The organism is Mucilaginibacter gynuensis (genome assembly GCF_039541195.1).
GTDB lineage: Bacteria > Bacteroidota > Bacteroidia > Sphingobacteriales > Sphingobacteriaceae > Mucilaginibacter > Mucilaginibacter gynuensis.
The window spans coordinates 1-57,671 of the sequence record NZ_BAABFT010000014.1 but is presented as its reverse complement, the minus strand read 5'-3'; the positions used below and the strand labels follow the sequence as shown (position 1 = coordinate 57,671).

Genomic DNA, 57,671 nt, shown 5'->3' with positions numbered 1-57,671 from the left:
AATTCGTGGTTCATTATTTTTTTGTAGGTGGCGGTAATTTGTTTGGTTACCTCGGCCACGTCCGTAGGTGTAATGTATATTTTTTCTTTACGGTATTCGCCCTCGTTTACAGGCTCTATAAAGTCGAATTCGGTACTGATCACCTCCCAGTCGCGGGTACGGTCGTTATCTATTAGTATCTTATAGAATACGCCTTGTCGCCAGTAATCGCCGCCGATTTGTTCCTCATCATCGGGTATGGCGGGCTGAAATTTATCTTTGGCGTATTTGTACTTGCCCGTTTTATAGTCAACCACACTCACCTGTTTACCATGAAACTCTACCTTATCCAAGCTTCCTTTTATCGGCACACCTGCTACTTCCACATTACGTACCGATAACTCCACAAGGGTTACCTTGTTCCAAGTGATTATATTTTGCTGGTAGTAAGTTGGCAATATCTTATCGCCATAATCTAAACGCAGCTTAAATTCTTCCTTAGTGAACGAGTCGCGGTTGCGGAACATAAACGCACGGAAATCCTTCATAAAATCCTCTACCGGCGCAAACTCATCATTGTTTTCCTTCAGCTTTTTAAAGGCGCGTCGCAAGGCATCGTGCACCGCCGATCCAAAGGTAAGCGATGGGCTTTTACCCGACGGCACCCTGATCAGGTTCTGAAAATAGAACTTCAGCGGGCAATCAAGGTAGTTGCTCAGGTGCGTTACCGATAGGGTATAACCTTGCAGCAACCGGTTCACATACTCTTTATCTACCAGCTGCACCACAGGTTTATCGGCCTCGTTAAACTGGGTGAGGTAAAAGGCCATCATGTCATCACTGCTCAGCTTAGGGTAATTCACCTGTACATCCGTTGCGGCCAGTATTTCGCCAACAAACTGTGAGGCTTCCTGCGGTTTTCCTTTTTTATCTTCGCTGCTGTACGATATGTTCAGATGCTGTTTAGCACGCGTAAGCGCTACGTAAAACAAACGGCGCGATTCTTCTTTTTGCGCTTCTTCGTCATTCGCTGCCTGCATCAATGTATCCGGGTAGCTATAACTGCTGTTGCGCCCTTTGGTATCCCATATTTTTTTGTTGCAACCAATTAAAAACACATGCTCAAATTCAAGTCCTTTTGAGCCATGCGCGGTAAGAAAGTTCACTCCCGTTTCCGAATAGATGTATTGGTTAAGATCGAGCCGGATACCGTTTTTCAGCATCAGATCGAAGGTTTTTATCAGATCGGCCAGCTTGATATCCGGATCTTTACGGCTTTCGGCCTTTATAAAATCGAACAGGTTGGTGAGCACTTCCATGTGCCAGCCTTTATCTGTTTGCTGCATTACATAGCGTAAAATGCCCAAACGGGTAACTACCTGCTGAAACAGGCTTTGCAGCGTAACACTTAACGAGCCTTTAAGCAATTCTTCAATATTGCCTATCAGTTCTTTCATGCTTACGTTCTGCATATTATCAAACAATCCCGGCTGTTTTGGCGACCGAATTTCGGTAAGGTAGCGGCGCAGGGATGTTTTAGCTTCGTTATTAGCCGTCGTGCCATAATTATCTTTTGCTACCGCGATGCTCGCCTTGGCAATTTCAATAGGCGCTATGTCGAAGAAATCATAGTGCATTATCTCAAAAAGCAACTCATCGCCGCTGTAAGGCGAATCGAGCTCCATATCGAGGTAACGTAAAATATTGATGATCTTTTCGCCGAACGGCAGGGAGAGTATATCAATCTTACGTTTGGTATTAACCGCTATCTTTTTCAGGTCGAGGTAATGCAGCAACTCTTCAACCTGGTTATGGTTGCGGTAAATTACGGCTACTTCGGCGGGCGGCGTACCATTAGTTACCAGTTGCACAATCTGGTTGGCAATGTCCACCACTTCCTGATCGGGATTAGGATATTCACTGATCACCGGTTCTATACTCGCATCGCTAAAGCGAGGGTGCGACGCGCTAAGATTTTTATTGAGGTTAAGCTGTGCGGTAAGTCGTTCGTTATTGTTTTCGATCAGTAACCTCGACATATCCAGTATATGCTGATTTGAACGGTAATTGCTTTTCAATATCACCGTGTGCAGGGTATCCACATAATCGGTAGCGAAATCCAATATATTACGCATGTTAGCACCTTGGAAACGGTAGATAGATTGATCATCATCGCCCACCACAAACACGTTCGGCGTATCCCAAAAGTTGAGCAGAAACTTTAACAATTCATTTTGCGATCCGCTGGTATCCTGAAACTCATCCACCAAAATATACTGGTAACGTTCCTGGTAACGGCGCAATAGGTCTTCATTATCACGAAAGGCCTTTAGCACCCAAATGATCATATCATCATAATCGTACCAACCCTCATTTTTCATTTTAGCCTGATAAACTTCATATTCGCCAACGGCAGCCAGCAGTTTATCCATGGCTTCCTGCACCTTATCGATATCCTTTTGCTTTACATCTCCAACCTGGATCCCCGCTTTGGCATTAGCCCGTTTGTAAATGTACTGATCGCGATTGGGCAGATCTTCCATGTACTCGTGCACCGCGTTTCGTATCATCGCGGCATCCCAACCCTCGCTTTTCATGGTAGAGAAAAGTTTTTTCAACCGTGCCTGCTCATAGTAAATATCACCGGTGAAGCGCTTTAGTAAATGCTCGTTATGAAAACCATCTATCAGTCCTTTAAATAATATGACAGAATCCAAATCAGATAACGGCGCCAGATCATGCTTGCCAAAATACTCCAGGTTCTCCTGAATAATATCATTACAAAACGCGTGGAAAGTGTATATATTAATGCGGTAAGCATCCGGACCAATAAAATCAAACAAACGCTTGCGCATGGCAACCGCGCCGGCATCGGTGTAGGTTAAGCAAAGTATCTCGTTGGGGCGGGCATCAGTTTCGGTAAGTATCTTTCCTATCCGGGCGGCAAGTATCTGTGTTTTACCGGTTCCCGGCCCGGCCACTACCAACACAGGGCCATCCATTTTATTAACAGCGGCCAGCTGTTCGGGGTTTAATGAAGCTAATGCCTGCTGAAATTTATCGTTATATTTATTAAGAGCTGGTTTTTGCATGGTAACGTAAAATTACGCTTTTTTTTAGAGGATAGGGGTATTGGTTGGTTGTTAATACTGGTGACATGGGGAGCGATTGGTCCGTTTTTCATTAGGAATGGTTCTGCTTTATTGAACGTTAGTGGATGTACTTTTTTCTTTTCTCTCAAAAGAAAAAAGTACCAAAAAAGAAAAGTCGCGGCTGCGCAAGGAACTATTAAAGTTTATGCTTGGGCAGGGTTTGTGCTATCCGTTCCTTACGATGCCGCATTTTTTTGGGTATTTACGTTTGTGCTTTTGCATTGTCGATTTCCCTATTCCCGCAGTCGCTATCTCCCACAGCCGCTTGGCTCCGGCCAAGTGGCAACTATTACGCGGCGTCCCGCCGCTGTACGATAGATGCGTCTATAATAAGTAAGCTGAAAGCTTACGCTACGCTATGTCACGAGTTACGCTGTGCTAAACTCGCGACAGCACCTTCAGCTTACTCCGTCAGCAAGCAAACAGCTTCGGACGAAAGCGGGCAGAACTTTGGTGCCCTGAAGCGCAAGGGCGGGCATTTGAACTTGTTGCATGCGGGATGGAAACGAGCGGCGGGGCAAAAGTTCCAGCCCAAAGTTCTGTTCGGTTTGCAGGGCATGGCTTTGTGCGGCAAAGAAGCCTTTTGCTGGACATGGGTTTATTCGCTGTTTGTTTGTTTATAGGTGCTCATGAGATCGCTTCGCTTAGTATGTTACTTTTGCCCTCAAAAGTAATGGGGCACTGCGCCCAAGAGCAGACTAACGTTGATTACAGCACAAGAATAGCTTAAGTAGAGATTGCTTTCGTACTTCGAAATGACGTGATTATACAAAACGCGACGAGATTGCTTCATTCTTCGCAATGACAAAGAGTAGAAGATTTAAGCCGTTTCAGGGTTAACCTTTGCCCTAATACGCTCTTCAATCTCCCTCACCAACTCATCAACAGGCCTTTTTTCCGGTTCAACGGGTTCGAGTACTTCCCAAGTCATGGGGATGAAGGTGTTGAGCGGGTATAGTCCATAGCGCACCATCTTCCACGAATTGGTAATGGCAACCGGAACCAGTAGAGCGTCCGGGCATTTCTTTAACAGGGTAGCTATACCTGCCGATTGAAAGGTTTTTACCTTGCCATCTTTTGAGCGGGTCCCTTCGGGGAAAATCATGGCCGACCATTTATTTTCTTTCATTCTGCTCGCCAGTTTAACCAGTTCGGTAATGGATTGACGCGGATCTTTACGATCGATATTGGCGCCACCGCCTACTCTAAGGTTATATGAAATAGACGGTATGCCTTTGGCAAGCTCTATTTTAGAAATGAATTTAGCATGGTACTTCCTGAAAAAGTAGATCATCGGCGGGATATCGCCCAGGCTTTGATGGTTAGCTATAATGATCATCGGGCGACCGACCGGCAATTCATATTTGTTGACGAACTTCACCGTATCGCCCAATATATAGAAGGTGCTGAACAGGCAAAAGTTAAGCATATCAACAGACCGTTTATGCGCCGCGTAGCCAAAAAACCGGTAGCAGATCCACTGTATGGGCTGAAATATGATCAACACTAAAAAAAATGCAAGTATGCAAATGGGCGACAGGATATAGCCTAAGAATTTTCTCATAAAGCTACAAAGGTAAAAATTTAGTTTTCAACTAAAAATGTGTTGTTTACACAAGTTGCCTGTAGTATAAGCACTATTACAATTTGCCCTCCAGCATCAATAACTTAGCTTTTAAAATTGCTCCTACCGACATGCTATCGGTGATTTCGCCGTTACAAACCATTTGGTATGCTTCTGCAAAGGGGACTTTTTTAATTACCAGTTGCTCGGTTTCTTCGGGTTCGGCCTCAAATTGTTGCAGGTCGCGGGCAAGGTAGGTAATGCTTAACTCGTCGCTTACCGAATTGGAGAGGTGCATGCGTTGCAGCTCTATCCATTCGCCGGCTTTTAATCCGGTTTCTTCCAACAACTCGCGTTTGGCCGATTCTACCGGGTCGACGCCGATGATACCGCCGCCTTCGGGTATTTCCCAGCTGTATTGATTGAGCGGAAAACGAAATTGCCCCACCAGGTAGGTATTCATATCAGCATCCAAAGGCAATACACCTATGGCCAGGTTTTTAAAATGGACCTTACCATAAATGCCCGGATTACCGGCAGGATTGATCACCTTATACTCGGTAACATTTATCCACGGGTTATCATATTGCTCTTGCTCGGCAGTAATTTGCCAGGGATTGTGGTCGGGGTTGTGCATTGAGTAAAGATAATCAGTGCAGCGGTTTTTAAGGTAATTATTGTGTTATTGATATATTATCAGTTTAAAAACGGTGTTTTGGTAATACCGACGTATGCATCAAAATATCGTTATTGCGAGGTACGAAGCAATCTCTACTTAGGCTGTGTTTGTGCTATAATTAACGTTGGTCTGCTCTTGGGCGCTTGCCCCATTACTTTTGAGGGCAAAAATAACATACTAAGCGAAGCGATCTCATAAGCACTTATAAAAAGCAACAAATTGCGAATAAACCCTTGTCCAGCAAGAGGCTTCTTTGCCGCACAATGCCTCTGCGCTGCAAAGCTGTCAGAACTTAGGGCTGGAACTTTTGCCCCGCCGCGCTATTCCTCCCCACATGCAACAAGTTCACTATGCCCGCCTTTGCGCTCTTGGCCAACACAGTTCTGCCCGCTTTCGCCCGAAGCTTCTTGCTGACGAGTGGCTCGTCCAACCTGAAGTCAAAGCTTTCAGCTTTATCCTTTCCGCTTTCAGCTCAATCAATTATTAATTTCCTTCAGCGAGAGCGGAATCAGTTTCTTGGTTTTTAAATACGTTACGCTCACTACGATCAGGGTCATGGTGCCACCGAATATTACTGCGGGCACTGTGCCCAGTAGCTTTGCAGCCGTGCCCGATTCAAAGGCACCTATCTCGTTGGATGAACCGATGAACATTTGGTTAACGGAAGATACCCGGCCGCGCATTTGGTCGGGCGTAAGTATTTGCATAATAGTACCGCGTATCATTACGCTGATACTGTCGAAAGCGCCCTCCGTGAACAGGAACACCAGCGACAAATAAAAATTACGAGATAAGCCAAAGCAAATGATCGACATGCCAAAACCTGTAACTGCAATAAGCAGGTTACGCCATGGTTTGCCCATTGGCGATATGCGTGCCATGGCCAGCATGGTGAGTACAGCCCCTAATGATGATGTAGCCCGCATAATGCCCAAACCTTCGGCACCTACCTTTAATATTTCGTTGGCAAATACGGGGAGCAATGCTACCGCGCCGCCAAAAAATACCGAGAACAGATCGAGACTCATGGCGCCTATCATCATTTTATTCCGAAACACAAAGGTGATCCCTTCCGAAAGGCTTTTCCAGATAGTTTCTTTGGGTATAAAGATTGGCGGGTATGATCGTAACAAGTAAATGCTAACCAATGCCACCAGCAAAAAAGCGATGATGATAATAAAAGTGATGGTGATACCATAAAAGCCATACACCAACCCGCCAACTGCCGGGCCTAATATCGAGGCAATTTGCCATGCCGAACTATTCCAGGTGCTGGAGTTTGGGTAAATCTCTTTAGGTACACTGTGCGCCAGTACCGTAAACGCAGCCGGAGCATAAAAAGCCCTTGCAACGCCGTTCACAAATATCATGAAGAATATGGTAGGCACCACCCATCCGGTATGGATGTAGCCGCTCAAGCTTTGCAGCGTAACTACAAACATGGATATGGACGAGAACAACACCAGCGAAAATATGATGAGCAGCATTTTCCGCTTTTCTGATTTATCGGCAATATATCCACCGTACAGGGCTATACCAATAGCTGGGATCGCTTCGCATAAACCAATAAGGCCTAATGCAAAAACACTTTTGGTTAAATGGTAAACGTAAAAACCAATAACCACTGCCTGCATTTGATAGGCAAAGGTGAAAAAGAACCTCATGCCGAGGTATGATCTGAAATCTTTATACCGCAGAGCGGCAAATGCATCGTTGGGGCGGGGTGGGGTAATACTGTCTTCTTCGGGCACCTGTTTTAATTAAGAGATGAGCCGCAAATTTAAGATTTGTAGCCTATTACAACGCACAAGGGACACAATAATTTGTGTCCCTTGTGTAAAAAACAGGTAGCGCAGGGCCTATTTAAGTCCGTGCTGATCTATCAGGTATATCAATGATGCCATAGCTGCCGAACCCAGTTCAAGCTCGCGTTTATGTACATTTTCAAACACATCATTAGGGGTGTGGTGAATATCAAAGTAACGTTGCGAATCGGGTGTAAAGCCTATCAGCATAATTGAGGGTATGCTCTCTTTAAGCGGACCAATATCTGTACCGCTGCCGCCTTTTACCAATCTGTCGGCTTCATAAGGCTCCAGTAGTGGTTTCCAGTTCTGGTTCACTTTCTTCAATAAGTCCGGTGATATATCTTCAAAGCTGAAGCCGCGCGGCACAAAACCACCTTCGTCGGTTTCAATAGCGGCAATATGTTCTTCCTTATTCTTAACAGCAAGTTCGGCATATTTTAAACCGCCTTTGTGCCCGTTCTCTTCGTTCATGAAAAACACCGCGCGTACCGAGTTTTTAGGGCGGTAACCAATAGCCTTGAAAATACGCAATACCTCGGCCGATTGTACAATGCCCGTTCCGTCATCATGCGCGCCTTCGGCCAAATCCCATGAGTCGAGGTGACCGCCTACGGTGATAAATGTGTTAGGATGCTCGGTACCGGTTAACTCGCCAACTACGTTGTATGATTTTACATCGGGCAGGGTTTGGCAGCTTTGTTTAAAGTAAAACTTAGCCTGCGGAAACTTGCGCAATTTTAACATCATGCTCAGTTTGTTAGCCGCCTTGGTTGATATAGCAGCTCCCGGAATTTTTTTTACGCCATCGGTATAGTCGGTTCCGCCGGTATGCGGGTAATCATCAATGCTTTCGGTTAACGAGCGCACAATTACACCCACCGCGCCATATTTTGCAGCAGCAGCCGGACCTAAAAAGCGTTGATCGCCCGCGGTGCCATAAGCTTCGCCGGTTTCAATAAAACGCGGATCGAACGGGCGGTTAAAGAAAACTATTTTCCCTTTAATCGCTTTTTCGCCCAGGGTTTCCAGTTCTTTCAGGCTGTGCAGCTCAATTACACTGGCAGTAATACCCTCTTTAGGCGTAGCTACCGACATGCCCAACGCCGCGATAGGCACAGGTATCCGTTTATTGCCATCAATAATATAGCCTTCTTCTTTAGCACCGCGCACCCAGTGTGGAACCATTACCTCCTGCAAAAAAACTTTGTCGAAACCATAATCTTTCATTAGCTTTTCGCCCCACTCCACGGCCTTTTGGGCATTTGCAGATCCGCTCAATCGCGGGCCTATCTTTTTACACAGGTAACGCAGTTTTTCGTAACCCTGGCCGTTTACCAGTGCTTCATCATATATTTTGCGAATGGTTAATGAATCCTGCGCCTGTGCAGATGCCGCGGCCAGCAGGATAGCTAATGAGAGTAAAGTCTTTTTCATCAATTGCGATCAGTTTTAACAAATATAGTTAAATAGTGTATTGTGCGCTGCGTTTTTTGAGGTTCGCAGTTTCATGTTGAGGGATAGTGCAGTATGTTGTATATGCTTCAGTTTTTGTGTTTATATTAGCACAGCATGAAACCTGTCATATACATCATTTTCAAATACACGCTTATATTATTTATTACACTGTTTGCGCAGTGGTGGGCTATTGAACTTTCGGAATATGTACCCCAATATATACCTGAAACGCGAATTAATATTTCCGGCATGGTGATTTTCGCTGCAACATTATCTATATTGATATTTGGCCAAAAAGAAATATTCAGGCGATACCCGCAATTTTCAATTATAAAACTTACTGCATTAGGTTTAAGTATTTGCGCTATTGCCGAGCTTGATTTTATGCTATTCAGCCGGTATGTAATGAAAGATTTTGATATTTATAACCTACTGGAAGTTTTCTTTAAGATGATGGTATTTGATGGTGGCCTTGCTTTTTTAGTCGCTTTTAAAATCGTACGCCCCAAGTCTGATCAGTTTTGGCTGTTGATCATTGCATTTTTAGGATTGGTATATCTCTTAACCATAATTTGACCCAACTAAACATATAAATAGGGGATAAATTCTTTAAAATCTGTCAACCCCAGTTACAACCCAAATCGGTGAAATCATCCCCCAATCAGTGAAATCCCCCCAAATAAACAGGCAATTAAAATCAATTACAATCCTAATCGGTGAAATCACACCCCAATCAGTGAAATCCCAAAAGAATAAAAAAAACAAGAAAACCAATACCCGTAGTACTTCGGTTAATGCAGCCCCGTGATCCGCTCATACACCGCAGGCCTTAAGCTCCCGGCCGGTATCCGCTACTCCCGGGTTTATGATGGGCTGGGTTCCTGCAAAAAGTCTTATCTCCTGCCTCTTTATTCCTGAATCTTCGCAGGGGCTCTATATGCTGGCACATTGATCAGCAGTATCCCCACCAATATCACTACCAAGCCAATCAGTTGCCCGCCTGATACTTTTTCACCTGCCATTATCCAGCCTAAAAAAACAGCCACTACCGGGTTAACATAAGTATGGGTACTCACCAATGCTGGCGGACGAATAGAGATCAGCCACACGAAAGACAGGTAGGCGATGAATGATCCCATAACGATCAGGAACACTAATCCGGCCCATGCTTCAAACGGCACTTTATCCACATCAAAACCAATGTACTCACCTTTAACAAGCGCGATAATTTCGCTGGCGAAACCTGCCGCGAGCAATTGTACACCCGAATTCATGATGGTGCTGCTGTTGCCCTTGCTGTTACTGGTGATCAGCGAACACAATACCCACAACACCGCGCTGAACAATACTACCCCGCTGGCAATAATAGTCATGGTAGATGTAACTGTAGCGGCCTGTGTGCTATGGTTAAGTTTCATGAACAGGAAAATACCGGTAAAACCAATAAGCAAGCCCGAAATAATATACTTATCGCGAAAGTATTCGCCCCAACGTTTCTTATCCAGTAACAGAAACCACAGCGGTTCGGTGGCCACCAGTATAGCTGCCTGGCCGGAGCTGATGTAAAGCTCGGCCCAGGCGATCATGCCCGTACCGCCAACCAGCATCAGTATGCCGCTTACGGCTTGTCGCCATAACAGGTTGGGCGGCGGTAGTTTTTCGCCCTTAATAAGGCACCATGCAAATAATACTACGCCCGCTACCAGGTAGCGCGCGCCCACCAGCACAAAAGGAGGTAAGCCCTTTAAGCCGTAAGCCACCGCCAAATAGGTAGAACCCCATATAATATATATGTTAAAAAAGGCGAATAATATAAGCCAGCGTGATGGTGCGGTTTGTTGTTTCACGGTGTTTTTTAATAAGGTTATCTCTAAATCGGTAACATTAGTCCATAAAAAAAGCGATGAGTACAGTACCCATCGCTTTTTTATTATTTGCAAAAAGTACTATAATCCAAAGGCTGTTTTCACCTTCTCTACGTAATCAAGCTTTTCCCAGGTAAACAGTTCAACCTCGGTAACCACTTCGCGGCCTTCAGGGCTAACAAAAGTTTTGGTTACTACCTGGCTTGGCTTACCAAAGTGGCCATAAGCAGCGGTTTCACTGTAAATAGGGTTGCGCAGTTTAAAGCGGGTTTCAATAGCGTAAGGGCGCATATCAAAAATTTCTTCTACCTTTTTGGCTATCTCTCCATCGGTTAAACCTACTTTACCGGTACCATAAGTATTTACATAAATACCCATTGGCTGCGCAACGCCTATAGCGTAAGATACCTGTACCAATACCTCGTCGCTAACACCGGCAGCTACCAGGTTTTTGGCGATGTGGCGGGTTGCGTAAGCGGCAGAACGGTCAACCTTTGAAGGATCTTTACCCGAAAAAGCACCACCACCGTGCGCGCCCTTACCACCGTAGGTATCCACAATAATTTTACGGCCGGTTAAGCCTGTATCACCATGCGGACCGCCGATAACGAACTTACCGGTTGGGTTAATGTGGTATTTAATAGCATCGTTAAAAAGGTGCGCATAGTTAGGGTATTTAGCTTTAACACGAGGGATCAGGATGCCGATAATATCTTCGCTGATCTTGGCCAGCATCGCTTTCTCTTCATCAAAATCATCGTGTTGGGTTGATATTACAATGGCATCTATACGTACCGGTTTGTTATTATCATCATACTCCAGCGTAACCTGCGATTTCGCATCCGGGCGAAGGTATTTGATCTCGCTGTCTTCACGACGGATAGCTGCCAGCTCAATCAGCAAAGCGTGGGCTAAGTCAAGTGCCAAAGGCATGTAGTTGTCGGTTTCAACAGTAGCGTAACCAAACATCATGCCCTGGTCGCCGGCGCCTTGCTCTTCTTTTTCTTTACGCTCAACACCCTGATTAATATCCGGCGATTGCTCGTGAATGGCCGATAATACGCCACACGAGTTACCATCAAACATATATTCGCCTTTGGTATAACCAATTTTATTGATCACGTCGCGGGCAATTTTTTGTACATCTAAGTAAGCTTTTGATTTAACCTCGCCGGCTAAAAATACCTGCCCGGTAGTAACCAGTGTTTCGCAGGCCACTTTTGATTCAGGGTCGAAAGCAAGAAATTGATCTATCAGGGCATCTGATATCTGATCGGCAACTTTGTCCGGGTGTCCTTCTGATACGGATTCGGAAGTGAATAAGTATGACATAAATATTTTAATAGATAAAAAAGTAAAACACAGGAAAGGGGAAGGAGTTAACCGGAAACGACAACGGAACGCGTTAAAAAGAAGCAGGATTTTAGCACTTTTTTACGTGGTTGCAATTCAGCACCGGGCTACCGGCACAATTAAATCAGTCCACTTTCGGGCAGCAAAAATAAAACAATTTTTACAAAGCTAAAAATACTTTACTTTTGATGCCTCAAATATATATAGTTGAAACGAAAGGCTTTATTTATAATAAACCCCATATCGGGCGGGAAAAAGAAGGATGGCGTACCCGAACTTATACAGAAACACCTGGATAGCGCCGTGTTTGATGCCACTTTTGTTTTCAGCAGCGGCGTATCAGATGCACGTAAGCTGGCAAAAGAAAACCTGGGTGGTTTTGATGTAGTGGTAGCCGTAGGAGGCGATGGTACTATAAACGAGGTAGCATCGGCCATTGTAGGCAGCGATGCTATTTTGGGTATTATCCCTTACGGATCGGGCAATGGCCTGGCGAGGTTTTTAGGCATACCTATGGATGCCGCCAAAGCTATTGAAACGCTTAATAAAGCACAGTTTGAAGTAATAGATTCGGCCAATATGAACGGCAAACCCTTTTTTAACATGGCAGGGATGGGTTTTGATGCCCACATCAGCGATGTATTTGCCCATGGCAGCAAAAAGAGGGGCTTTTACAGTTACTTTAAATCATCGGTACACGAAATACTCAATTATAAACCGCAAACCTACCATATAGAGGTTGACGGTGAAGCTTACGAGCGCGAAGCGTTTATGCTCAGCTTTGCCAATTCATCACAATACGGTAACAACGCGCACATATCGCCCAAAGCATCGGTGCAGGATGGTTTGCTGGATGTATGTGTGGTAAAACCCTTCCCGTTATACAGGTTTCCGGAGCTGGGTTTACGCATGTTCAGTAAAACTACCGATCAATCAAGCTACGTTGAAATAATAAAAGGCAAGCGCATCCACGTAAAGCGTAAAGACTCGGGCCCGGCCCACCTTGACGGTGAACCCCAAATTATGGGAACCGATGCCGAAATAAATATTATACCGCAATCGTTAAAAGTAATAGTAGGCGAAAGTTTTATGGTCAGTAGTTAGTGGTGAGTAGATAATGGATATTTGTCAATAGTTATGAATTATTTTCATCATAACACAGGCACTCACCACTTACCATTCACAACTCACTCATGCACTAATTTAATAAATCACTAAATATTATACGGCCGGCCATGTCAAAAAAGAATCAAAAGTTTACCGGGGTGGTGTACTCAACCGATCCGGGTTTTCAATATAATGAGGAGGGCGGCGCCAATGCCGATACCCTGCCGCCACAGCAACAAAACCTTAAAATATACCTTGACCGTAAAGGCGGCAGCAAGCTGGTTACCCGCGTAAGCGATTTCAGGGGAACTGACGACGACCTTGAAATCCTTGGCCGCAAGCTGAAAAGCAAGTGCGGCGTAGGCGGCTCGGTTAAGGATGGCGAGGTATTGATACAAGGCGATCACCGCGATAAAATACTCACTCTTTTACTTGCCGATGGCTACAAGGCCAAGAAAGCCGGCGGCTGATTTTAAGTGTTTTAAGTACACACTAAATAAAAATAAAAAATATACACCCGAATATTAAAAAAACAGTTTAATATTGCCCTTGCTAAAACCTTGTAATGCAAGCCAAAGGCAGAATTAAATTTTACATCAAACCTTGTTCTTTTTATAATATATCACTTTAGTTACACACAATTTGTAGTTTATTTTTTGCTATTTTTAAAAAAAATAAGTTTCATTGTAAAAAATTGTAGTTGTAACAAACAATATTTACGCTAATAAGCGTTATTGTATTCACCAATTACGGGGAAAAAGAACATATTAAATAATTGTTAATAATAATAAAGGAGACTTTTTTAATTTATTAAAGTCATAAATTTGTTATCCGCTTAAGGCAGCACATAATTAAATTAAAAAATAAACATAAACTAAAAACTAAATTTTACTGTAATGGCTAACGTACCAGCAAAACCAAGTACCCCTGTTAAAAAAGAAAGCTCAAGCTCATCGGGCATTTTCGCTACCCTTGCTATTCCACTTTGTCTTGTAGTCGGAATACTTATTTTCATGTTCATCTTAGGTCACCCAAGTCACTACAAAGGTGGCGATCCAGCAAATGAGCCAGTTGATATCTTCGGTACTGTACACAAAGGAGGAGCTATCGTACCGGTAATTATGTCATTCCTTTTAATGGTTATCGTTTTCTCAATTGAGAGGGCAATCGTTATTGGTAAAGCAGCTGGTACAGGTAGTGTTGATGCTTTCGTAAGAAAAGTACAAAGCTTCCTTAACGCTGGTAACATCGAAGCAGCAAGCGCTGAGTGCGACAAACAAAAAGGTTCGGTAGCTAACGTTATCAAATCAGGTTTGAAAAAATACCGCGAAATCGAAAACGATCCTAACTTTGATACTGAGCAAAAAGCATTAGCTATCCAAAAAGACATCGAAGAAGCAACAGCTTTAGAAATGCCAATGTTAGAGCAAAACTTAACTATCATCGCAACTCTTGTATCTATCGGTACATTGATGGGTCTGTTAGGTACGGTTGTGGGTATGATTGGTGCCTTCTCTGAGTTGGCAACTTCAGGTGCTCCAAACCAGGCTGCGTTATCAACTCACATCTCTGAGGCACTTATTAACACTGCATTAGGTATCAGTACTTCAGCTTTCTCAATCATCCTGTATAACTTCTTTACATCTAAGATTGATAAACTGACTTACGCAATTGATGAAACAGGTTTCAGCATTGTGCAAACATTTGCTTCATCACACAGATAAGAAATATTGAGCTTATTACTGCCCTCCGGGTGGAGGGCAGTATGATATAAATAATTATAAGCAACAATATATTTTAAAAAAATCGAATTATGTCGAGAGCAAAAGTTTCAAGGAAGAGTACAGCGATTGACATGACCGCCATGTGCGACGTGGCGTTCCTGTTGCTTACCTTCTTTATATTAACATCAAAATTCAAGGTTGAAGATCCGGTTCCGGTTGATACCCCGGGATCAAGTATTCAACAGCCTATACCTGATGATAACCTGGCAGTAATTACTGTTGGTTCAAACAAAGCGTTCTTTTCGGTAGATGGTAGCGATGTGCGTATTGCAGCGTTACAGGAAATGGGTAAATTGTACAATATTCAATTTACACCTGATGAAGAGAGAAAATTTGCTGCTACAGCTATTTTTGGTGTGCCAATTTCACAGCTAAAGCAGTTTTTGAACATGGATGCCGAGCAGAAAAAATCAGTTCAGCAATCGGGTATTCCTCGTGATTCAGTTAGTAATGAATTATTTAACTGGATCCGTGAATCACGTAAAGCTGCCGCGGCGTTACACCAAAAGCAACTGCGTATATCTATTAAAGGCGATAGCAAAGAAGAGTATCCGGTAATAAAAGATATTATCGCTATCCTTCAAAAGCAAGAGGTTAATAAATTTAGTTTAATCACGTCACTAAGAGGTGCGTCAAAATAATTAAAAAATGGCAGAATTAGACACCTCCGGCGGGGGTAAGAAGGGTGGGAAAGTAAGAAGTAAGAAAGCTTCAACACGCGTTGACTTAACAGCGATGGTGGATTTAGCCTTCTTGTTGATCACTTTCTTTATATTAACAACCACTCTTTCGAAGCCCAAAGCAATGGATATTGCGATGCCGGACAAGGATGAGAAAAAACCTGACGAGCAACTTGCAGTTGCCGCTTCACGTACCATGACCATTATTTTGGGCAAGGACGATAAACTGGAGTGGTTTGTAGGCGAGCCGGGTAAATCAGCGCCCACAGTTGATGGCTACGGTAAAAACGGTATCCGTAAAGCACTTATCGAAAAAGGTAAGGAAATTCAGGATAAATTCGGTAAATACATGGTAGTGATCATTAAGCCAAGCGCTAAATCTGTATATAAAAATACAGTTGATATCATTGACGAAATGAATATTACCGCGGTAAAATCATACGCTATAGTTGATATTACACCGGTAGAAATTGGTTTGCTTCAAAAGGACGGATTGTACTAAGAGCAGATTGTATAATAATTAATATTAAAGCCTAAAAAAATGTTAGGATCAAAGTTAGACTTATTAAAACAGGAATGGATTGATGTAGTTTTCGCTGAACGTAACAAAGCTTATGGCGCATACGAATTAAGAAAGCAAAATTCCAAAAGAACCGGAACAGCGCTGTTAATTGGTATATCGTTATTCGTATTTGTTATCGCTTTGCCAACTATCGTTAATGCTATCAAAGGCTTCATTCCTAAGCCGGCAGAGAAAGTAAAGATCACCGATGTGATCCTTACCCCGCCGCCACCGGTTGATCAAACCAAAAAACCACCTCCGCCAGCAGTGGAGCCACCTAAACCAAAAGTTGACCAGGTGCGTTTCCCTCCTCCGGTAGTTAAGCCTGATGATCAGGTTGTGGAAAAAGATCCGCCAACGGTAAAAGAGTTAGAAGTAGCCGATCCTGGTCAAAAAGATCAGAAAGGTGACCCAACTGCCGATGTTCGTATTGATGAGCCGGTAGGTAACTCGGATGTTAAGCAAGTAATTGAAGATACCGGTAACCAGATCTTTACCGCGGTTGAGCAACAACCAGAGTTTCCGGGTGGTATCCAAAAGTTCTACGATTACTTAGGTAAAACCATCAATTACCCTGCGGTTGACAGGGAAAACAACGTACAAGGTAAAGTAATTGTAACCTTCGTAGTTGAAAAAGATGGTAGCTTAACCGATGTTAAGGCGCTTCGTGGCCCGAGCGCAACGTTACAGGAAGAAGCTGTACGTCGTGTAAAGGCATCACCAAAGTGGAAACCAGGTATTCAGAATGCCCGTCCGGTACGTGTGCAGTTCACCATGCCTGTAAACTTTACTTTAAGCGAATAATCACGTAGATGTCATTAAATCGCAATAATGTGCAAAAATCGCCCAAAAGGCGATTTTTGCTTATTTTAGGGGTAGTTACCTTCGTATGTGTTAGTATACTGGGTGTTATGATCATGTTTTGGGACAGGCTCAACCTGCCGCTAACACAAACACAACGGTATGTATTCGGCGCGTTTTTTATAATATACGCCGTAGTGAGGTTTTCAAGGATTATACTTAAAAAGGATGATGATGAATAAAATTAGGCTTGCACTTACAGGTGTTGCACTAATATCGGCCTCATTAATTTACAGTTGCAGCCAAAAAGATAAGAAAGCTGAACTTAAAGAAGACTTTACATCGGGCACGGTGAAATTTATTGCTGATGAATCTTTTAAACCTATTATTGGTGAAGAAGAGTACATATTTGAAAGCTTGTTCGAGAACGCTCACCCCGAGATCATCTACCGTTCAGAAAATGAGGCTTTGAACTTGTTTTTAAACGATAGCATACGGGTAGCCATATTATCGCGCGAGCCTACAGCTGATGAAATAAAGGTATTGAAAAGCCGGAACCTGCCGCCCGATGTGAGCCGTTTCGCTATTGATGCAGTTGCATTAATTGTAAACAAAGCATCGGCTGATACGTTGATTACCGTGCAGGAGATAAAAAAAATGTTGAACGGAGACACTAAAACCGATAAAAATATCGTTTTTGATAACCCGAACTCCAGTTTAGTAAGGTACCTGAAAGATTTTTCGGGTAATAAAGAATTTAAGCAAAAGAATATTTACGCGCTTAAATCAAACAAAGAGGTGATTGAGTATGTAAGTAAGCACGAAGGGGCGATAGGCATAACCGGCTTTAGCTGGCTTAACGACCCTGATGCTGATTACGCGGCCGCTGTTAAGAACGTTAAAATTGTTGGTGTAAAAGATGAGGCGAGCAAAAGCTTCCCTAACGACTACTTTAAACCATCGCAGTCAACACTTGTCTTAAAACAGTACCCTTTAAGCAGGGGATTATATATTATAAACTGTAGCGGCAAGATGGGTTTAGGCACGGGGTTTGCATCATTCTTATTAAGCGACAGAGGTCAGCGTATAATATTGAAGTCGGGTTTATTGCCTGATTCTATTCCTGCAAGGGAAATAAACATTAAAAAGTAACAAAGTAAATTAAAATAAATCGATGAAAGAGATCAGTAAAATTGCCAAAGCAGCATTGCCGCTGATATTTATAGGTTCATCAGTTTTTTCGCAAAGTTTAGACGACGCCAAAAAAGCTATTGACGCCGAACAATATCAAAAGGCAACTTCAATGTTGAAAAACCTTACTGTTACGCAAGCAGATAAGGACGAAAATTATTTTTACTTAGGTTGGGTGTACCTTGTTCAGGACTATCCTGATTCAGCAAAAACTGCCTTTAATCAAGGTATTGCAAAAAATGCCAAATCAGCATTAAATTATGCAGGTTTAGGCGCAGTTGCACGTGCCGAAAAAAATACTGCTGCCGCAACTACCGCTTTTAACCAGGCTATTTCATTAGCAGGTAAAAACAGCAAGCCTTATCTGTACATCGGTAAAGCTTATTTATTAGATCCGGTTGATGCTAACGCGGCTATTGACGTATTAACTAAAGGTAAAGCAGTAAACGCTAAAGATGCCGAATTACTTTTGGCATTGGGTAACGCTTACCGTGTTAACCTTAAAAGCTCTGAAGCGCTTACCAACTATGATGGCGCTATCGCTTTAGATCCTAAATACGTTGCTCCAATTGTAGCAAAAGGTATACTATGGAAATTCGCTAACAACTTCGAAGAATCAGAGAAAGAGTTTAAAAATGCTTTGGCATTAAACCCTAACTATGGTCCGGCTTACCGTGAGTGGGCCGAAACTGATCTTCGCTGGGCGCTTAACGAGCCTAAAATGGCATCGGTAAAAGTTAAAGAAGGTGTAGAGCAGTACAAAAAATACCTGAGCTTAACCGACAGGTCTATCGATTCACGTATCCGTTATGCCGACTTCCTGTTAGCTGCCGGTGAGTATACTACTTTACAAACTGAGGTTTCTGAATTAGCTAAATCAGCTACTTCAAACCTTAAAGTATACCGTTATTTAGCTTATTCAGCTTACGAAAATAAAGATTATGCTAACGGTTTAACCGCTATCAAAAAATTCATGGCTGAGGCTGGTGAAAAACGTATTATCCCACGTGATTACCTTTATTTAGGTCGTTTACAGGTTGCTACCGGTGATGATTCAACCGGTATTAAAACCCTTAAAGACGCGATAAGCCGTGATACTACCCAGATTGATCTGTATGCTGAAATCGCTAAAGCATTATTTGCTAAAAAGAAATATGTTGAGGCCGGTGATGCTTATCATGAGTATGCTGCAAAATCACGCAATGCTAAATTAACTGATCACTACTACGAAGGTTTGAGCTACTACTTTGGTTATGTAATACCTTATGCAAGTACTGATAAAGCGGTGAGCAGCAAAGCAGATACTGCGCTGTTAACGAAAGCAGATTCTGCATTTAGCTACGTTATACAAAAAACAGCGGCATCTCCATTTGCCGATGCTTACCTGTACCGTGCACGTGCTAATGATTACAAAGAGCCTAACCGTGATAATATCTCTGGCTTAGCAAAACCGTATTATGAAAAATACATTGAGTTGATTGTTGCCAAAGGCGCACCTGATGAAAAAGTAAAGAAAAATCTTGCTGAAGGTTATGCTTACTTAGGTTCATTAAGTGAATTTAAAGATAAAGATGATGCGAAAGCAGCAGAAAATTACACCAAAGCCCGCGAGTATGATCCTGCAAACAAACAGGCTCAAAGGTACTTCGCTAAAAAAGGCGGAGCCGCTAAAGGCAAGTAATTTGTATTGAAAATAAATAAGAGGCCCTGTTTACAGGGCCTTTTTTATTACGTATCCATTTGTATATTTGCGTTATGCAAACTCAAAGTTTACCCGTTAATTTTTTACCTATCATATTCCAAATGATAGTAGCGCTTGGTTTTGTGTTCACAACAATGTTTGTAACGCACAAAATAGGGCCTAAGCGTAAAACCAAGGATAAACTAACGCCGTTTGAATCGGGTATCGAAGTTATAGGTAACGCCCGTAACCCAATTTCTATTAAATACTTCCTGGTGGCTATCCTGTTCGTTTTGTTTGATGTGGAGGTTATATTTATGTACCCTTGGGCGGTAAATTTCCGCGATCTGGGTAAAACCGGCATGATCGAAATGTTCATCTTTATGGCTACCCTGCTACTCGGTTTCTTCTATATAATAAAGAAGAAAGCCCTCGATTGGGATTGAGTTTAGATTGATTCTAAATACGTCCTTTACAGCCCTTTAGCTACTATTAACGCGTATTTTATTGTAGATTTGTTTGTCTGAAAGATATATTTTTTATCAGAACAACCAATTCTATAATATAATTCATGAGTGATATTCAGATAGTTGATGCCCCTCCGGGTGTAGAAGGTTCAGGATTTTTCGCTACTTCGCTTGATAAGGCAATTGGTTTGGCAAGGTCGCACTCATTATGGCCGTTGCCTTTCGCTACTTCATGTTGTGGTATTGAGTTTATGGCCACCATGGGCTCACATTATGATCTTTCGCGCTTCGGCGCCGAGCGTTTAAGCTTTTCACCCCGCCAGGCAGACCTGCTGATGGTAATGGGTACAATCTCAAAAAAAATGGCTCCGGTACTTCGCCAGGTTTACCTGCAAATGGCCGAACCCCGTTGGGTAATGGCTGTAGGCGCGTGCGCTTCAAGCGGTGGTATATTTGATACTTATTCGGTTTTGCAAGGCATTGATGAGGTGATACCGGTTGATGTTTATGTACCCGGCTGTCCACCTCGCCCCGAAGCTATTATTGATGGTTTTATAAATATTCAAAAACTGGTACAAACCGAAACCCTGCGCCGCAGGAACGAGCCTAAATACCAGGAGTTGTTAGCTAAATACGGTATTCAATAATGGGTAAAATAACTAACGAAGAGCTTCAGCAAAAAATAACCGGAAAATTTGGCGAACAGGTAACTATTATCGGCGAGCCTTTCAGTTTATTAACCGTTGAAACCACCCGCGGGCAAATCATCGATCTTTTAACTTTTTTAAAGAATGATGCTACCCTCCAATTTATATTCTTAACAGATATTACTGCCATTCATTATCCTGAACAGGAAAAACAGATAGGCGTAATTTATCACCTGCACAGTTTGGTTAACAATGTACGCATCCGTGTAAAAGTATTTTTAAACGATGCCGACGTGCATATACCAACCGCCACCGTTTTATGGAATGGTGCCAACTGGATGGAACGCGAAACATACGACTTTTTTGGTGTGATATTCGATGGCCACCCCGACCTGCGCAGGATATTAAATGTTGACGACATGACGGTGTTCCCGATGAGGAAAGAGTTTCCGCTGGAAGACCCTAACCGTGTAGATAAAAAAGATTACTTTTTCGGAAGATAAGCATGCAAAATCATCCTGTATTTACTGATAACGATCCGCAAAACGAACTTTCAACCCTAAACTTAGGGCCAACCCACCCGGCTACGCACGGCGTTTTTCAAAACGTACTGCAAATGGATGGCGAAAGAATTGTTAGCGGCGTATCAACCATTGGCTATATACACCGCGCGTTTGAAAAAATTGCCGAACACAGGCCGTTTTACCAGATAACACCGCTTACCGACAGGTTGAACTACTGCTCGTCGCCCATTAACAACATGGGCTGGCACATGACGGTAGAAAAGCTGGCCGGCATACAAACCCCTAAAAGGGTTGATTATATGCGTGTGATCATTATGGAACTTGCCCGTATAGCCGATCATATTATTTGTAATGGTGTATTGGGTGTTGATACCGGCGCGTTTACAGGTTTCCTGTACATGATGGAGTATCGCGAAGCTATTTACGAAATTTACGAAGAGATCTGCGGTTCGCGCCTTACTACCAACATTGGCCGTATAGGTGGTTTCGAACGCAATTTCAATAGCATCGCTTTTAACAAGATCCGTAAGTTTATTACTGATTTCCCGAAGGTGTTAACAGAATTCCAAAACCTGTTTAACCGTAACCGCATATTTGTTGACCGTACCCGTGGCGTAGCCGCTGTAACAGCCGAAACAGCTTTAAGCTACAGCTGGACCGGCCCGATATTACGTGCGACAGGTGTTGATTATGATGTAAGGGCGATGGAGCCATACTCATCTTATGAGGATTTTGATTTTGAAGTACCCGTTGGCGATAACGGCGATGTTTACAGCCGCTTTTTGGTACGTAACGAAGAGATGTGGCAAAGTATGCGCATTATTGACCAGGCGCTTAAAAAAATAGATAAAGAACCTGCTGATATTTTCCATGCCGATGTACCTGAGTTTTACCTGCCTCCAAAAGAGGAAGTGTACAACAACATGGAAGCGCTGATATATCACTTTAAAATTGTGATGGGCGAGGTAGATACCCCGGTTACCGAGGTTTATCATTCAGTAGAAGGCGCTAACGGCGAGTTAGGCTTTTACTTGGTAAATGATGGCGGCCGCTCACCTTACCGTTTGCATTTCCGCAGGCCAAGTTTTATCAATTACCAGATGTATGCCCCAATGAGCCAGGGCATGTTACTATCTGACGCGATTATTAACATGAGTAGTTTAAACGTTATAGCTGGGGAGTTAGATGCTTAAAGTAGAAGAAACCCAAACGTCGGTTGAGTTTTCGGCCGCGTTGATTGCTAAGTTTGATGATATAAAAAGCCGCTATCCCGAAGGAAAACAAAAATCGGGATTGCTGCCTATACTGCATTTGGTACAAGCCGAATACGGTTGGGTAAGCGCGCCGGCAATGGATAAAGTAGCCGAGTATTTAAGCATACTGCCTATTGAGGTTTACGAGGTGGCTACCTTTTACACCATGTACTTTATGCGCCCGCAAGGTAAATACGTACTGGAGGTTTGCCGTACCAGCGCTTGCTGCCTGGTTGGTGCCGAAAAAATAATGGACTACATTGAGCAAAAGCTGGGCGTTAAAGAAGGCGAAGTTACGCCTGACGGGCTGTTCAGCTGGCGCGGGGTAGAGTGCCTTGCCGCCTGCGGCTTTGCACCGGTACTACAAATTGGTCCGGAATATACTTTTTACGAGAATTTAACAACCGAATCAGTTGATAAACTGATAGTGGATTTAAAAGCGAAGGCAAATGCTAACTAAAAACTCGATGATCTTCCGCGATTGCCTTTACGCGTTACTGGTAGCTATTATACTTTGGCCAACCAGTGATTTAAAGATGGAACTGTGGATGAAGATCGTAGTAGTGGTTATTGCAGTTGCGCAGCGTATATGGCAACATGTTAATTATTATAAGTTAACAGGCAAAATATATTAATAATGGGACGCAAATTATTATTAGAACATATCAATGTACCGGGCATCAATACTTTTGATGTTTACCGCTCTAAGGGTGGTTATGCCGCTGTTGAAAAAGCCCTGAAAACGCTTTCGCCCGAGGATGTGGTGGAAGAGGTTAAAAAATCGGGTTTGCGCGGCCGTGGTGGTGCAGGTTTCCCTACCGGGATGAAGTGGAGCTTTTTGGCCAAGCCCGAAGGTGTTGCCCGTTACCTGGTTTGTAATGCCGATGAATCAGAACCCGGTACTTTTAAAGACCGTTACCTGATGACCTACATCCCTCACCTGTTAATTGAGGGGATGATTGTGGCCAGTTACGCCTTAGGAGCCAAAACATCATACATATACGTTCGCGGCGAAATGATGCCGCAGATCCGCATATTGGAAAAAGCTATCGCCGAAGCCAAAAACGCAGGCTTTTTAGGCAAAAATATATTAGGTACAGGTTACGATCTGGAACTGTACGTGCAGCCGGGTGGCGGTGCCTACATCTGCGGAGAAGAAACCGCCCTGTTAGAATCACTGGAAGGTAAGCGTGGTAACCCGCGTATAAAACCACCTTTCCCGGCTATCGCGGGTTTGTATGGCTGCCCAACGGTAGTGAACAATGTAGAATCAATTGCTGCCGTAGTACCTATCATTAATGATGGTGGCGACGAGTACGCTAAAATAGGAATAGGCCGCAGTACAGGTACCAAGCTGATCTCGGCATCGGGTAACCTTAAAAAACCGGGTGTTTACGAAATTGAACTGGGTGTACCGGTAGAAGAGTTTTTATACTCTGATGACTATTGCGGCGGTATAGCCAATGGCAAACGCCTGAAAGCGGTTGTGGCAGGTGGTTCATCGGTGCCAATTTTACCGGCTAACCTGATATTGAAAACGCTGAATAACGAAGCCCGTCTGATGAGCTATGAATCATTAAGCGATGGTGGTTTTGTTAGCGGCACCATGATGGGTTCGGGTGGTTTCATCGCTTATGATGAGGATGCCTGTATTGTTCGCAATACCTGGAACTTCGCCCGTTTTTATCACCACGAAAGCTGCGGACAATGTTCGCCATGCCGTGAGGGTACAGGCTGGATGGAAAAGGTACTGCACCGTTTAGAATACGGCCATGGTAAAATGAGCGACATGGACCTGCTGGTTGATGTATCTAAAAAAATTGAAGGAAATACGATTTGTCCGCTGGGTGACGCGGCAGCATGGCCTGTAGCCAGCGCTATTCGCCACTTCAGGGATGAGTTTGAATGGCACGTAAGTAACCCATCGGCAGCAGTTGCCGGTAACTATGGCTTGGCACATTACGCTGATCCGTTACCGAAACCTGAGCCTGTAAGTTAAGTCAAAATTCAAAAGTAAAAAGTCAAAAATAGAAGGAACGTTGATAGAAAAGCCTTATGACATTAAGCACCGGTGTTATCAGTTTTCAAAAGAGATAATCGGTTTTATATCAACAACCAACTATGACAGGATTTACTTTTCAATATTTGACCAGCTCTTAAGAAGCGCGACTTCAATAGGAGCAAACGTAGTGGAAGGGAAATCCGGAAGCTCAGTGAAAGACTTTAAGAACTATTATACGATAGCCTTAAAGTCGGCAAATGAAACGAAGTATTGGCTCTGTTTGGTCAGAGACACTATAAGTGTTGAGAAAGATAAAATAAAGGATCTGATTAAAGAAGCAGATGAAATTTCAAAGATCATCGCCTCGATAGTCATTAATCTTCAAAAGTAGTTTTGACTTTTGAATTTTTAATTTTGACTTTAAAAGATGAAAGTAACAATAGACGGTATTCCCGTTGAAGTAGAACCGGGAACAAGTATCCTTAATGCTGCAAGGCAAATAGGGGGCGATATTGTTCCGCCTGCTATGTGCTATTACTCAAAGCTGGAAGGCAGCGGCGGTAAATGCCGTACTTGTTTGGTACAGGTAACTAAAGGATCGGATAAAGACCCACGCCCTATGCCTAAGCTGGTGGCATCATGCCGTACCGGTGTAATGGATGGTATGGAAGTGAAAAACATCACTTCGCCGGAAGTTATTGAGGCACGTAAAGGTGTGGTAGAGATGTTATTGATCAATCACCCGCTGGATTGCCCCGTGTGCGACCAGGCCGGTGAGTGCCACCTGCAAGATTTAGGTTACGAGCATGGCGCGGCTAAAACCCGTTATGAGTTTGACCGCCGTACTTTCGAAAAAATAGACATCGGCGATAAGATCCAGCTGCACATGACGCGTTGCATCCTGTGCTACCGTTGTGTTTTCACTGCCGATCAGATCACCAACACCCGTCTGCATGGTATCCTTAACCGCGGCGATCATTCAGAAATTTCAACTTACATACAAAAAGCAGTTGATAACGATTTTTCGGGTAACGTAATTGACGTTTGCCCGGTAGGCGCGTTAACTGATAAAACCTTCCGCTTTAAAAACCGTGTATGGTTTACCAAACCCGTTGATGCACACCGCGATTGCGATAAATGCTGTGGTAAAGTAACCCTTTGGTATAAAGGCGAGGATGTAATAAGGGTAACCGGCCGTAAAGATGTATATGGCGAGGTAGAAGAGTTTATTTGCAATACCTGCCGTTTTGATAAAAAGAAAACTGCCGATTGGGTAATTGAAGGTCCGCGTAACATATCGCATAAATCAGTTATCAGCTCAAATCATTATAACACATTGAAACCGCTGCCGGTGGTTAAAACCAACCCGGTATTGCTGGAGGCCAATAAAGAACAATTTGAACGCGAAACACGCTTGTAATGGAGTTAACAGATATTATAATAAAGTTCGTTTTAATCATCGTAGTATTTGCGATCAGCCTGGTAGTGGCCATGTACTCTACCTATGCCGAGCGTAAAATAGCCGCGTTTTTTCAGGATAGGGTAGGCCCTAACCGTGCCGGTCCGTTTGGTATGCTGCAACCACTGGCCGATGGTGCCAAGATGTTTTTGAAAGAAGAGATCATCCCTACAAATGCCAGCGGCTTCCTGTTCATAGTGGGGCCGTCATTAGCTATTTTAACAGCCTGTATAGGTTCGGCGGTTATTCCGTGGGGGCAAAAGCTTACCATCGGTTCAACCGTGATCGATTTACAGGTTACCGATATCAACGTGGGTATCCTGTATATCTTCGGTGTGGTATCATTAGGTGTATATGGTATTATGATAGGCGGCTGGGCATCAAACAACAAATACTCATTGTTAGGTGCTATCCGCGCGGCTTCACAAAATATCAGTTATGAAATTTCAATGGGTTTGTCAATTATTGCCCTGCTGCTGGTTACAGGTTCATTAAGCCTTGGCGAAATAGCTGCTCAACAACATGGTTTTTGGGCCGATGGTTACTTCAGCTGGAATGTATTTAAACAGCCTTTAGGTTTTTTAATATTCATCGTTTGCGCTTTCGCGGAAACCAACCGTTCACCGTTCGATTTGCCTGAGTGCGAAACAGAACTGGTAGGTGGTTACCACACCGAATATTCATCCATGAAACTGGGTTTCTACCTGTTTGCTGAGTATATCAACATGTTTATTTCATCGGCAGTAATGGCTACACTTTATTTTGGTGGCTATAACTTCCCTTTCATGGATCAAATCAGTTCGCCTAACCTGGTTACTATACTGGGCGTGGTGTTCCTGTTCGCTAAAATATTTGCTTTCATCTTCTTTTTTATGTGGGTACGCTGGACAATCCCGCGTTTCCGTTACGATCAGTTGATGGACTTAGGCTGGAAGGTTTTGATACCGCTGGCTATTGTTAACATAGTGATAACCGCTACGGCTATTACATTTTTTTAATTAATGCGGAGTTTAAATTAAATGGAATCATTAACCAATAAAAAAAAGGTGCTTGAAGTAAAGCCGCTCAACTTTTTGGAGCGTGCTTATTTGCCGGCCATTGTGCAGGGCCTTTCAATCACCATGAAGCATTTTTTTAAGAAACCCGTTACCATCCGTTACCCGGAAGAGAAGCGTGAGTTTTCTGAAAACTTCCGTGGTATGCACTCGCTTAAGCGCGACGAAGAAGGCCGCGAACGTTGTACTGCCTGCGGTTTGTGCGCTTTATCGTGCCCGGCCGAAGCCATTACCATGACGGCTGCTGAGCGCCAGAAGGGTGAAGAGAATTTATACCGTGAAGAAAAGTATGCCGCTGTATATGAGATAAATATGCTGCGTTGCATTTTTTGCGGCTTGTGCGAAGAGGCCTGCCCTAAAGAAGCTATTTATTTAGATGGCGACATTGTACCGGCAGATTACCTGCGTAAGGATTTTATTTACGGCAAGGACAAATTAGTGGAGGCTCCCTTAAATCAATAAAGAAGTTTTATACCTTTGCCCATCTCGATTTTGAGGTACAAGGGTATTTTGTAATATAAACATGAGTACATTTTACTTCATCGCATTTCTGTCCATATTTTTTTCGGTACTGGTAATAACTGCCCGTAATCCGGTGCACAGCATACTCTACCTGATATTAACTTTCTTCACTTTCACCATTCATTACATATTATTGAATGCCCAGTTTTTGGCGATCGTTAACTTCATAGTTTACATGGGCGCCATACTGGTACTGTTCCTGTACACGCTGATGCTCATGAACCTTAATAAGGACAGCGAGCCGGTAAAATCAAACATTGTAAAAATAGCCGCGGTATTTGGCGGTTGCTCTTTACTGGTAGTACTGGTGGCATCATTGAAAGTATTGGGTACATCAAACCCGGTAGTGCTGCAAAACCCCGATCTGGGCCTTGTGAAAAACCTGGGTAAGGTATTATTTAACGAATTTTTATTGCCTTTTGAAGTATCGTCGTTGTTGCTGTTATCGGCAATGGTAGGCGCGGTATTACTGGCAACTAAAGATAAACAACCAAAAACAGCCTGATGGAAAGCTTTACTAATACCATACAGTCGGTACCGCTTAATCATTACATTTTATTGAGCGCCATTATTTTTACGATAGGGGTTATAGGTGTATTGATACGCCGTAACGCTATCATTATTTTCATGTCGGTTGAGCTGATGCTTAATTCGGTTAACCTGCTGCTTACCGCGTTTTCGGTTTACCGTGGCGATGCCGCCGGGCAGGTATTCGTATTCTTTATTATGGCCCTGGCCGCTGCCGAGGTAGCAATTGGTTTGGCCATTATAGTAATGATATACCGCAATACCAACTCGATAGATATTAATGTATTGAACAGGTTGAAGTGGTAAAACCGCTTTGTCATCCTGAGCGATAGCGAAGGATCTGTAAACGATAGATGCTTCGTTCCTCAGCATGACAGGGGTGAGGAAGCAAAACAAAGAAACTAAAAAGCGCCGTTTAGCGGCGGGCATAAAATATAAACGTTAACACAACAAATGGATAAATATATCTGGCTTATTCCTTTACTACCCTTAGCCGGTTTTATTATTAACGGGCTTGGCCGTAATGCACTGCCAAAAAATGTGATCGGTTTTATTGGCAGCTTGCTGGTACTGGTTTCATTCGGACTAAGTGTTGCCGCTTTCTTCCAGATCAAAGCATCGGGCGTACCTATTAATGTAACCCTGTTTGAGTGGGTATCGGTAGGTAACTTAAAAATTCCTTTCGCGTTTCTGGTCGATCAGTTGAGCGCTATTATGCTGCTCATTATTACCGGCGTAGGTTTCCTTATCCATTTATACTCTATCGGCTACATGCACCACGATGCGGGCTTCGGTAAGTTTTTCGCTTATTTAAACCTGTTCGTTTTCTTCATGCTGCTGTTGGTGTTGGGTTCAAACTACCTTATCATGTTCATCGGCTGGGAGGGTGTAGGCTTATGCTCGTACCTGCTTATCGGCTTCTGGTTTACCAACCCAAGCTATGCCGATGCCGCTAAAAAAGCTTTCTTAATGAACCGTATCGGCGACCTTGGTTTCCTGATCGCGGTGTTCATCATATTCAACGTATTCGGCAGTATCGCTTTCGCGGATGTATTCGGTAAAGCGGCAAGCATGCCATCGGGCAATACCACATTGCTGGTAATTACCTTATTACTGTTTGTAGGCGCTACCGGTAAATCGGCACAAATACCATTGTTTACCTGGCTGCCCGACGCGATGGCCGGCCCGACCCCGGTATCGGCACTGATCCACGCGGCTACCATGGTTACTGCAGGTATCTACATGATAGCCCGCTCAAACATCCTGTTCACGCTTTCGCCGGTTACCCTTGAGGTGATCTCTATTGTAGGTTTGGCAACAGCGGTGTTCGCGGCATTGATAGCCTTAACACAAACCGATATAAAAAAGGTACTGGCTTATTCAACGGTATCGCAATTGGGTTACATGTTTTTAGGTTTGGGTGTTGGCGCTTACACAGGTGCTTTCTTCCACGTGTTAACACACGCTTTCTTCAAGGCCTTGTTATTCCTTGGTGCAGGTTCGGTTATCCACGCCATGAGCGACGAACAGGATATGCGTAAAATGGGCGGACTGAAAGGTAAATTACCAATCACGTTCACCACCATGCTTATCGGTACCATCGCTATTTCGGGTATTCCGCCTTTCGCGGGTTTCTTCTCTAAGGATGAAATATTGGCCCACACTTTTGAACACAGCACCACGCTATATGTAATAGGGGTTATTACTGCGGCATTTACATCATTCTACATGTTCCGGATGTTGTTCCTTACTTTCTTCGGTAAGTTCCGCGGTACGCATGAGCAGGAACATCATTTGCATGAGTCGCCTGCTACCATGACCATACCTTTGATCGTGTTGGCTATATTATCAGTAATAGGTGGTTTTATCGGCGTTCCCGAAGTATTGGGCGGTCACCACGAACTGGAGCATTTCCTTGCCCCGGTGTTTGAACCATCAACCAAGCTAATGGGCGAACATCATTTAACACACAGTACCGAATGGATATTGATGGCGGTATCAGTAGGCGCGGCGGTTGTGGCATTGGGTTATGCTTACCTGAAGTACATCAGCAAATCGCATGTACCGGTTAGCGATACAGAGGAGCGCCCGTTACTGGCCAACCTGTCATACAATAAATTTTATGTAGATGAATTATATAACTTGATTATCCGTAAACCGCTTGATGCCTTATCAAACTTCCTGTACAAGGTGGTTGATCTATTGGGTATCGATGGCTTGGTAAATGGCTTAGGCAAGGGCTCGATAGAGGCCAGCCGTGGCCTGCGCTTGCTGCAAACGGGTAACGTAGGTTTCTACATATTTATGATGGTGGTGGGTATAGTGGCGATATTGGTATATGGTTACACTTTAGTTAATTAAAAGCATAAGCTTTAAAATATAAAATGACGGTTAGTATTTTACTTTTTTTGCCGGTAGTTGCAGCCATAATAGTGGCCTTTATTAAAAATGGGGCAGCTAAGCATGCGGCATTGTTTTTCGCGGTTGCCGAACTGGCACTGGCCGCGGTGTTCCTGTCGCGTTTTGTGCCCGATGCTTCTACACAATTTTTAATTACCACCAGCTGGATCCCGAAACTTGGTATTTACTTTACCGCTGGTATTGATGGTATCAGTATGGTGATGGTATTGTTGACCACACTGCTGGTGCCGCTTATCATCCTTACTACTTACAAGCACGAGTATAAAAATGCCGGCGCGTTTTACGCCCTGATATTATTTATGCAGGCAGGCTTGTTAACCGTATTCACCGCGCTGGATGGCTTCCTGTTCTACGTAGGCTGGGAAGCAGCGCTGATCCCTATCTATTTTATATGCGCCCTTTGGGGAGGCGAAAACCGTATCAAGGTTAATATCAAATTCTTCATTTATACTTTTGCCGGTTCGTTGTTTATGCTGATAGGTATTATTTACCTGTACATGCACGCTCCTGCAAAAACTTATGAACTGGGCGATCTTTACAAAGCAGTGCTTGATCCACATCAGCAATCATGGGTGTTCTGGGCATTCTTTATAGCCTTTGCTATCAAAATGCCGATCTTCCCGTTCCATACCTGGCAGCCCGATACTTATACCGAAGCGCCATCGGCCGGTACCATGATGTTATCGGGTATTATGCTGAAAATGGGTATCTACGGTGTTATTCGCTGGTTGATCCCTAACGCTCCTTCAGGTTTTCTGCAATGGCAAAATCTGGCTATCGTGCTCTCTATCATCGGTGTTGTTTACGCTTCGCTGATCGCCTTTAACCAAAAAGACGGTAAACGTTTAATCGCTTACTCATCAATTGGTCACGTTGGTTTGATCGCCGCAGGTATATTCGCCTTTAACGTACAGGGTATACAGGGTGCCATGATACAAATGCTTAACCACGGTATCAACGTGGTTGGTTTATTCTTCATTTGGGATATCATCAGCAGGCGTACCAATACCCGCGACATTAGTCAGCTGGGTGGTATTGCCAAGGTAGCGCCAAACTTCGCGATAGCATTTTTAATAATTACATTGGGTACAGTGGCGCTGCCATTAACCAATGGTTTTATAGGTGAGTTCCTGTTATTGAAAAGCGTGTTCAACTATGATATATGGTTATCGGCCATTGCCGGTTTAACCATCATATTTGGCGCGGTATACATGCTGCGCATGTACAAAAATACCATGCAGGGTGAAGCCAATGCTTTAACAGCGGTATTTGCCGACATCAGCGGATCAGAGAAACTGGTACTGGGTATTATTTGCGCGCTCATCATTATTATCGGTGTGTATCCGCAGCCTATCCTGCATATATCAGAAGCGGCTGTAACCAACCTGGTAAGAGAGGTTGAAGAGAAATTGGTTAACGTTGCCGGAAAAGGTTACTAAACCTATATACCGCCCTTACACGGCGGCTAAGTTTTGAGTTATATTGAATAAAGTATTTATATAAATAGAATGACCACTTTAATAATATTATCATTATTACCTATACTGCTTTTATACCTGGGCTTATATAAGGCCAATAAGGCTTTGTTGCCTGTAACGGTAGTAGGGTTAGCGGTTGCATTAGGTTTTGCCGTAAAAGAATGGAACAGCGGTGCTTCGCCGATATTTCATGATATGATGCTGTTCGATAATTTTTCTATCGCGTTCGCGGGCATCACAATTGTTTCAACCATACTGATACTGTTATTATCAAAAGGCTATTTCGAAAAGATCAGCAGCAATGTGGCCGAGTATTACGCCATTATATTGTTCGCGCTGGCAGGTATCATTGTCATGGTATCATATTATAACCTTACCATGCTGTTCATCGGTATCGAGATCATGTCGGTAAGTTTATACATTTTGGCAGGTATCAAAAAGCAAGATTTCGCCTCGAACGAAGCGGCTTTAAAATACTTCCTGATGGGTGCTTTTTCAACAGGTTTCCTGTTGTTCGGTATCACATTGATCTACGGTTCATCAGGCACTTTCAGTTTAGAAGGTATCCGCGATTGGGTATTGGCTAATCCACGTAATATCGATCCGTTATTTTACACAGGCGTACTGCTGGTTATTGTTGGTTTATGCTTTAAAGTAGGCGCGGCCCCGTTCCATTTCTGGACGCCCGATGTTTACGAAGGTTCACCAACGTTGATCACCGCTTTCATGTCTACCGTTGTTAAAACTGCCGGTTTCGCTGCTTTCCTGCGTTTGTTTTCGGTAAGCTTCGCGCCACTGTCTGATTTTTGGGCGCCGGTATTGTTGGTCATCACCATGATCACGCTGTTCATCGGTAACATTACCGCCCTTTATCAGCAAAGCTTTAAAAGGATGCTGGCTTTCTCCAGTATCTCACACGCGGGTTACCTGCTGTTCGCCATAGTTGCATTGGGTGCAAGTTCTGCAAGTTCGGTATTTATGTATGCTTCGGCTTATTCTATAGCTTCTATCATCGCCTTTGGCGCGTTACTATTGGTGCAGCAGCAAAGCGGCAGCGATAGTTTTGAAAGCTTTAACGGGCTGGCTTCAAAAAATCCATTCCTGGCATTTACATTAACTATCGCCATGCTATCATTAGCCGGTATACCCCTTACCGCAGGCTTTATAGGCAAGTTCTTTATGTTTACAGGCGCGTTGGCTAAATACCAGTTATGGCTGGTTATTGTAGCTGTGGTTAACGCCATCATCAGCATTTTCTACTATTTCAGGGTTATTATTGCTATGTACTTCCGCAGTGCCGAGCGTACCGAGCTTTCGGTATCGCCTTACTTTGTGTTTGTACTGGGAGTATCTGCCTTAGCCACAATAGTTATAGGTGTTTACCCCGACTTTATATCGAAGCTAATTTAATAGCCGATAACTTAATTATTAATTCACATAAATATTTGTAGTTTTACGGATATAGTGAATGGAAAATATTTGGGACTACCTGCATAACTTAACCGATGCCCAGACTATCATCGGCCTGGGGTTTTACGTTTTGCTTATTGTAGTATTTGCTGAAACAGGAATTTTTTTCGGTTTTTTCTTACCCGGTGATTACCTGTTGTTTATGGCGGGTTTATTTTGCGCAGCTGATAAACTTACCGTATCTATCTATACCCTTATAGCATCGCTCATTGGGGCCGGTATTTTGGGCAACTTTGCGGGCTATTGGTTTGGTTACCGAACGGGGCCCGTATTATTTAAAAAGAATGATTCATGGTTCTTTAAAAAGCGATATGTAGTACTTGCCGAAGAATTTTACGCTAAATATGGCGGAATGGCGCTTGTTTTAGGCAGATTTTTCCCGATAATTAGAACTTTTGCCCCTATCTTTGCAGGTGTAGTTAAGGTTGACATTAAAAAATTCACCCTGTACAATATAATTGGCAGTTTTACCTGGGTAAACACCCTTACTTTAGCCGGATATTTCTTAGGTAAAAGCTATCCGCAATTGAAAAACTATCTGGAGTACATTGTTATAGCATTTTTGCTGGTAACATCAGTGCCCCTGATAATTGCATTTTTAAGAAAGAAACTTATTAACCCAAAAAGTGTTAATGAGAGCGAAACAAAACAATAACATACAAAATATTATAATTAATGAGTACACAACACCCTTGGCACCAAGTTTCACCGGGTATCAATATACCTGACGTAGTTAACGCTATCATCGAGATTCCTAAAGGCTCGAAAGCAAAATATGAGATTGATAAAGATTCAGGCTTGTTGAAGTTAGATCGTGTACTTTTTTCATCAGTAATGTACCCGGCTAATTATGGCTTTATTCCGCAAACTTATTGCGATGATAAAGATCCGCTGGATATTCTGGTACTTTGCTCGGTTGACGTTTTCCCGATGTCGATCATCGAAGCTAAAGTAATTGGTGTAATGCACATGGTTGATAACGGCGAGCAGGATGATAAGATCATCGCGGTAGCTAAAAACGACATGTCGGTAAATTATATCAGCGATATCAGCGAATTGCCTCCGCACACTATGAAAGAAATTGAGCGTTTCTTTAAAGATTACAAAACACTTGAAGGCAAAAACGTAACTATTGAGCATTGGCTTGGTACGCGTTACGCGCATAAAGTAATTGCCGAGAGCCTGGAATTATACCAGTCTACTTTTCCCGTTTACCAATAATTAATACATGGACCCCGGACTCGATTTAGAAATAAGCGGTTTTAAAATTTTCTTTACCTTTTTCCTGGTATTGCTTAACGGATTTTTCGTGGCAGCCGAGTTTGCCATGGTTAGGGTAAGGGGTTCGCAAATAGAAATTAAGGCCAAGGCAGGCAGCCCAACCGCTAAAATAGCGCGTGGCATTATGCACAACCTTGATGGGTATCTTGCAGCAACACAGTTAGGTATTACATTAGCATCACTGGGTTTAGGTTGGGCCGGCGAATCGGTTATGACGGCCGTAATGCTAAATCTGTTCTCCTTATTTGGTGTTACCATTACCTCATCGTGGGTGTTAACATCAAGCCACATCGCGGCATTTGCCACCATCACCATATTGCATATCGTATTTGGCGAGCTTGCTCCTAAATCATTAGCTATACAAAAATCAGTACGTACGGTAATGTCAATAGCATTACCGCTACGTTTCTTTTACATTGTATGCCGCCCGTTTATATGGACGCTTAACGGTTTCGCCAATTTTATACTCAAGCTTTTCGGCATAGTAACTGTTCATGGCGAATCGCACCACAGTTCTGAAGAGTTGCAATACCTGCTTGAACAAGGCAAGGAAAGCGGCGCGCTCGACTCTAACGAGCACGAACTGATCCAGAACGTGTTTGAGTTTAACGAGCGTGTGGTTAAAAATATCATGGTGCCCCGTACCAAAATATCGGGTATTGATATTGATACCGAAAAAGACGAACTGATAGCCATACTGATTGAAGAAGGCTATTCGCGCATGCCGGTTTACGAAGAGGTGATAGATAAGATTGTGGGTATTGTGCACGCGAAAGATATTTTACCGCTTATTGCCCGCGGCGAAGAGATCGTACTGAAAGACATTATCCGTAAGCCATACTTTATCCCTGAAACCAAAAAGATCAATGATCTGATGGCCGAATTGCAGCAAAAGCGCATACAGATAGCCATTGTATTGGACGAATTTGGAGGTACTGCCGGTATGGTTACCCTTGAAGATATTGTGGAAGAATTGGTTGGTGAGATACAGGATGAGTACGACGAGGAGAAACCAATTGTAGAGGAAGTGAACGACCGTGAGTTTATAGTGAATGCCCTGGCACCTATATACGACGTGAACGAGCACCTGCCGCATGATCTTCCCGAGGATGGCGACTTTGATACTGTATCGGGCTGGTTAGGTCATATCTTTGGTAAGATACCTGATGTGGGCGAGCAAAAAGAAGCCAATGGTTACAATATCACCGTATTAAAAAAATCAGACCAGAACATTGAGGCTGTAAAGCTTGAACTGTTGCTGAACGATGAGGATACGGTAGACCTGCATTAATACTATGCACCTGTTCTATACACCGGATATTGCCCCCAATGCGCCTCATTACTTTTTAAGCGAAGAGGAAAGCAAACACTGCGTTAGGGTACTTCGCCTCAATGTTGGCGACGAGGTGCAGTTGATCGATGGAAGGGGAGGTCTCTACATTGCCCGTATTAAAGACGCGCACCCGAAACGCACCATACTCGATATTATATCGGTAACTACAGAATATAATAAGCGCAACCACTACCTGCATGTAGCGGTTGCGCCTACTAAAAATATTGAACGTTTGGAGTGGTTTTTAGAAAAAGCCACCGAAGTGGGGATTGATGAGATCTCGCTCATCATCTGCCAGCGATCTGAACGTAAAGAGGCCAAGGTTGACAGGCTTAACCGCATTATTACCGCAGCCATAAAGCAATCTTTAAAAGCGTATCACCCGGTTTTAAATGAGCCGGTGACATTCAATAAGTTTTTAGCCCAGCCTTTTAACGGACAAAAATTTATAGCCCACTGCGAACCCGGCGAAAAGGCAGGCTTGAAAAGCATCCTGCAACCCCAACAAAATTACTTAGTATTGATAGGCCCCGAAGGCGATTTTAGTCCGGAGGAAATTGGCAATGCTTTGAATAATGATTTTAAAGCCATAACTTTAGGTGAAAGCCGTTTGCGTACCGAAACTGCCGCTTTAGAGGCTTGTTTCGAGGTGAACTTTTTGAACCGGTTATGAAGAAATGCCTCTGCATCAATCTTACTGTAATAATTATACTGCTGTTTAGCAGCAGCTTTAACGCGCCATCATACAAAATCGGTCGCCTCAAATACAATGGCGGCGGTGATTGGTATGGCGATCGTACCGCGCTCACCAACCTCATTAAGTTTTGCAACGAAAACCTCAAGACCAATTTTGAAACCGACGAAGAAATTGTAGAAGCAGGCAGCGCGCAAATATTTAACTATCCCTTTATTTTCATGACCGGCCATGGTAATGTGATCTTCTCGGCCCAGGAAGCCCGTAACCTGCGTAAATATTTAACAGGCGGTGGTTTTTTGCATATCGACGATAATTACGGCTTGGATAAGTTTATCCGCCCGCAAATGAAACAGGTATTCCCAGAACTTGAATTTGTGGAGCTGCCGTTGAATCACCCTGTTTATCACCAAAAATACGCCTTTCCGAATGGTTTGCCCAAAGTACACGAGCACGATGGCAAACGCGCGCAAGGCTTCGGCCTCATCTATAAGGGCAGGTTGGTATGCTATTACTCTTATGAGAGCGATTTGGGCAACGGTTGGGAAGATTTGGGCACATACCCCGGCGATGCGCAGGAAACCCGCCTGAAGGCTTTAAAAATGGGCGCTAACCTTATTCAATACAGCTTTACACAATAAACTTATGTATAAGGTAAAGTTAAACGATAAATACACGCACACCGTAGAACGTTCGGCCGAAAGCTTGCTGATCGGTGGCAGTGCCGTAAATGCCGATATAAAGCAGATCAATGCTAATGCCTATCACATTATAAAAGATAACGCTTCCTACAATGTAGAGGTGATCAGCTTTGATGTAGTAGCCAAAACAGCCGAAATAAAGGTGAACAACAACACTTATCACATTACCGCTAAAGATCAGTTCGACTTGTTATTAGAACAGCTTGGCCTAAGCGATTTGAACAGCGTAAAGGTGAGCGAAATAAAAGCCCCTATGCCGGGCCTGGTATTAAAAGTATTTGTAACCGAAGGCGACGAAGTAAAAAAGGGCGATAATCTTTTTGTACTGGAAGCCATGAAAATGGAGAACATCATTAAATCCCCGGCTGATGTAACGGTACGGTCTATTAAACTGAAACCGGGCGATAAGGTAGAAAAGGGACAGATATTAATATTGTTTTAAAGACGTAGAGGGTGTTAATAATCATTCCCGTTGTCATCTCGACCGTAGGGAGAGATCTTCTTCGCCATGAAAGTCTACTGTTTGCCCATTAAACTCTATTTATAACCAACACTGTCATCTTGAACATAGTGAAAGATCTTCTTCATCGTGAAAGTCGTCCGCCAATAAGTCGAAGAAGATTTTTCGCTATCGCTCAAGAGATAGTTTCTCCTCGTACCTCTTTCGAAATGACAATAAAAGGCTATAAAAAGAAGAATCCCGTTACGGTTAGCCGTAACGGGATTCTTCTTTTGTAAACTATGAAGTAGTTTTTATCTTGATTTGTAAGCCTTGGCTTTTTTAACTTTCAGGTGTGGCTTGCCTTGCGGATAAATTTCCGGGGCACCTACCAGTGTCATGGCGCAACGGAAACCAACTTCGGCGCTGGCTTCGTCCTGGTTCATGAAACGGCGGGTTGATGGGTTTAACCAATAAGCCATATCGTTCCATGAGCCACCTTTGTATACTTTAGAGTGGTTGTTAACCAAAGTAGTAGTACCGTAAAGATCGTTATTTACCGAGTCGGCATAATCTCTTAGGTCGGCTTTGTAAGCTTTGCCCGCAACAGGGTTAGCAGGTATGTTGGCAACCGCGTTGGCACTATCGGCAGGTGTGCCTTTAGGATTAGTTTCAATGCTGTTGTTTTGTCCGCCTTGTTGTGCAGCAATAAACTCGCTGTATTTCAGTTTATGGCCTGATTTTGCAGCATCCTTAATAGGGCGGCCAAATTTATCCTTAGCATATAAACCTTTTGACGGATCGGCCAGTCTTTTATTGGTAAACTCGTTACCACGGAAAGGGTTAAAATCGTCAACGTCTTCAAAAGATGTTTGTCTGTAAGTATCACCAACCCATTCGTTAACGTTACCGGCCATGTTATACAAGCCGAAATCGTTTGGCTGATATGAACGTACAGGCGCAGTAATATCGGCCTTATCATTCAGGTAACCGCCAACACCGGCATTATCACCGCTGCTGCGTTTAAAGTTGGCCAGCATCAAACCACGTGTAGCTCTTTTAGGTGAACGTACGCCCATGCCATTCCACGGGTAAACTTTACCATCGTTAATGTTTTCAAATTCGGTATTACCGGCAAGCGCCAACGCGGCGTATTCCCACTCGGCTTCTGATGGTAAACGGTAGCCTTGTTTCAATATACCATCTTCCATACGTACCGGCCTTACGGCTTTAGCGCCTTTGTTGGTAGCGTTAGGGTTAAGATCGGGCATCATTTTTTTACCATCAATACCCTGACCGCGATATTGGCCATTTAAGTAAATATCAGTGTTGAAAGGCTCCTTGGTAGCACCGCCTTTTTGGTTGGCGTTATCTTTCCAGGCCAGCAGGTTACCACGCTGACGAAGGATGTTCTCATTGGTACGGTCGGTACGCCAAACGCAATAGTCCTGCGCCTGCTCCCAGGTAACACCCACTACAGGATAATCCTGAAATGCCGGGTGACGAAGATAATTATCTACATAAGGCTCGTTATATGATAACGGCCTGCGCCATACCAAGGTATCGGGAGTTGCATTGTAATACAATTCGCGGTCATCAGTAAAGGTGATGTTTATCCAGTGAAGATAATCTAACCAATCCTGGTTTGATACCTCTGTTTCGTCCATGTAAAATGAGGGCACAGTTACGCGGCGGCGCACATTGTTGTACTCGTAAGCAACATCCTGACCGGCGCTGCCTCCTAATACAAACGTACCGCCTTCAATTGGCACTAGACCCGGGCCCGGTGAAGGGTGGGTTTGCCTGAAGCGCTGATAACCCCCGTTGGTACGGTCGTTATACGTTATGCCCGTTTTTTGCGACTGTTGTTTCTGCGAACAACTGCTCATCATCACTCCTGCTGCCAACAGCACTAAAGCAGTTTTAGTAAAAAGTATTTTCATATTTTTACATTGTATATGTTTGAGGGTAAATGTAGTACTTTTTGTTAAAAAAGCACACAACATATTACCCATATACAACCCTATTTGTTTTCCTATAGATTTAAACGTAATTAATAAGCATTCAGTTACAACAAATTTAATTGATTTAACGTAATGACAACCATATACGGCTTTGATGGCGGTAATATATTTTTATATTTGAATCAATAAACCCAACAGCAGGCTAATGAACCTTTTTACTTCCCGTTTATTTGTTATAAGTACTTTGTTATTGCCGGCTGCTGTGTTTGCACAGAATACGCCCAGTGTTACAGGTGGTACCAGTGCAGGAGCTATACGAACCGAGGTGCCCTTTTTAACCATCTCGCCCGATTCACGCTCAGGCGCTATGGGTGATGCAGGGGTGGCTATTTCGCCTGATGTAAATGCTACCTACTGGAATCCATCCAAACTGGCTTTTTTAGAAAGTGACGATGCTGTTTCGTTATCATACAGCCCGTGGTTGCGTAAACTGATCCCCGATGTTAGCCTGGCTTATTTAAGTTATGCCCATAAATTGGACGAGCGGAATACTTTAGGGCTATCGTTACGTTATTTTAATTTAGGTTCTATTTTGTTGAGCGATGACGGAGCCAACGATCTGGGTTCATATACCCCGAACGAGTTTTCCATCGACGGTACGTTCGCCCGTAAGTTCGGCGAAAACCTGTCATTGGGTTTAACTTTGCGTTATATCCACTCCAACCTGTCGAATATTTCGTACAGCGCGGGTTCATCACAAAGCGGACGTGCCGGTAACGCGGTAGCTACCGATGTATCGGTATATTACCGTAACCCAACCCAACAATTTGGTAAGGATGCCTTGTTTGCCTTTGGCGCTAATATTTCAAACATCGGTACCAAAATTGGGTACAGCGAAAACGGGCCGAAATACTTTTTACCGACCAATTTAAAGATAGGGGCAGCCAATACTTTTTATATTGATGCCACCAACCAGCTTACCATAGCGCTCGACCTGAATAAGCTTTTAGTGCCAACCACCCGCATAGCCAGCGATGGCACTATTGATAACGGTGAAGGTATTTCCGTACCCGAAGGGATCTTCCGCTCATTTTCGGATGCGCCGGGCGGTATCAGTGAAGAATTTAAGGAGATCACCTATTCGCCGGGTTTAGAGTACTGGTACGATCAGAAGTTCGCTTTAAGGGCAGGCTACTTTTTTGAATCGCCATCAAAAGGCGACCGTCACTTTTTAACCCTCGGCTTAGGGGTGAAATATGATGTGTTTAAGTTCGATTTCTCTTATTTAGCCGCCAGTCAGCAAAATAGTCCGCTGGCAAATACGCTGCGTTTTACACTTTCTGCTAACTTTGGCAGCAAAAAATAAACGTGGGAAAAATAAGAGTAGGTTTTGGTTTTGATGTACACCAGTTAAAAGAACAACACCCTTTTGTATTAGGCGGCGTAAAGCTGGAGCACCATGCAGGTGCCTTTGGCCATTCAGATGCCGATGTAATGTTGCATGCCATTTGCGATGCGTTGCTTGGCGCGGCTAACCTGCGCGATATCGGCTTCCATTTTTCAAATACCGACGATAGGTGGAAAGGTATCAGCAGCCTTATATTGCTACAGCACGTAGTGAAATTATTAGCTGATAAAGGTTGGGCGATAGGTAATATAGATGCCATGATATGCCTCGAAGCCCCCAAAATAAACCCGCACATCCCTGCCATGAAGGCAAACATTGCCCAAGCCGCAGGTATCGATGAGGATGATATCTCCATAAAAGCCACCACCAACGAAAAATTAGGTTTTATAGGTAGGGAGGAGGGCGTAGTTGCCTATGCGGTGTGTTTGATTGAGAAAGCTTGATTTAGTATCAAGTAGTTAGTGTCAGGTATCAAGACTTTTTATTGCGGGTGTCTATCTATGGCGAGTACCCAAACCTCGATCCCGAAACCTCGAACCACTCTCTCCTAACCTTTATTAACATTCCCGGTACGCTTTAAAGTACCCCAACCGCTTAGTTCACCTTTCAGGGCTTTACGGATGGATTTGAAGAGTACGTAATACATCAGCTGCCGCCAGATGAAACGTTGGGGAATAATGTAGATAAGTTTCTTGTAGCTCTCCTTTTCCATACGGAAAGCCACCATGGCCACTAGGAAATCGATCAATACGAAAGCCAGGTAATAGATCAGCAGCCTTTCCGGTTTTGGGCCGAACAGGCCGAGGATCATCATGAGATCGGCTATTGGAGAAAACAGCGGCAGTATGATCTGGAAGATCAGAATATTAGGCATCCCTACCATACCGAAATAGCGGTATTTTTTATTGAACAGCGCGTCGCGGTTTTTCCAAAAGCTTTGAATTACCCCGAAGCTCCAGCGGAAACGTTGCTTCAGCAGCATATTGATGGTTTCGGGCGCTTCGGTATAGGCAAGCGCTTCGCCGCAATTGCGTACCACGTAACCTTGTTTCAGGATGCGCATGGTGAGGTCGCAATCTTCGGCCAAAGTATCATAAGTAAATCCACCCGCCTTGCTGATGGCCGATTTGCGGAATGCGCCGATAGCGCCCGGCACTACGGTGATACTATTAATAAGATCGAACGCGCGGCGATCCATATTTTGGGCGGTAATATATTCTATCGACTGCCAACGGGTAATGATATTGGTTTCGTTACCCACCTTAACGGTACCTGCCACTGCGCCAATTTCTTCATCGGTAAAGTAGCTGAGCATGTGGTAAATGGCATCGCTTTTCAGCTGGGTATCGGCATCAATACAAACTACAAACTCGCTTTCGGTAATGCCTATGCCGTAATTTAATGCAGATGCCTTGCCGCCATTGGGCTTGGTATATACCTTAACCAGCGGATGGTTGACATAGGCTGCGCTGATTACCTCGTAAGTACTGTCTTTTGAACCATCGTCCACAAAAATAATATCGAAATCGGGGTAGTCGGTTTTCAGCAGGCTTTCAATGGTTGATATGGCGGTTACCTCTTCGTTATAAGCAGGTACAATGATGCTCACATGTGGCAGATCGGCATCGCTAATGCGCTTTTCGGTCTTTTTATGTTCATAATACTGGCGGATAGCCAATATGCCGATCAATAAAATGCGACCAATCGCTAAAAATATAGCGGTTATAAAAATGTAGAATAAAAACCAGTTGCCATAAAAATAGCCGTTGATAAAGGCATCATAAAGCGGCCCGGTAATGCCGGTGTTTACATCATCCTGTATAACAGGCATCAATTCGTCTTTGCTTTTGTGCAATACATCGGCAATGGTGGTAAACTGGTAGCCCTGGCTTTTAAAGTATTTGATAATGCGCGGCAAGGCCTTTACAGTTTCCTCGCGGGTATCGCCGCCGGCATCGTGCAGCAATATCATCGATCCCTTATCATGATCGCGGATGGCGCGGGCCACGATGCTGTCGGCTGTTACGCCGGGCTGCCAGTCCCATGGGTCAATTGATTCGCCAATATTGATATAGCTTTGCTTGCGGCTTTCTGCCACCGGGATAACCTCGGCAATGGTTTGCGGCTCGGCATCGGCATTAAAGGGCGGCCTGAACAAAATAGTGCTCCGCCCGGTTACCGATTCTATCAGCTTGCGGGTGGCGTTCAGTTCGAGATTTACACGCTGCGGACTAACCGTAGATATATCCGGATGGAAAAAGGTATGGTTCCCTATTTCGTAGCCCTCATCGTAAATGCGCTTCAGCAGCGGAATGTTCTTCTCGGCCATTGAGCCCACCACAAAGAAAGCGGCAGGTACATTTTCGCGTTTTAATATATCGAGAATGCGGGGTGTATAATCAGGGTCGGGGCCATCGTCAAACGTTAAAACCACCTTGCCTTTGGCATAGCCATAACGCCTGATCACGTATTTGGTAGGCAGTTCAATATAATTCTGATTAGTGATCACATAAGCGGTGGTATCCAGTTTCACAGCTATCTTACCCGGGTTAGGGGTAGTGATCAGGTCCAGTACCTCGCCATCGCCGGTATAATCTATTTTATTATTCAACCCTACGGTGGCCAGCATGCGGGTATCTATGCCTGTTTTGCGCAGTGAGTCAATAGTAAGATCTTTTTGGATGAAGGTCCACAAACGGGGGTCTTCAAAACTTAAACGCCATAAGGCCACACCGGCTGTACCCCAGTCATCCGCGAGGCGCATAATATTGAAGTTGGTGGCGGCATCGGTAAAATAAACGGTGTGCTGCAAGCTATCGGTACCGTAATATTTAAAATGCAGGTTAGCCGAAACCGGGTCAAAAAGAATTTTGCTATCCTTCTCTTTAGCGGTACTTATGGCCTGCTGATAGCTCATTGGCGCGCCAACGCTATTGGCAGGCCAGTCGAAACCGCCGCCTGCAATGGCCAGTATTACTTTTTCGCTGGGTATTTTGGCGCAAACCTTATCCAGTATTTCCTCTACCCATTCCTGGTGCGATATATCACCCGCATTACTGGCTTCGTTGTGCTGGTTAATGGCCATCACAAACAGGTAGTCGTTAAAATGCTGTAGCTGCTGTACGTTGTATTCGTCGTCGTTGGCAATTACGTTTTGCGTTACCAAAAAGCCCTGCGCGTGTAATGTGGTATAAAGTTCTTTTTCAAAGTTGACGAAGTCTTTACCGTTACGATCGCCAATATCATACACATCCAGATTTACCCCTTTTAAGCGGTACTTTTTAAGCTGATAAATAATACTATTAATGAATTTAGCACGCAGATCAGAATTTTTAAAAACGCGTTGCAGCGTTTTGGTTTCAAATCCTCCGTTCTGGTTATCACTGTCAACGTAGTTAGATAGCGTAACAATGATGGATTTCTTGTACCGTTTATTAAGGTTTATCAGCCCGGTATCAATCACTGTTTTTATGGTGTCGGCCTGTGAGTTGATAAAGAAGCCCTCGCTCACAATCATGTCCAGCTTACCAATGTTGGCGGCAAGGGCATCGTAAGCCTGTGGCTCCCAGGCGCGGTAAAAGGCGGCGTTAATACGGCGTTTGTTGTTGGGGTGTTTTAAAAGGCGTTCTTTACGGGCAAGCTGAAGCTGCTGTATCTGTACCTTCTGTATCTTAAAATCTTTGTATTTGGTTGATCTCTTTAGTTGTTCAAGCTCCTCTTTGGTGAGTTTTTTGGGCGAAGGGTTTAAATTGGGGAGATGAGGATATTGCTTATCGTTAACGGTAACAACGGCAGCTATAAGTCCGCTGATAATAATTATCAAAATGGCACGGCTCAGCCACTTGAAACGTTTCCATCTACCCGGGGTATCGGCCTGAAAAACCTGTTTGCCTGACGACATTTATTGAGATAAGAAAAAGTACTGATGTAAAAGGTTTATTTACGAGTATCGGGCGTTACATTCGAAAAATCGACACCACACTTACAATTACTGCCACAACCTTTTTTTACGAACAGGCTGCGGTAAACCATGCGGCCAATGTAAAAAAGTGCAGCGGCAAAAAGCAGTATCACAATTATTGCCTGGATATTCATAACGCAAATTTAAGTATTATTATAACTAAAAACGAAATGACGAACAATATAGTATGCTTGCAAAAAGCACATGATATACGTAACTTAGTATAGTTATGGAAACGCTTACATTAGATAAGAAAATAAAAATGTTGCCAGACGATCTTAAGCTTAAGGTTGAAGGTTATATTGATGCCTTGCTGGAAGAAAACGGAACCGGAAAGTCGCAGATACTTGCTGATCCACAAGGAGAATACAATGTGCGTAAACCGGTTTTTGGAAGTGGCAAAGGCATGTTTGGCAAAATGGCTGAAGATTTTGACGCGCCTTTGGACGACTTTAAAGAATATATGTAATAATGAATTTATTACTGGATACGCATGTGTTGATATGGTTTTTTGAGGGAGAAAGCAAGCTGTCACCGCCGGTGAGAGCATTAATAGAGGATGCTCGAAATAAATGTTTTGTAAGTATCGCTTCTGTTTGGGAAATAACAATCAAATCGAGCTTAGGTAAATTGGAGTTTGCCCGATCCGCAAAAGAAATCTCGCAACTACTATATAATAATGGAATTAGTTTATTGAATATCGAGATAGAACATCTCGATATCATGAAATCTCTACCCCACCATCACCGCGACCCATTTGACCGTTTACTCATTGCGCAAGCTATCTCCGAGGGCTTATCTATCATATCTGCCGACCGGTATTTTAGCCCTTATCCCGTGAAAATTACGTGGTTATGATGTTATTAATAAATTGATAATGTACGAAAGCTTTAAAATTCAATAAATTAAGCTTACCTTTGCGCCAAATTTAAAGGCGCATTTTTCATGCAAAAAATAAGAAACATAGCGATCATCGCTCACGTTGACCACGGTAAAACCACATTGGTTGACAAAATATTACACAGTTGTGAAATTTTTCGTGACGGACAGGAAACCGGCGAACTGATACTGGACAACAATGACCTGGAACGTGAGCGTGGTATTACCATCGTATCTAAAAACGTTTCGGTTCTTTACAAAGACGTTAAGATCAACATTATTGATACCCCTGGTCACGCCGATTTTGGTGGCGAGGTTGAGCGTGTATTGAAAATGGCTGATGGTGTGTTATTACTTTGCGATGCTTTTGAAGGCGCCATGCCTCAAACCCGCTTTGTAACTCAAAAGGCTTTGGCTTTAGGCTTAAAACCAATTGTGGTTGTAAACAAGGTAGATAAAGAAAACTGTCGCCCTGACGAGGTTTACGAGCAAATTTTCGAATTGTTCTTCAACCTTGATGCTACTGAAGATCAACTGGATTTCCCGGTTATCTACGGTTCATCAAAACAAGGCTGGATGAGCACTGACTGGAAAACACCAACAGAAGATATATTCCCGTTGATGGATGCTATTTTGGCAAACATTCCACCGGCTCCTATCAGCGAAGGTACTTTGCAAATGCAAATTACTTCACTTGATTATTCTTCTTTCGTAGGTCGTATCGCTATTGGTCGTGTAGCCCGTGGTACTATCAAAGAAAACATGCCGGTATCATTGGTAAAACGCGATGGTACTATTCAAAAATCAAGAATTAAAGAACTATATACTTTTGAAGGTTTAGGTAAAGTTAGGGCTACTTCAGTAAGCTCTGGCGATATCTGCGCTGTTGTGGGTATTGAAGGTTTTGACATTGGCGATACTATTGCCGATTTCGAGAAACCGGAACAATTAGAGGTTATCAAAATTGATGAGCCTACCATGAACATGCTGTTCACCATCAACACTTCACCATTCTTTGGTAAAGAAGGTAAATTTGTTACTTCACGCCACCTGCGCGATCGTTTGTTCAAAGAGATGGAGAAAAACCTTGCATTAAAGGTTGTTGAAACCGAATCTCCTGATTCATACTTAGTATACGGTCGTGGTATCCTTCACTTATCAGTATTGATCGAAACCATGCGTCGCGAAGGTTACGAGTTACAGGTAGGTCAGCCACAGGTTATCGTTAAAGAAATTGACGGTGTTAAATGTGAGCCGGTTGAAACCCTTATTGTTGACGTACCGGGCGATGTTGCAGGTAAAGTAATTGAGTTGGTAACACAACGCAAAGGCGACCTGTTGGTTATGGAGCCTAAAGGCGATTTACAACACTTAGAGTTTGATATTCCTGCACGTGGTATTATCGGTTTACGTAACAACGTATTAACCGCTACCGGTGGTGAGGCTATCATGGCTCACCGTTTCAAGGCTTACGAGCCATGGAAAGGTGTAATCCCTGGTCGTTTGAACGGTGTATTGGTATCAATGGATACAGGTAAAACTACCGCTTTCGCTATCGATAAATTACAAGACCGTGGTCGTTTCTTTATCGATCCGGGAGTTGATATCTACGAAGGTCAGGTTTTGGGCGAGCACATCCGCGATAATGATTTGGTGATCAACTTAACCAAAGGCAAGCAGTTAACCAACATGCGTGCATCAGGTAGTGATACCAACGTACGTATTGCACCGGCTATCAAATTCTCGTTAGAGGAATCAATGGAGTACATCCAGGCCGATGAGTACATCGAGGTTACGCCGCAAAGCATCCGTTTACGTAAGATCTATCTGAACGAAAACGAGCGCAGAAATAACGCTAAAAAATTCCAGTCGTAATTAAATAATTGCAATTGATATTTAAAGAGTTTCCTGAAAAGGAGGCTCTTTTTTTGTTTAAAATGATTTACCTTTGAGCAGCCAAACTCATATCACATTTTCATGAAGCGACTCATAATCCTGTCAGCCATAATCATTACTGCTTTTACCGCATGTACCAAAATGTATGATGATACCGATCATCGTAACGTGCTAAAAAACATCGAACTTAGCGATACGCTGAATATGTTCGTAGGCGAAAGCCGCCAGATCCAGGTGGTGACCAATCCGTCAAATTACTCTTTTGATTCGTTGCGTTTCAGGTCTTCAGATACCGCGGTGCTATCCATCAGCAAAAAGGGCTTGCTTACCGCTTTAAAAGAAGGTGTATCTGTACTAACAATAAGCAACCTGGATAATACAGTTTCGGTAAACGCGCAAATAACCGTTACCGCGCCCGAACCGGATAGCCTGACTATCGGGCTTATCGCTTACTACCCTTTCAATAATACTGTAAAAGACTCATCGGGCAACGATAATGACGGTACGGCTCACAACATTACGTTCACTCCCAGCCGGAGCGGAAATAGTAAAGCGGCTTATTTTGATGGCCTTTCAAGCTATATCGCTATAAAAGATAATAACGTGCTAAGGCTTAACAATACCGATTTCACGCTGAATATCTGGGTTAATTTGGATAGTTATATCAACGCGTCGGGCAGTTCAATGCTGTCGAAAAATACCGGGGCCTACCAAAATGGCTGGAATTGTTCCATTGTGGGTACCAATAACCACGATGGCGGCTCACCGGGTAACCTGTTTTACAATGTATCGGGCGGTTTAGATCCTTTTGCTGTTGGTACGCTGCAAATTGACACCGCAAAATGGTATATGCTAACAATAACCTACGAGCTTAGCAAACAAAAAGTAGGGTTATACATAAATGGCGTGCTTGATGCCAATGTGTTAAATATCCCTACACCCAATGCCAATACCAATGCTATGCTGCACATAGGTAACAATAGCCTTACCGATATAGATCCTTTCGCTATTCAATACTTTTTTAAGGGTTATATGGATGATATCCGCATCTACAACCGCAAATTAAGTGCATCGGAAATAGTGAAGCTGCATAGCCTTACCGACGAATAATATTCGCTTAAATAAAAAAAAGAGGCTGTTCCCGTAAGTTAGGAAACAGCCTCTTTTTTGTTTAACAGCTTATTTTTTAAGCTTCAACTTCACCATGTATTTATTCACCAGTATGTTAATATCGGGCGACAGGTGCAGCTTGTACACCGTTATACCAAACAATATGGTGATGAAAGCTGTGCGTATAATGGTATCTGCAATAAAATTGCTCATTACCGGCAAGGCCCATAACGACAGGTAGTAAATAACCGTGCCTGTAATTACGGTAAGCAGGCATTGCACAGTAAAAGGCTGCATTTTAAAAGCGATCAGAATAAAAACGTACCTGAACAGGTTAAACACCAAAAAGGTTAATGCCGAAGCTATTGCCGCGCCTGTTAGCCCGTAATAAGGGATGAGTATAATGTTACCCGCTACAGCAACCGCTATAAGCATCACGTTAAAAATAGAATCGTACTTAAAGTATTTTGATGTAGCCAGCACCACGCCGTTTACCCCAGTAGATGCATCGATAACATAACCCAAACTCACAAAAAACACCACGTATTTACCCGACGCGTATTCGGCAGGAAGCAGCTTAAAGATGTTATCGATATTGGCCCATAATATGATGAACAGAAAAAGGGCGGCTATCAGTTGGTTAACACAGCTTTTTTTGTACACATCTTTTATAGTCGCCAAATCACCCGATTTCCAGGCTTCAGATACTACCGTAAAAGTAATGCCGTAAAGTGAACGCGCCGGCAAGGCTATTGCCGAAGCGAACAGGAACGCGGTGTTATAAATACCGGTATCACTTAAACCATACTTCTCGTGCACAAAATAGGTGTCCAGATTTTGTATAATGAGCGGCGCCGAACCTGTAAGAATAGCGAAAAAACAAATGCTGATAAGTTTAATGCTAAGGGTTTTATCCAGAAATTTAAAATCGGGCTTAAAATGGAATTGGTTGTTCCTGATCAGTACGTTCAGCATCAATACCGTGGGCAAAATATTAGCCGCCAGCCAAATGATCATGAACCAATAAAAACTGATGATGTTAAAAAGTACAAGCAGCACGGCCACCAGTATCAACACACGCTTGGTAAATTCACGGTAAATGGTACCTGAAGTAGTATTGTACAGCATACGCGCGTACAAATCGAACACGTTGAAGAACAGCGTAAAAAAGGTAAGTGGTAAAAAATACCAGTAGTACTGCTCCAGCAGGTGCGATTTTTCTGCTCCGGCGCTCACCAGTTCCTGCTTAAATATAACGGCCAGTATTACCCATAGTACTACCCCCGCCAGCGCGACCATGCAGGCTAAAAAGAGATAGCCGTGGTGTTTATTTTCTTCGCTTCTGAAATAAGGAAAGTATCTTGCGGTGCCGTTAAAGCCAAGTATTGAAAATTGCGCGAACAGCAGCGAGTATGTGGTAAGTATACTGATCAAACCTACTTCTTCAGTTGATAGGGCATGCGGCTGAATAAGCGAGGTAGTTATAAAGGCTATCGCTACGCCTAAATAAGAATATATGGTACTTTTAATGGTTTGCTGTTGTATTATTCCCATTAATTTAAAAGTTATGCGCTGCCATTTACTTTGACGATAAAATAATAATTTTGATCAAATCAGATGGTAAATATAAAGTATAAAGTTTGTGTGGTTACGGTTACTTACGGAAATCGCTGGCGATTTTTAAAGCAGGTGCTCGAACGTGTGCTTTCTTTTGATGCTGTAAGTAATGTAGTGGTGGTGGATAATGCATCTGTGTATAAGGTAGATGAACATGCGCGGCAACTGAACGATCAGCGTATTTTTACCATCAGCAATACCGAAAATAAAGGCTCTGCCGGAGGCTATAACCAGGGCATAGCCTACGCCTTTGAACAAACCAGGGCCGATTTTATATGGCTGCTTGATGATGATAACCTGCCCGGCGAAACCGCGCTCGACGGATTATTGACCGCCTGGGACGATATTGGAGGCGGCGATAACAAAGCCCTCTTTTGCTTGCGCGAAGACAGGGCCGCGCACATCCGTATAGCCAAAGGCGAAAACCCTTACCGATATTATCTGGTACCCGATAACTTTTTGGGCTTTAATATTTTCAGGATAATAACCAACCGCCTCAATAAGCTGAAAGATAAACGCGCTAACAACGCCCATTACCTCAAGTATGCTACCATGCCTTACGTGCCTTACGGCGGCTTGCTAATACCCCGGCAGATAGTGGCTAAAATAGGTTATCCTAACGAGCGGTTCTTTTTATATGTCGACGATTCGGAGTATAGCTATCGCATTACGCAGCAAAACGGCGTTATCTGGCTGGTACCCGGTTGTAAAGTGGTAGATATTGATCAGTCCCAGGGGATTGGTTATGTGCAAAAGCCCTTACGCTCGCACCTGTTAGATCAATGGAACTTCCGCACGTATTACCATATTCGTAACCGCATTTATTTTTATTCGCGGGTAGCAATAAAAAATCAGTTCTTGTTTAAAATCAACAAAGCGATATATTTGGCGTTCTTAGGTTTGATAGGCATTTTGAGCGATAAAACCACGGAATATAAACAGCTGGTACAGGCCGTGAACGATGGCCTGAAAGGCAAATTAGGAGAGGCAGCGCCGGAACGCTATACATCACCTTCGGATAATAAATAAACCATATTGAAATAAATACAATGCAGGCATCAAATTTAGGTAACGAGGTAATAACCGCTTACGACGATTTCTACAAAGAGCACGACGATCAGTGGCGGATGCTGGGCGCTAAATACAAAGCCGAACACATTGTTGATGTAAGCAAAGGCCAAACGTTTGAAAAAGTATTGGAAGTAGGTGCCGGCGATGGCAGTATCCTTAAATTCTTATCTGATAAAAACTTCGCTCCCGAATACCATGCCGTAGAAATTTCATCGAGTGGGGTGCAGCATATCAAGTCGCGTAACATTAAAGGATTAGTTTCCGCGCAGGTATTTGATGGTTATCATTTGCCTTTCGAGGATAATACCTTCGATCTCATCATCCTTTCGCACGTACTGGAGCATGTGGAGCACGAACGCTTACTGCTGCGCGAAATTAAACGCGTGGCGCTTAATTTTATAATCGAAGTGCCTTTAGATTATAAGCACGGGGTAGATGCCCGCATCAAACATTTCCTGGCCTATGGCCACATTAATGTGTACACACCAACATCCTTACGTTACCTGCTGCTTACCGAAGGGTTTGTAGTAAATAACGATCTTACTTCTATCATTGAGCCTGAAGTAACCCGCTTCAACAGCTTTGTGAATCAAAAAAAATCAAAAAACTTTATCGTTAACACCAAAATAACTGCCGAGTACGTTGTTAAGAACAGCTTAAGCAAAATACTGGGTAAAAAGGTGACCGAGAAACTGGCCAATGCCTATACTGTACTTTGCAGTAAAGTTGAAGGACAGCCCCAGTTATTTTGAGTTGATAATCAGTAAATGCAGAATCTTGCCCCTATAGCCCTTTTTGTTTATAACCGGCCCGACCATACCCGCCGTACACTTAGTTACCTGCAACAAAATGTACTGGCAGAGGAATCGCGGTTGTTCATATTTTCAGATGCCCCCAAAACCGAGGCCGATAAAGCAAGGGTAGACCAGGTGCGGCAACTGGCCAAAACGGTTACAGGTTTTAAAGCGGTAAAGGTGATTACCCGCACCGAAAATTTCGGACTGGCCAAATCTATTATTGAAGGGGCTACGCAATTGGTTAACGAATATGGTAAGGTGATCGTATTTGAGGATGATCTGCTGTCATCCCCCTACACGCTCGAATATTTTAACGAGGCCTTAAGCAAATATGCCAACGAAGAAAAGGTAATGCACATTGGCGCTTACATGTTCGATCTGCCTGATAAAACCTTGCCGCAAACCTTTTTCCATCATATAGCCACCAGCTGGGGCTGGGCCACATGGGCACGTGCCTGGAAAAACTTTGAACCCGATATCGACACGCTGCTGCAACAATTCGACGCCGAAAAGAAACACCGTTTTTCAGTAGAGAACACCATGAACTTTTGGAAACAGATGCAGGAGTTTAAGGCCGGTAAAAACAATTCGTGGGCCATAAGGTGGTATGCTTCCATCTTTTTAAAAGGTGGGCTATCGCTCAATCCATCGCACTCGCTGGTACACAATATTGGTCACGATGGCACGGGAGTACACTCCAACATTGAGCACATGTACCAGGTACACATATCGCGCCAGCCCATAAAACAATTCCCCACAATAATTGCTGAAGATAAAAAAGCGCATCGTGCTATACGTACCTTCTTAAGCAACCGCAAAGGCACTTTATTGCAAAGAGGCATGCGCCTCATTAAACAATTGAAGGTGAAATACCTGAATAAGTAAGCCTTATTTACAGCCGCTCCGCCTCCGGGCGAGTGGCAACTATTCCACGGCCTCCGGCCGTACGCCAATAAAAGCAGATTATTTAGTCGCCTTCAATACAATATATGGCGATAATGCCTTGCTTTCTACCGGTACTATCTTGGTAAATACTTTCCCGGCCAGCCATATCGTTTTTACAAAGGCTTTGGTGAGGCTGCTTTGGTGGGCTTTGTTTTCCAGCCAGGTAGAGAATTTGCCCGAGTAATAGCATTCCACTTCATTCAAACCTAACTGGCGACAGCTATCGGCCAGCAATTGCAGGTTCATGCTGCTGATGTTGTGCTTGTCGTAATTTTCGCGGTCGAACTTGCGTTGTACCCAACCGTTAACGCCTGTAAAGTTAGGCAGGGTAATAAACAACGTACCTCCCGGTTTCAGGAATTGCAGGTGTGTTTCAATAATGGCTTTGGTATCGTTAAAGTGCTCTATCAACCCGAACGAACTTACCAGGTCGTATTGTTTTTCGGGAGTGTAAGCGAAAAGGTCGGCTTCAATAATGGTGATATCGTCCTCTTTAAGCCCGTTAAGTTCCAATAGCTTTTTGATGATATCCTTGTGAATGTAATAATCAAAAAGGGTGGTATCCAGCTTTTGGTATTTTTTGAGGTAAATGGCGTAATAACCAGGGAAACCGCCCAGTTCAATAGCCGTTTTAATCTTCTTTTCGGCAATCAGTTTGCCCAGTATATCGCCGAAAACATAATCGGCTTTAATAGGGAAGATGAGGCCTGTTTTAGCTTCCCAAAAAGATTTCCAGAATGAACGGTCGGTTAAGTTATTCTCCATTAATTATAAAGCCTCTGTTTTTACAGGATGCCAGCATCCGTAGTTTTATTTTCAAGTACACGGGCGGGGTTACCTACAGCAATACTGTTGGCCGGTATATCTTTTATTACCACAGCCCCCGCGCCAATTATCACGTTATCACCAATTACCACATCGCCAATGATACATACATTGGCGCCGATATCAACATTATTACCAATACGCGGGCAACCGGTAAAAGTACCGTCGGCCAGTTTTTTATGGCCAATAGTTACCGAATTGCGTAGCACGCAATTATCGCCCAGTACAACGCCCTGGTTTACCACCAGCGCCTGCCCATGGTATATAATAAGGTTTTTACCGGCCGTTAGTTTGCGCGGAAGTTCAATTCCTAAAACCCATTCCACAAAAAAGCGGTAAAACATGAGGTAAAGAAAAAATATCACCTTCAGCAGCATCCATCGGTTGATGACCTGTACCAGCCTGAACATGAACAATACCATTTGCCCTTTTATGTTTTTCCGGTTGGCTTTCCAATCCTGAAATAAGTAAGCAAATACGTTCATCTATGTGTTTTAAGTTGATAGCAGTTCATCAAAAGTAAAATTTTTCGTCATAATAATTTGCCCTGCTTTTATTTTAGTATGAGTATACTTGTGGCAATAATACGCATACTGCATGAAAGTTACATTGATCAATACATCCGATGCCGGAGGTGGGGCGGCCGCAGCTTGTATGCGCCTGCTAAAGGCACTGGAGTTGAGGCATATCGATGTAAAGATGTTGGTGCAGCAAAAAACAACTGCCGAACCACGTGTAACCGCCACAGTATCGCCGCTTAAAAGCAAGATCGATTTTTTCAGCGAAAGGTTGCCCTTCATGTTCTTTCAGGAGAAGGATAAATGGGTGAGGTTCGCGTTTTCACCGGCCAATTCGGGCACGGCTATACACAAGCAAGAGGGTATTACCACGGCCGACGTGGTTCACCTGCATTGGACTAATTCAGGCTATCTATCTACCCAAAACTTAAAACAACTTTTCGCTTTAAATAAACCCGTGGTGTGGACGCTGCACGATATGTGGGCTTTCACCGGCGGCTGTCATTATCCGGCGGAATGCGATCATTACACCGGCGATTGCGGTAACTGCTGGATGCTCCGCAGTCCGAAACCGAACGACCTGTCGCACAGTGGTTGGTTAAAGAAAGCCGATATGGTAGGCGAAGCCAAAAATCTGGTGATCGTAACCTGCAGCAACTGGCTGGCCGATGTTGCCCGTACCAGTAAACTACTGGGTAAGCACCGTATTGTGGCTATCCCGAACCCTATTGATACAGCAATATTTTCGCCCAAAGATAAAAGCGCGGCAAGGCAAAAGCGAGGTATTGATGCTAACGCGAAGGTTATCCTGTTCGGTGCCGCCAATATCAATGACAGGCGCAAGGGGCTGACCTATTTGGTAGAGGCCTTGCATCACCTGAAAAATAATTACCCTGAGGCTGCTAACGCAGAGGTGGTAATGTTTGGTAAGAACAAGCATTTTGACAGCAGTACATTGCCATTTAAGGTACATGAGCTGAGCCTCATCAGTTCGCAGGCTGAACTGGCCGAGGTATACAGCCTTGCCGACGTGTTTGTATCGCCCACGGTAGAAGATAACCTGCCCAACATGGTGATGGAAGCATTGGCCTGTGCAACGCCCGTGGTAGCTTTTAATACGGGAGGTATCCCTGATATGATAGATCATCAGCAAAATGGTTACCTGGCGCAATACAAATCGGCTACCGACCTGGCGGCCGGGTTAAACGAGGTATTGTTTTCGGGCAGGGCCGATGCTATGGCACTGGCTGCACGCCAAAAGGTGATGGCTAATTTTACCAACGAAATAGTGGCGGCTAAATATATAGAAGTATACCAATCAATTTTGAGTAATGGCAGCGTTTAATCCTGTATTATCGGTTATTACCATAGTGTACAATAACGCCCGCGATATTGAGCGCACCATGCTGTCGGTATTGAACCAAAGCTATACCAATATAGAATACATCGTGGTCGACGGCGCATCTACCGATGGTACTTTAGAAATTGTTAAACAATACGGAAACCGCATAGCCAAACTCATCAGCGAAAAGGATAAGGGCATTTACGATGCCATGAATAAAGGCCTTGCCGCAGCCACGGGCGATTACGTACTGTTCATGAACTCCGGCGACGAGATCTATTCCCCCGAAACCGTGGCCCATATTTTTGCAAGCGAACCTGATGCCGATATTTATTACGGCGAAACCGAAATGATCAATGATGAAGGCCAAAGCCTTGGTCGGCGCAGGCATAAGGCACCGGAGCAATTCACCTTTCGCAGCTTTAAATATGGCATGAGCATTAGTCATCAGGCTATCTATATTAAAAGAAACCTGCTGGAACCCTACGATATGCAATACCAGCTAAGCTCGGATATCGACTGGATATTACGCGCCGCCAAAAAAGCGAAGAAGATAGTTAACGTTAAGCAATATGTAGCCAAATACCTGGTAGGCGGCATGTCGAAAAAGAAACACCGCCAAAGCTTGGTAGAGCGTTTCGATATTATGAAAAAGCACTACGGACTAATCTCAACGGTACTAAACCATGTAGTGATCGCCTTCAATTTAGGATGGTACTGGCTGCTGAACAGGCGGACTAATGATTAGTATGAAATTTCAGGTTCGGGGTTTGAGGTGCGTGTGAATCGTTCAAATGCTCGGCATATTTGCTCTTTCGTCAGCAAACAGCTTCGGGCGAAAGCGGGCAGAACTTTGGTGGCCATGAGCGCAAAGGCGGTCATAGGAACTTGTTGCATGTGGATGGAATGGGCGGCGAAGCATAGGGCAAAAGTTCCAGCCCTAAGTTCTGCACGGTTTGCAGGGTGGAGCCTCGTGCGGCAAAGAAGCCTATTGCTGGACAAGCCTTTTTGTTACTTTTGTGGCGACAAAAGTAATGGGGCCCTGCGCCCAAGAGCAGACTGACGTTGATCAAAGCACAAGCACAAACCTACGTAGAGATTGCTTCGTTCCTCGCAATTGTAAGGGTTTATTAATTCGAGGACAGATTAGGTGGTTTATTTTTTGTTGTTTAGGGTGATCATATCGATAGGTTTTTTGCCTCCAATACCTTGATGTGGTCTTTCCCAGTTATAGTACACCAGGTATTGTACCAGTTCATCTTCGAGCTCTTCAAGACTGTCAAAGTCGGTTTCTTCGATGAGGTCTTCTTTGAGTGTTCTCCAGAAGCGTTCCACCTTTCCATTGGTTTGTGGGCGGTAGGGCTGAATGTAGCGGCGCTTGATACCGGTTTCCATCAGCATCC

At 43.6% G+C, this 57,671-nt stretch carries 57 protein-coding genes (1 of these 57 running past the window's edge); 43 read left to right on the top strand and 14 right to left on the bottom strand.

Going from position 1 to position 57,671, the window contains the following annotated elements:
- From ABD894_RS21275 to ABD894_RS21255, 5 genes are all read right to left on the bottom strand, one after another.
- A protein-coding gene (locus ABD894_RS21275) for an ATP-dependent helicase (RefSeq protein ID WP_345213096.1) crosses the window boundary here: on the bottom strand, positions 1-3,071 show its 5' portion. Its footprint begins 97 nt before the window's first position; the window shows 3,071 of its 3,168 coding nt (coding positions 1-3,071); the start codon lies at positions 3,069-3,071; the stop codon falls past the left edge of the window.
- A gap of 880 nt (positions 3,072-3,951) precedes the next feature.
- Complete coding sequence (locus ABD894_RS21270) at positions 3,952-4,695, bottom strand: lysophospholipid acyltransferase family protein (protein WP_345213095.1); 744 nt, start codon at positions 4,693-4,695, stop codon at positions 3,952-3,954.
- Positions 4,696-4,771: 76 nt separating this feature from the next.
- Positions 4,772-5,332 (bottom strand): NUDIX domain-containing protein, encoded by a 561-nt coding sequence (locus ABD894_RS21265; protein WP_345213094.1) that lies wholly within the window; start codon positions 5,330-5,332, stop codon positions 4,772-4,774.
- 518 nt (positions 5,333-5,850) lie between these two features.
- Entirely contained in the window at positions 5,851-7,125 is a 1,275-nt protein-coding gene (locus ABD894_RS21260) for an MFS transporter (protein WP_345213093.1), read from the bottom strand.
- A 108-nt stretch (positions 7,126-7,233) separates the two neighbouring features.
- Entirely contained in the window at positions 7,234-8,616 is a 1,383-nt protein-coding gene (locus tag ABD894_RS21255) for a M20/M25/M40 family metallo-hydrolase (protein WP_345213092.1), read from the bottom strand.
- Positions 8,617-8,751: 135 nt separating this feature from the next.
- On the opposite strand from ABD894_RS21255, the gene ABD894_RS21250 reads away from it, so the two are divergent.
- The gene (locus ABD894_RS21250) at positions 8,752-9,213 is read left to right on the top strand and encodes a hypothetical protein (protein ID WP_345213091.1); all 462 of its coding nucleotides are present in this window, start codon (positions 8,752-8,754) and stop codon (positions 9,211-9,213) included.
- Positions 9,214-9,545: 332 nt separating this feature from the next.
- On the opposite strand, the gene ABD894_RS21245 is transcribed toward ABD894_RS21250, so the two are convergent.
- Together ABD894_RS21245 and metK are read right to left on the bottom strand one after the other, a co-directional pair.
- Positions 9,546-10,484, bottom strand: coding sequence for an EamA family transporter (locus tag ABD894_RS21245; RefSeq protein WP_345213090.1), 939 nt, complete (start codon positions 10,482-10,484; stop codon positions 9,546-9,548).
- Between the two features lie 99 nt (positions 10,485-10,583).
- Positions 10,584-11,834: a methionine adenosyltransferase gene (metK, locus tag ABD894_RS21240; protein ID WP_345213089.1), complete on the bottom strand. Its 1,251-nt coding sequence runs from the start codon at positions 11,832-11,834 to the stop codon at positions 10,584-10,586.
- 228 nt (positions 11,835-12,062) lie between these two features.
- Between metK and ABD894_RS21235 the strand changes: the two genes are divergently transcribed.
- The 31 genes from ABD894_RS21235 to ABD894_RS21085 all read left to right on the top strand — a co-directional run bounded on the left by ABD894_RS21235 (position 12,063) and on the right by ABD894_RS21085 (position 37,938).
- Positions 12,063-12,959 carry a diacylglycerol/lipid kinase family protein gene (locus tag ABD894_RS21235; protein WP_345213088.1) on the top strand — a complete coding sequence of 299 codons (897 nt, stop codon included), beginning with the start codon at positions 12,063-12,065 and terminating at the stop codon, positions 12,957-12,959.
- 131 nt (positions 12,960-13,090) lie between these two features.
- Positions 13,091-13,432: a translation initiation factor gene (locus ABD894_RS21230; protein ID WP_345213087.1), complete on the top strand. Its 342-nt coding sequence runs from the start codon at positions 13,091-13,093 to the stop codon at positions 13,430-13,432.
- A 426-nt stretch (positions 13,433-13,858) separates the two neighbouring features.
- Positions 13,859-14,686, top strand: coding sequence for a MotA/TolQ/ExbB proton channel family protein (locus tag ABD894_RS21225; RefSeq protein ID WP_345213086.1), 828 nt, complete (start codon positions 13,859-13,861; stop codon positions 14,684-14,686).
- Positions 14,687-14,775: 89 nt separating this feature from the next.
- The gene (locus ABD894_RS21220; RefSeq protein ID WP_345213085.1) at positions 14,776-15,387 is read left to right on the top strand and encodes an ExbD/TolR family protein; all 612 of its coding nucleotides are present in this window, start codon (positions 14,776-14,778) and stop codon (positions 15,385-15,387) included.
- A 7-nt stretch (positions 15,388-15,394) separates the two neighbouring features.
- Positions 15,395-15,928 (top strand): ExbD/TolR family protein, encoded by a 534-nt coding sequence (locus ABD894_RS21215; RefSeq protein WP_345213084.1) that lies wholly within the window; start codon positions 15,395-15,397, stop codon positions 15,926-15,928.
- Between the two features lie 39 nt (positions 15,929-15,967).
- Positions 15,968-16,792, top strand: coding sequence for an energy transducer TonB (locus tag ABD894_RS21210; RefSeq protein WP_345213083.1), 825 nt, complete (start codon positions 15,968-15,970; stop codon positions 16,790-16,792).
- An 8-nt stretch (positions 16,793-16,800) separates the two neighbouring features.
- A complete protein-coding gene (locus ABD894_RS21205; RefSeq protein WP_345213082.1) occupies positions 16,801-17,031 on the top strand; it encodes a hypothetical protein in 231 nt (76 codons plus the stop codon).
- Positions 17,018-17,941, top strand: coding sequence for a PstS family phosphate ABC transporter substrate-binding protein (locus ABD894_RS21200; RefSeq protein ID WP_345213081.1), 924 nt, complete (start codon positions 17,018-17,020; stop codon positions 17,939-17,941). Before ABD894_RS21205 ends, ABD894_RS21200 begins: the two co-directional genes overlap by 14 nt.
- A 22-nt stretch (positions 17,942-17,963) precedes the next feature.
- Entirely contained in the window at positions 17,964-19,661 is a 1,698-nt protein-coding gene (locus tag ABD894_RS21195) for a tetratricopeptide repeat protein (RefSeq protein ID WP_345213080.1), read from the top strand.
- Positions 19,662-19,735: 74 nt separating this feature from the next.
- Positions 19,736-20,107: an NADH-quinone oxidoreductase subunit A gene (locus ABD894_RS21190; protein WP_345213079.1), complete on the top strand. Its 372-nt coding sequence runs from the start codon at positions 19,736-19,738 to the stop codon at positions 20,105-20,107.
- A gap of 125 nt (positions 20,108-20,232) precedes the next feature.
- Positions 20,233-20,775 carry an NADH-quinone oxidoreductase subunit B gene (locus ABD894_RS21185; RefSeq protein ID WP_228950834.1) on the top strand — a complete coding sequence of 181 codons (543 nt, stop codon included), beginning with the start codon at positions 20,233-20,235 and terminating at the stop codon, positions 20,773-20,775.
- A complete protein-coding gene (locus tag ABD894_RS21180; protein ID WP_345213078.1) occupies positions 20,775-21,278 on the top strand; it encodes an NADH-quinone oxidoreductase subunit C in 504 nt (167 codons plus the stop codon). The genes ABD894_RS21185 and ABD894_RS21180 overlap by 1 nt, the downstream gene beginning before the upstream one ends.
- 2 nt (positions 21,279-21,280) lie before the next feature.
- A complete protein-coding gene (locus ABD894_RS21175; RefSeq protein WP_345213077.1) occupies positions 21,281-22,492 on the top strand; it encodes an NADH-quinone oxidoreductase subunit D in 1,212 nt (403 codons plus the stop codon).
- A complete protein-coding gene (locus ABD894_RS21170; RefSeq protein WP_345213076.1) occupies positions 22,485-23,012 on the top strand; it encodes an NADH-quinone oxidoreductase subunit NuoE family protein in 528 nt (175 codons plus the stop codon). Before ABD894_RS21175 ends, ABD894_RS21170 begins: the two co-directional genes overlap by 8 nt.
- On the top strand, positions 23,002-23,187 hold the full coding sequence (locus tag ABD894_RS21165; protein WP_345213075.1) for a hypothetical protein: 186 nt from the start codon (positions 23,002-23,004) through the stop codon (positions 23,185-23,187). The genes ABD894_RS21170 and ABD894_RS21165 overlap by 11 nt, the downstream gene beginning before the upstream one ends.
- A 2-nt stretch (positions 23,188-23,189) precedes the next feature.
- Positions 23,190-24,551: an NADH-quinone oxidoreductase subunit NuoF gene (gene nuoF / locus ABD894_RS21160; protein ID WP_345213074.1), complete on the top strand. Its 1,362-nt coding sequence runs from the start codon at positions 23,190-23,192 to the stop codon at positions 24,549-24,551.
- A gap of 40 nt (positions 24,552-24,591) precedes the next feature.
- Positions 24,592-24,945, top strand: coding sequence for a four helix bundle protein (locus tag ABD894_RS21155; protein ID WP_345213073.1), 354 nt, complete (start codon positions 24,592-24,594; stop codon positions 24,943-24,945).
- Positions 24,946-24,981: 36 nt separating this feature from the next.
- Positions 24,982-25,974, top strand: a complete 993-nt coding sequence (locus tag ABD894_RS21150) for an NADH-quinone oxidoreductase subunit G (protein ID WP_345213072.1) — start codon at positions 24,982-24,984, stop codon at positions 25,972-25,974.
- Positions 25,974-27,011, top strand: a complete 1,038-nt coding sequence (nuoH, locus tag ABD894_RS21145; protein WP_345213071.1) for an NADH-quinone oxidoreductase subunit NuoH — start codon at positions 25,974-25,976, stop codon at positions 27,009-27,011. Before ABD894_RS21150 ends, nuoH begins: the two co-directional genes overlap by 1 nt.
- A 21-nt stretch (positions 27,012-27,032) precedes the next feature.
- On the top strand, positions 27,033-27,530 hold the full coding sequence (locus ABD894_RS21140) for a NuoI/complex I 23 kDa subunit family protein (RefSeq protein WP_345213070.1): 498 nt from the start codon (positions 27,033-27,035) through the stop codon (positions 27,528-27,530).
- Between the two features lie 61 nt (positions 27,531-27,591).
- Positions 27,592-28,095 carry an NADH-quinone oxidoreductase subunit J family protein gene (locus tag ABD894_RS21135; protein ID WP_345213069.1) on the top strand — a complete coding sequence of 168 codons (504 nt, stop codon included), beginning with the start codon at positions 27,592-27,594 and terminating at the stop codon, positions 28,093-28,095.
- The gene (gene nuoK, locus ABD894_RS21130; RefSeq protein WP_345213068.1) at positions 28,095-28,424 is read left to right on the top strand and encodes an NADH-quinone oxidoreductase subunit NuoK; all 330 of its coding nucleotides are present in this window, start codon (positions 28,095-28,097) and stop codon (positions 28,422-28,424) included. The genes ABD894_RS21135 and nuoK overlap by 1 nt, the downstream gene beginning before the upstream one ends.
- Before the next feature lie 147 nt (positions 28,425-28,571).
- A complete protein-coding gene (nuoL, locus tag ABD894_RS21125) occupies positions 28,572-30,479 on the top strand; it encodes an NADH-quinone oxidoreductase subunit L (RefSeq protein ID WP_345213067.1) in 1,908 nt (635 codons plus the stop codon).
- A gap of 23 nt (positions 30,480-30,502) precedes the next feature.
- On the top strand, positions 30,503-31,978 hold the full coding sequence (locus ABD894_RS21120) for a complex I subunit 4 family protein (protein ID WP_345213066.1): 1,476 nt from the start codon (positions 30,503-30,505) through the stop codon (positions 31,976-31,978).
- A 69-nt stretch (positions 31,979-32,047) separates the two neighbouring features.
- Positions 32,048-33,427: an NADH-quinone oxidoreductase subunit N gene (locus ABD894_RS21115; protein WP_345213065.1), complete on the top strand. Its 1,380-nt coding sequence runs from the start codon at positions 32,048-32,050 to the stop codon at positions 33,425-33,427.
- A 58-nt stretch (positions 33,428-33,485) separates the two neighbouring features.
- A complete protein-coding gene (locus ABD894_RS21110) occupies positions 33,486-34,142 on the top strand; it encodes a DedA family protein (RefSeq protein WP_345213064.1) in 657 nt (218 codons plus the stop codon).
- A gap of 20 nt (positions 34,143-34,162) precedes the next feature.
- Positions 34,163-34,708, top strand: coding sequence for an inorganic diphosphatase (locus tag ABD894_RS21105; RefSeq protein ID WP_345213063.1), 546 nt, complete (start codon positions 34,163-34,165; stop codon positions 34,706-34,708).
- 7 nt (positions 34,709-34,715) lie between these two features.
- On the top strand, positions 34,716-36,059 hold the full coding sequence (locus ABD894_RS21100) for a hemolysin family protein (RefSeq protein WP_345213062.1): 1,344 nt from the start codon (positions 34,716-34,718) through the stop codon (positions 36,057-36,059).
- 4 nt (positions 36,060-36,063) lie between these two features.
- A complete protein-coding gene (locus ABD894_RS21095) occupies positions 36,064-36,774 on the top strand; it encodes a 16S rRNA (uracil(1498)-N(3))-methyltransferase (RefSeq protein WP_345213061.1) in 711 nt (236 codons plus the stop codon).
- Positions 36,771-37,436, top strand: a complete 666-nt coding sequence (locus ABD894_RS21090; protein ID WP_345213060.1) for a DUF4159 domain-containing protein — start codon at positions 36,771-36,773, stop codon at positions 37,434-37,436. Before ABD894_RS21095 ends, ABD894_RS21090 begins: the two co-directional genes overlap by 4 nt.
- A 4-nt stretch (positions 37,437-37,440) precedes the next feature.
- A complete protein-coding gene (locus ABD894_RS21085; RefSeq protein ID WP_345213059.1) occupies positions 37,441-37,938 on the top strand; it encodes an acyl-CoA carboxylase biotin carboxyl carrier protein subunit in 498 nt (165 codons plus the stop codon).
- 311 nt (positions 37,939-38,249) lie between these two features.
- Here the strand turns inward: ABD894_RS21085 and ABD894_RS21080 are convergent, their stop codons facing one another.
- On the bottom strand, positions 38,250-39,878 hold the full coding sequence (locus ABD894_RS21080) for an SUMF1/EgtB/PvdO family nonheme iron enzyme (protein ID WP_345213058.1): 1,629 nt from the start codon (positions 39,876-39,878) through the stop codon (positions 38,250-38,252).
- A gap of 226 nt (positions 39,879-40,104) precedes the next feature.
- On the opposite strand from ABD894_RS21080, the gene porV reads away from it, so the two are divergent.
- The gene (porV, locus tag ABD894_RS21075) at positions 40,105-41,265 is read left to right on the top strand and encodes a type IX secretion system outer membrane channel protein PorV (protein WP_345213057.1); all 1,161 of its coding nucleotides are present in this window, start codon (positions 40,105-40,107) and stop codon (positions 41,263-41,265) included.
- A gap of 2 nt (positions 41,266-41,267) precedes the next feature.
- Positions 41,268-41,750, top strand: a complete 483-nt coding sequence (gene ispF / locus ABD894_RS21070; protein ID WP_345213056.1) for a 2-C-methyl-D-erythritol 2,4-cyclodiphosphate synthase — start codon at positions 41,268-41,270, stop codon at positions 41,748-41,750.
- 104 nt (positions 41,751-41,854) lie between these two features.
- Here the strand turns inward: ispF and ABD894_RS21065 are convergent, their stop codons facing one another.
- Together ABD894_RS21065 and ABD894_RS21060 are read right to left on the bottom strand one after the other, a co-directional pair.
- On the bottom strand, positions 41,855-45,208 hold the full coding sequence (locus ABD894_RS21065; RefSeq protein ID WP_345213055.1) for a trifunctional glycoside hydrolase family 18/polysaccharide deacetylase/glycosyltransferase family 2 protein: 3,354 nt from the start codon (positions 45,206-45,208) through the stop codon (positions 41,855-41,857).
- A gap of 35 nt (positions 45,209-45,243) precedes the next feature.
- On the bottom strand, positions 45,244-45,402 hold the full coding sequence (locus ABD894_RS21060) for a FeoB-associated Cys-rich membrane protein (RefSeq protein WP_345213054.1): 159 nt from the start codon (positions 45,400-45,402) through the stop codon (positions 45,244-45,246).
- 95 nt (positions 45,403-45,497) lie between these two features.
- Here ABD894_RS21060 and vapB point away from each other — a divergent pair, with 95 nt between their 5' ends.
- The 4 genes from vapB to ABD894_RS21040 all read left to right on the top strand — a co-directional run bounded on the left by vapB (position 45,498) and on the right by ABD894_RS21040 (position 49,153).
- Complete coding sequence (vapB, locus tag ABD894_RS21055; RefSeq protein ID WP_345213053.1) at positions 45,498-45,737, top strand: type II toxin-antitoxin system VapB family antitoxin; 240 nt, start codon at positions 45,498-45,500, stop codon at positions 45,735-45,737.
- A gap of 2 nt (positions 45,738-45,739) precedes the next feature.
- Positions 45,740-46,126, top strand: coding sequence for a type II toxin-antitoxin system VapC family toxin (locus ABD894_RS21050; protein ID WP_345213052.1), 387 nt, complete (start codon positions 45,740-45,742; stop codon positions 46,124-46,126).
- A gap of 87 nt (positions 46,127-46,213) precedes the next feature.
- On the top strand, positions 46,214-48,022 hold the full coding sequence (gene typA, locus ABD894_RS21045; RefSeq protein WP_345213051.1) for a translational GTPase TypA: 1,809 nt from the start codon (positions 46,214-46,216) through the stop codon (positions 48,020-48,022).
- Between the two features lie 102 nt (positions 48,023-48,124).
- A complete protein-coding gene (locus tag ABD894_RS21040; protein ID WP_345213050.1) occupies positions 48,125-49,153 on the top strand; it encodes a LamG-like jellyroll fold domain-containing protein in 1,029 nt (342 codons plus the stop codon).
- Between the two features lie 69 nt (positions 49,154-49,222).
- Here the strand turns inward: ABD894_RS21040 and ABD894_RS21035 are convergent, their stop codons facing one another.
- Entirely contained in the window at positions 49,223-50,707 is a 1,485-nt protein-coding gene (locus ABD894_RS21035) for a lipopolysaccharide biosynthesis protein (RefSeq protein WP_345213049.1), read from the bottom strand.
- Positions 50,708-50,770: 63 nt separating this feature from the next.
- Between ABD894_RS21035 and ABD894_RS21030 the strand changes: the two genes are divergently transcribed.
- From ABD894_RS21030 to ABD894_RS21020, 3 genes are read left to right on the top strand one after another with little or no spacing between them, the layout of a single operon-like run.
- Entirely contained in the window at positions 50,771-51,799 is a 1,029-nt protein-coding gene (locus ABD894_RS21030) for a glycosyltransferase (RefSeq protein WP_345213048.1), read from the top strand.
- Between the two features lie 20 nt (positions 51,800-51,819).
- A complete protein-coding gene (locus tag ABD894_RS21025) occupies positions 51,820-52,593 on the top strand; it encodes a class I SAM-dependent methyltransferase (protein ID WP_345213047.1) in 774 nt (257 codons plus the stop codon).
- Positions 52,594-52,608: 15 nt separating this feature from the next.
- The gene (locus ABD894_RS21020) at positions 52,609-53,523 is read left to right on the top strand and encodes a glycosyltransferase (protein ID WP_345213046.1); all 915 of its coding nucleotides are present in this window, start codon (positions 52,609-52,611) and stop codon (positions 53,521-53,523) included.
- 78 nt (positions 53,524-53,601) lie between these two features.
- Here ABD894_RS21020 and ABD894_RS21015 read toward each other — a convergent pair whose 3' ends face one another.
- Both ABD894_RS21015 and ABD894_RS21010 read right to left on the bottom strand, forming a co-directional pair.
- Positions 53,602-54,348, bottom strand: a complete 747-nt coding sequence (locus tag ABD894_RS21015) for a class I SAM-dependent methyltransferase (protein WP_345213045.1) — start codon at positions 54,346-54,348, stop codon at positions 53,602-53,604.
- Between the two features lie 20 nt (positions 54,349-54,368).
- Positions 54,369-54,893, bottom strand: a complete 525-nt coding sequence (locus ABD894_RS21010; RefSeq protein ID WP_345213044.1) for a serine acetyltransferase — start codon at positions 54,891-54,893, stop codon at positions 54,369-54,371.
- A 112-nt stretch (positions 54,894-55,005) separates the two neighbouring features.
- Between ABD894_RS21010 and ABD894_RS21005 the strand changes: the two genes are divergently transcribed.
- Both ABD894_RS21005 and ABD894_RS21000 read left to right on the top strand, forming a co-directional pair.
- Positions 55,006-56,271 (top strand): glycosyltransferase family 4 protein, encoded by a 1,266-nt coding sequence (locus ABD894_RS21005; protein ID WP_345213043.1) that lies wholly within the window; start codon positions 55,006-55,008, stop codon positions 56,269-56,271.
- Positions 56,258-57,016, top strand: coding sequence for a glycosyltransferase family 2 protein (locus ABD894_RS21000; RefSeq protein WP_345213042.1), 759 nt, complete (start codon positions 56,258-56,260; stop codon positions 57,014-57,016). Before ABD894_RS21005 ends, ABD894_RS21000 begins: the two co-directional genes overlap by 14 nt.
- A gap of 407 nt (positions 57,017-57,423) precedes the next feature.
- On the opposite strand, the gene ABD894_RS20995 is transcribed toward ABD894_RS21000, so the two are convergent.
- On the bottom strand, positions 57,424-57,671 hold a 248-nt coding region (locus tag ABD894_RS20995; protein WP_345213041.1), incomplete at its 5' end, for an integrase core domain-containing protein.

What these genes read in the sequence shown, in the direction of transcription:
- ABD894_RS21110 (WP_345213064.1), top strand. Translation starts at nt 33,486, where the DNA reads ATGGAAAATATTTGGGACTACCTGCATAACTTAACCGATGCCCAGACT.
- ABD894_RS21035 (WP_345213049.1), bottom strand. Translation starts at nt 50,707, where the DNA reads ATGGGAATAATACAACAGCAAACCATTAAAAGTACCATATATTCTTAT.
- metK (WP_345213089.1), bottom strand. Translation starts at nt 11,834, where the DNA reads ATGTCATACTTATTCACTTCCGAATCCGTATCAGAAGGACACCCGGAC.
- ABD894_RS21250 (WP_345213091.1), top strand. Translation starts at nt 8,752, where the DNA reads ATGAAACCTGTCATATACATCATTTTCAAATACACGCTTATATTATTT.
- ABD894_RS21170 (WP_345213076.1), top strand. Translation starts at nt 22,485, where the DNA reads ATGCTTAAAGTAGAAGAAACCCAAACGTCGGTTGAGTTTTCGGCCGCG.
- typA (WP_345213051.1), top strand. Translation starts at nt 46,214, where the DNA reads ATGCAAAAAATAAGAAACATAGCGATCATCGCTCACGTTGACCACGGT.
- nuoF (WP_345213074.1), top strand. Translation starts at nt 23,190, where the DNA reads ATGGGACGCAAATTATTATTAGAACATATCAATGTACCGGGCATCAAT.
- ABD894_RS21195 (WP_345213080.1), top strand. Translation starts at nt 17,964, where the DNA reads ATGAAAGAGATCAGTAAAATTGCCAAAGCAGCATTGCCGCTGATATTT.
- ABD894_RS21010 (WP_345213044.1), bottom strand. Translation starts at nt 54,893, where the DNA reads ATGAACGTATTTGCTTACTTATTTCAGGATTGGAAAGCCAACCGGAAA.
- ABD894_RS21270 (WP_345213095.1), bottom strand. Translation starts at nt 4,695, where the DNA reads ATGAGAAAATTCTTAGGCTATATCCTGTCGCCCATTTGCATACTTGCA.
- ABD894_RS21025 (WP_345213047.1), top strand. Translation starts at nt 51,820, where the DNA reads ATGCAGGCATCAAATTTAGGTAACGAGGTAATAACCGCTTACGACGAT.
- ABD894_RS21100 (WP_345213062.1), top strand. Translation starts at nt 34,716, where the DNA reads ATGGACCCCGGACTCGATTTAGAAATAAGCGGTTTTAAAATTTTCTTT.
- ABD894_RS21015 (WP_345213045.1), bottom strand. Translation starts at nt 54,348, where the DNA reads ATGGAGAATAACTTAACCGACCGTTCATTCTGGAAATCTTTTTGGGAA.
- ABD894_RS21115 (WP_345213065.1), top strand. Translation starts at nt 32,048, where the DNA reads ATGACCACTTTAATAATATTATCATTATTACCTATACTGCTTTTATAC.
- ABD894_RS21120 (WP_345213066.1), top strand. Translation starts at nt 30,503, where the DNA reads ATGACGGTTAGTATTTTACTTTTTTTGCCGGTAGTTGCAGCCATAATA.
- ABD894_RS21030 (WP_345213048.1), top strand. Translation starts at nt 50,771, where the DNA reads ATGGTAAATATAAAGTATAAAGTTTGTGTGGTTACGGTTACTTACGGA.
- ABD894_RS21060 (WP_345213054.1), bottom strand. Translation starts at nt 45,402, where the DNA reads ATGAATATCCAGGCAATAATTGTGATACTGCTTTTTGCCGCTGCACTT.
- ABD894_RS21185 (WP_228950834.1), top strand. Translation starts at nt 20,233, where the DNA reads ATGAGTGATATTCAGATAGTTGATGCCCCTCCGGGTGTAGAAGGTTCA.
- ABD894_RS21000 (WP_345213042.1), top strand. Translation starts at nt 56,258, where the DNA reads ATGGCAGCGTTTAATCCTGTATTATCGGTTATTACCATAGTGTACAAT.
- ABD894_RS21065 (WP_345213055.1), bottom strand. Translation starts at nt 45,208, where the DNA reads ATGTCGTCAGGCAAACAGGTTTTTCAGGCCGATACCCCGGGTAGATGG.
- ABD894_RS21005 (WP_345213043.1), top strand. Translation starts at nt 55,006, where the DNA reads ATGAAAGTTACATTGATCAATACATCCGATGCCGGAGGTGGGGCGGCC.
- ABD894_RS21090 (WP_345213060.1), top strand. Translation starts at nt 36,771, where the DNA reads ATGAAGAAATGCCTCTGCATCAATCTTACTGTAATAATTATACTGCTG.
- nuoL (WP_345213067.1), top strand. Translation starts at nt 28,572, where the DNA reads ATGGATAAATATATCTGGCTTATTCCTTTACTACCCTTAGCCGGTTTT.
- ABD894_RS21080 (WP_345213058.1), bottom strand. Translation starts at nt 39,878, where the DNA reads ATGAAAATACTTTTTACTAAAACTGCTTTAGTGCTGTTGGCAGCAGGA.
- nuoK (WP_345213068.1), top strand. Translation starts at nt 28,095, where the DNA reads ATGGAAAGCTTTACTAATACCATACAGTCGGTACCGCTTAATCATTAC.
- ABD894_RS21200 (WP_345213081.1), top strand. Translation starts at nt 17,018, where the DNA reads ATGATGATGAATAAAATTAGGCTTGCACTTACAGGTGTTGCACTAATA.
- ABD894_RS21095 (WP_345213061.1), top strand. Translation starts at nt 36,064, where the DNA reads ATGCACCTGTTCTATACACCGGATATTGCCCCCAATGCGCCTCATTAC.
- ABD894_RS21205 (WP_345213082.1), top strand. Translation starts at nt 16,801, where the DNA reads ATGTCATTAAATCGCAATAATGTGCAAAAATCGCCCAAAAGGCGATTT.
- nuoH (WP_345213071.1), top strand. Translation starts at nt 25,974, where the DNA reads ATGGAGTTAACAGATATTATAATAAAGTTCGTTTTAATCATCGTAGTA.
- ABD894_RS21040 (WP_345213050.1), top strand. Translation starts at nt 48,125, where the DNA reads ATGAAGCGACTCATAATCCTGTCAGCCATAATCATTACTGCTTTTACC.
- ABD894_RS21140 (WP_345213070.1), top strand. Translation starts at nt 27,033, where the DNA reads ATGGAATCATTAACCAATAAAAAAAAGGTGCTTGAAGTAAAGCCGCTC.
- ABD894_RS21135 (WP_345213069.1), top strand. Translation starts at nt 27,592, where the DNA reads ATGAGTACATTTTACTTCATCGCATTTCTGTCCATATTTTTTTCGGTA.
- ABD894_RS21105 (WP_345213063.1), top strand. Translation starts at nt 34,163, where the DNA reads ATGAGTACACAACACCCTTGGCACCAAGTTTCACCGGGTATCAATATA.
- ABD894_RS21165 (WP_345213075.1), top strand. Translation starts at nt 23,002, where the DNA reads ATGCTAACTAAAAACTCGATGATCTTCCGCGATTGCCTTTACGCGTTA.
- ABD894_RS21265 (WP_345213094.1), bottom strand. Translation starts at nt 5,332, where the DNA reads ATGCACAACCCCGACCACAATCCCTGGCAAATTACTGCCGAGCAAGAG.
- ABD894_RS21180 (WP_345213078.1), top strand. Translation starts at nt 20,775, where the DNA reads ATGGGTAAAATAACTAACGAAGAGCTTCAGCAAAAAATAACCGGAAAA.
- ABD894_RS21225 (WP_345213086.1), top strand. Translation starts at nt 13,859, where the DNA reads ATGGCTAACGTACCAGCAAAACCAAGTACCCCTGTTAAAAAAGAAAGC.
- ABD894_RS21230 (WP_345213087.1), top strand. Translation starts at nt 13,091, where the DNA reads ATGTCAAAAAAGAATCAAAAGTTTACCGGGGTGGTGTACTCAACCGAT.
- ABD894_RS21085 (WP_345213059.1), top strand. Translation starts at nt 37,441, where the DNA reads ATGTATAAGGTAAAGTTAAACGATAAATACACGCACACCGTAGAACGT.
- ABD894_RS21050 (WP_345213052.1), top strand. Translation starts at nt 45,740, where the DNA reads ATGAATTTATTACTGGATACGCATGTGTTGATATGGTTTTTTGAGGGA.
- ABD894_RS21020 (WP_345213046.1), top strand. Translation starts at nt 52,609, where the DNA reads ATGCAGAATCTTGCCCCTATAGCCCTTTTTGTTTATAACCGGCCCGAC.
- ABD894_RS21215 (WP_345213084.1), top strand. Translation starts at nt 15,395, where the DNA reads ATGGCAGAATTAGACACCTCCGGCGGGGGTAAGAAGGGTGGGAAAGTA.
- ABD894_RS21150 (WP_345213072.1), top strand. Translation starts at nt 24,982, where the DNA reads ATGAAAGTAACAATAGACGGTATTCCCGTTGAAGTAGAACCGGGAACA.
- ABD894_RS21220 (WP_345213085.1), top strand. Translation starts at nt 14,776, where the DNA reads ATGTCGAGAGCAAAAGTTTCAAGGAAGAGTACAGCGATTGACATGACC.
- ABD894_RS21255 (WP_345213092.1), bottom strand. Translation starts at nt 8,616, where the DNA reads ATGAAAAAGACTTTACTCTCATTAGCTATCCTGCTGGCCGCGGCATCT.
- porV (WP_345213057.1), top strand. Translation starts at nt 40,105, where the DNA reads ATGAACCTTTTTACTTCCCGTTTATTTGTTATAAGTACTTTGTTATTG.
- vapB (WP_345213053.1), top strand. Translation starts at nt 45,498, where the DNA reads ATGGAAACGCTTACATTAGATAAGAAAATAAAAATGTTGCCAGACGAT.
- ABD894_RS21190 (WP_345213079.1), top strand. Translation starts at nt 19,736, where the DNA reads ATGCAAACTCAAAGTTTACCCGTTAATTTTTTACCTATCATATTCCAA.
- ABD894_RS21175 (WP_345213077.1), top strand. Translation starts at nt 21,281, where the DNA reads ATGCAAAATCATCCTGTATTTACTGATAACGATCCGCAAAACGAACTT.
- ABD894_RS21210 (WP_345213083.1), top strand. Translation starts at nt 15,968, where the DNA reads ATGTTAGGATCAAAGTTAGACTTATTAAAACAGGAATGGATTGATGTA.